The sequence below is a fragment of the Candidatus Allofournierella merdavium genome (genome assembly GCF_944382735.1).
In the GTDB taxonomy this organism is placed as follows: domain Bacteria; phylum Bacillota; class Clostridia; order Oscillospirales; family Ruminococcaceae; genus Allofournierella_A; species Allofournierella_A merdavium.
In genome coordinates this window covers 1-56843 of record NZ_CALWND010000007.1, presented here as the reverse complement: position 1 = coordinate 56843, position 56843 = coordinate 1, and the positions used below count along the sequence as shown (strand labels likewise).

General features: G+C 67.1%; 49 protein-coding genes (1 of these 49 running past the window's edge). 28 read left to right on the top strand and 21 right to left on the bottom strand.

The window, feature by feature from the left end; genetic code table 11:
- Positions 1-364 carry the 5' end (the start) of an anaerobic ribonucleoside triphosphate reductase gene (locus tag ACH2A7_RS07105; RefSeq protein WP_394961009.1) on the bottom strand. It extends 1922 nt beyond the left edge of the window, so the window shows 364 of its 2286 coding nt (coding positions 1-364); it begins with the start codon at positions 362-364; the stop codon falls past the left edge of the window.
- Positions 365-677: 313 nt separating this feature from the next.
- Here ACH2A7_RS07105 and ACH2A7_RS07100 point away from each other — a divergent pair, with 313 nt between their 5' ends.
- Both ACH2A7_RS07100 and ACH2A7_RS07095 read left to right on the top strand, forming a co-directional pair.
- A complete protein-coding gene (locus ACH2A7_RS07100; RefSeq protein ID WP_394961007.1) occupies positions 678-1232 on the top strand; it encodes a M48 family metallopeptidase in 555 nt (184 codons plus the stop codon).
- A 25-nt stretch (positions 1233-1257) separates the two neighbouring features.
- A complete protein-coding gene (locus ACH2A7_RS07095) occupies positions 1258-2691 on the top strand; it encodes a lipopolysaccharide biosynthesis protein (protein WP_394961006.1) in 1434 nt (477 codons plus the stop codon).
- 130 nt (positions 2692-2821) lie between these two features.
- On the opposite strand, the gene ACH2A7_RS07090 is transcribed toward ACH2A7_RS07095, so the two are convergent.
- Positions 2822-4684, bottom strand: coding sequence for a sigma-70 family RNA polymerase sigma factor (locus ACH2A7_RS07090; RefSeq protein ID WP_394961004.1), 1863 nt, complete (start codon positions 4682-4684; stop codon positions 2822-2824).
- A gap of 153 nt (positions 4685-4837) precedes the next feature.
- On the opposite strand from ACH2A7_RS07090, the gene ACH2A7_RS07085 reads away from it, so the two are divergent.
- Positions 4838-5941 (top strand): hypothetical protein, encoded by a 1104-nt coding sequence (locus ACH2A7_RS07085; protein ID WP_394961002.1) that lies wholly within the window; start codon positions 4838-4840, stop codon positions 5939-5941.
- 137 nt (positions 5942-6078) lie between these two features.
- Here ACH2A7_RS07085 and ACH2A7_RS07080 read toward each other — a convergent pair whose 3' ends face one another.
- Positions 6079-6894, bottom strand: a complete 816-nt coding sequence (locus ACH2A7_RS07080) for a putative ABC transporter permease (protein ID WP_394961000.1) — start codon at positions 6892-6894, stop codon at positions 6079-6081.
- 83 nt (positions 6895-6977) lie between these two features.
- Here ACH2A7_RS07080 and dinB point away from each other — a divergent pair, with 83 nt between their 5' ends.
- Positions 6978-8246, top strand: a complete 1269-nt coding sequence (gene dinB / locus ACH2A7_RS07075) for a DNA polymerase IV (protein ID WP_394960998.1) — start codon at positions 6978-6980, stop codon at positions 8244-8246.
- Positions 8247-8270: 24 nt separating this feature from the next.
- Entirely contained in the window at positions 8271-8921 is a 651-nt protein-coding gene (locus ACH2A7_RS07070; RefSeq protein ID WP_394960996.1) for an HAD family hydrolase, read from the top strand.
- Between the two features lie 63 nt (positions 8922-8984).
- On the opposite strand, the gene ACH2A7_RS07065 is transcribed toward ACH2A7_RS07070, so the two are convergent.
- Positions 8985-9839, bottom strand: coding sequence for a LysR family transcriptional regulator (locus tag ACH2A7_RS07065; protein WP_394960994.1), 855 nt, complete (start codon positions 9837-9839; stop codon positions 8985-8987).
- A 218-nt stretch (positions 9840-10057) separates the two neighbouring features.
- On the opposite strand from ACH2A7_RS07065, the gene ACH2A7_RS07060 reads away from it, so the two are divergent.
- The 4 genes from ACH2A7_RS07060 to ACH2A7_RS07045 all read left to right on the top strand — a co-directional run bounded on the left by ACH2A7_RS07060 (position 10058) and on the right by ACH2A7_RS07045 (position 15316).
- Complete coding sequence (locus ACH2A7_RS07060; protein ID WP_394960992.1) at positions 10058-11341, top strand: SLC13 family permease; 1284 nt, start codon at positions 10058-10060, stop codon at positions 11339-11341.
- 51 nt (positions 11342-11392) lie between these two features.
- Positions 11393-12169 carry an SDR family oxidoreductase gene (locus ACH2A7_RS07055; protein WP_330055761.1) on the top strand — a complete coding sequence of 259 codons (777 nt, stop codon included), beginning with the start codon at positions 11393-11395 and terminating at the stop codon, positions 12167-12169.
- An 85-nt stretch (positions 12170-12254) separates the two neighbouring features.
- A complete protein-coding gene (locus ACH2A7_RS07050; RefSeq protein ID WP_394960991.1) occupies positions 12255-13739 on the top strand; it encodes an amidohydrolase family protein in 1485 nt (494 codons plus the stop codon).
- Between the two features lie 26 nt (positions 13740-13765).
- Positions 13766-15316 (top strand): BCCT family transporter, encoded by a 1551-nt coding sequence (locus tag ACH2A7_RS07045; RefSeq protein ID WP_394960990.1) that lies wholly within the window; start codon positions 13766-13768, stop codon positions 15314-15316.
- Positions 15317-15395: 79 nt separating this feature from the next.
- Here the strand turns inward: ACH2A7_RS07045 and ACH2A7_RS07040 are convergent, their stop codons facing one another.
- From ACH2A7_RS07040 to ACH2A7_RS07030, 3 genes are read right to left on the bottom strand one after another with little or no spacing between them, the layout of a single operon-like run.
- Positions 15396-16802, bottom strand: a complete 1407-nt coding sequence (locus tag ACH2A7_RS07040) for an alanine/glycine:cation symporter family protein (RefSeq protein WP_394960989.1) — start codon at positions 16800-16802, stop codon at positions 15396-15398.
- A 57-nt stretch (positions 16803-16859) separates the two neighbouring features.
- Complete coding sequence (trmB, locus tag ACH2A7_RS07035) at positions 16860-17624, bottom strand: tRNA (guanosine(46)-N7)-methyltransferase TrmB (RefSeq protein WP_394960987.1); 765 nt, start codon at positions 17622-17624, stop codon at positions 16860-16862.
- A gap of 15 nt (positions 17625-17639) precedes the next feature.
- Positions 17640-18806 carry an alanyl-tRNA editing protein gene (locus tag ACH2A7_RS07030; protein ID WP_394960985.1) on the bottom strand — a complete coding sequence of 389 codons (1167 nt, stop codon included), beginning with the start codon at positions 18804-18806 and terminating at the stop codon, positions 17640-17642.
- 126 nt (positions 18807-18932) lie between these two features.
- On the opposite strand from ACH2A7_RS07030, the gene ACH2A7_RS07025 reads away from it, so the two are divergent.
- The 3 genes from ACH2A7_RS07025 to ACH2A7_RS07015 are packed head-to-tail and all read left to right on the top strand — an operon-like array spanning position 18933 to position 22217.
- Entirely contained in the window at positions 18933-20189 is a 1257-nt protein-coding gene (locus ACH2A7_RS07025; RefSeq protein ID WP_394960984.1) for a hypothetical protein, read from the top strand.
- 14 nt (positions 20190-20203) lie between these two features.
- Positions 20204-21700: a 4-alpha-glucanotransferase gene (gene malQ / locus ACH2A7_RS07020; RefSeq protein ID WP_394960983.1), complete on the top strand. Its 1497-nt coding sequence runs from the start codon at positions 20204-20206 to the stop codon at positions 21698-21700.
- A gap of 58 nt (positions 21701-21758) precedes the next feature.
- Positions 21759-22217 (top strand): hypothetical protein, encoded by a 459-nt coding sequence (locus ACH2A7_RS07015; RefSeq protein ID WP_394960982.1) that lies wholly within the window; start codon positions 21759-21761, stop codon positions 22215-22217.
- A gap of 95 nt (positions 22218-22312) precedes the next feature.
- On the opposite strand, the gene ACH2A7_RS07010 is transcribed toward ACH2A7_RS07015, so the two are convergent.
- From ACH2A7_RS07010 to ACH2A7_RS06965, 10 genes are all read right to left on the bottom strand, one after another.
- Positions 22313-26626 carry a hypothetical protein gene (locus ACH2A7_RS07010; protein WP_394960979.1) on the bottom strand — a complete coding sequence of 1438 codons (4314 nt, stop codon included), beginning with the start codon at positions 26624-26626 and terminating at the stop codon, positions 22313-22315.
- 4 nt (positions 26627-26630) lie between these two features.
- Entirely contained in the window at positions 26631-28355 is a 1725-nt protein-coding gene (locus ACH2A7_RS07005) for a M56 family metallopeptidase (protein WP_394960977.1), read from the bottom strand.
- The gene (locus ACH2A7_RS07000; RefSeq protein WP_394960976.1) at positions 28352-28729 is read right to left on the bottom strand and encodes a BlaI/MecI/CopY family transcriptional regulator; all 378 of its coding nucleotides are present in this window, start codon (positions 28727-28729) and stop codon (positions 28352-28354) included. Before ACH2A7_RS07000 ends, ACH2A7_RS07005 begins: the two co-directional genes overlap by 4 nt.
- Positions 28730-28933: 204 nt before the next feature.
- The gene (locus tag ACH2A7_RS06995) at positions 28934-29623 is read right to left on the bottom strand and encodes a 5'-methylthioadenosine/adenosylhomocysteine nucleosidase (RefSeq protein ID WP_394960974.1); all 690 of its coding nucleotides are present in this window, start codon (positions 29621-29623) and stop codon (positions 28934-28936) included.
- Positions 29624-29636: 13 nt separating this feature from the next.
- Entirely contained in the window at positions 29637-30749 is a 1113-nt protein-coding gene (ychF, locus tag ACH2A7_RS06990) for a redox-regulated ATPase YchF (protein WP_394960972.1), read from the bottom strand.
- A 198-nt stretch (positions 30750-30947) separates the two neighbouring features.
- Positions 30948-31760, bottom strand: a complete 813-nt coding sequence (locus tag ACH2A7_RS06985) for a hypothetical protein (RefSeq protein ID WP_394960971.1) — start codon at positions 31758-31760, stop codon at positions 30948-30950.
- Between the two features lie 14 nt (positions 31761-31774).
- Positions 31775-32407: a class D sortase gene (locus tag ACH2A7_RS06980; protein WP_394960969.1), complete on the bottom strand. Its 633-nt coding sequence runs from the start codon at positions 32405-32407 to the stop codon at positions 31775-31777.
- A gap of 5 nt (positions 32408-32412) precedes the next feature.
- Positions 32413-33312, bottom strand: a complete 900-nt coding sequence (locus ACH2A7_RS06975) for a hypothetical protein (RefSeq protein ID WP_394960968.1) — start codon at positions 33310-33312, stop codon at positions 32413-32415.
- A gap of 171 nt (positions 33313-33483) precedes the next feature.
- Complete coding sequence (locus ACH2A7_RS06970) at positions 33484-35058, bottom strand: O-antigen ligase family protein (protein WP_394960967.1); 1575 nt, start codon at positions 35056-35058, stop codon at positions 33484-33486.
- Between the two features lie 12 nt (positions 35059-35070).
- On the bottom strand, positions 35071-35745 hold the full coding sequence (locus tag ACH2A7_RS06965) for a class D sortase (RefSeq protein ID WP_394960966.1): 675 nt from the start codon (positions 35743-35745) through the stop codon (positions 35071-35073).
- A 232-nt stretch (positions 35746-35977) separates the two neighbouring features.
- Here ACH2A7_RS06965 and ACH2A7_RS06960 point away from each other — a divergent pair, with 232 nt between their 5' ends.
- The 10 genes from ACH2A7_RS06960 (at position 35978) to ACH2A7_RS06915 (ending at position 46755) form a co-directional block, all read left to right on the top strand.
- Entirely contained in the window at positions 35978-36667 is a 690-nt protein-coding gene (locus ACH2A7_RS06960) for a response regulator transcription factor (protein WP_394960965.1), read from the top strand.
- 7 nt (positions 36668-36674) lie between these two features.
- Positions 36675-38138 carry a sensor histidine kinase gene (locus ACH2A7_RS06955; protein WP_394960964.1) on the top strand — a complete coding sequence of 488 codons (1464 nt, stop codon included), beginning with the start codon at positions 36675-36677 and terminating at the stop codon, positions 38136-38138.
- Positions 38139-38286: 148 nt separating this feature from the next.
- Positions 38287-38937, top strand: coding sequence for a ribulose-phosphate 3-epimerase (rpe, locus tag ACH2A7_RS06950; protein WP_394960963.1), 651 nt, complete (start codon positions 38287-38289; stop codon positions 38935-38937).
- 31 nt (positions 38938-38968) lie between these two features.
- A complete protein-coding gene (locus tag ACH2A7_RS06945; protein ID WP_394960962.1) occupies positions 38969-39973 on the top strand; it encodes an RnfABCDGE type electron transport complex subunit D in 1005 nt (334 codons plus the stop codon).
- Positions 39963-40619: an Rnf-Nqr domain containing protein gene (locus tag ACH2A7_RS06940; protein ID WP_394960961.1), complete on the top strand. Its 657-nt coding sequence runs from the start codon at positions 39963-39965 to the stop codon at positions 40617-40619. The genes ACH2A7_RS06945 and ACH2A7_RS06940 overlap by 11 nt, the downstream gene beginning before the upstream one ends.
- Positions 40616-41224 carry an Rnf-Nqr domain containing protein gene (locus tag ACH2A7_RS06935; RefSeq protein ID WP_394960960.1) on the top strand — a complete coding sequence of 203 codons (609 nt, stop codon included), beginning with the start codon at positions 40616-40618 and terminating at the stop codon, positions 41222-41224. The genes ACH2A7_RS06940 and ACH2A7_RS06935 overlap by 4 nt, the downstream gene beginning before the upstream one ends.
- A 55-nt stretch (positions 41225-41279) precedes the next feature.
- Positions 41280-42359: a putative glycoside hydrolase gene (locus tag ACH2A7_RS06930; protein ID WP_394960958.1), complete on the top strand. Its 1080-nt coding sequence runs from the start codon at positions 41280-41282 to the stop codon at positions 42357-42359.
- 14 nt (positions 42360-42373) lie between these two features.
- On the top strand, positions 42374-43660 hold the full coding sequence (locus ACH2A7_RS06925; protein ID WP_394960957.1) for a DUF1015 domain-containing protein: 1287 nt from the start codon (positions 42374-42376) through the stop codon (positions 43658-43660).
- Between the two features lie 93 nt (positions 43661-43753).
- The gene (locus ACH2A7_RS06920) at positions 43754-45442 is read left to right on the top strand and encodes a DEAD/DEAH box helicase (RefSeq protein WP_394960956.1); all 1689 of its coding nucleotides are present in this window, start codon (positions 43754-43756) and stop codon (positions 45440-45442) included.
- 116 nt (positions 45443-45558) lie between these two features.
- Positions 45559-46755 carry an FprA family A-type flavoprotein gene (locus tag ACH2A7_RS06915; RefSeq protein WP_394960955.1) on the top strand — a complete coding sequence of 399 codons (1197 nt, stop codon included), beginning with the start codon at positions 45559-45561 and terminating at the stop codon, positions 46753-46755.
- A gap of 318 nt (positions 46756-47073) precedes the next feature.
- Here the strand turns inward: ACH2A7_RS06915 and ACH2A7_RS06910 are convergent, their stop codons facing one another.
- The gene (locus ACH2A7_RS06910; protein ID WP_394960954.1) at positions 47074-47337 is read right to left on the bottom strand and encodes a hypothetical protein; all 264 of its coding nucleotides are present in this window, start codon (positions 47335-47337) and stop codon (positions 47074-47076) included.
- A 19-nt stretch (positions 47338-47356) separates the two neighbouring features.
- Between ACH2A7_RS06910 and ACH2A7_RS06905 the strand changes: the two genes are divergently transcribed.
- Positions 47357-47575, top strand: a complete 219-nt coding sequence (locus tag ACH2A7_RS06905) for a hypothetical protein (RefSeq protein ID WP_394960953.1) — start codon at positions 47357-47359, stop codon at positions 47573-47575.
- A gap of 174 nt (positions 47576-47749) precedes the next feature.
- Here the strand turns inward: ACH2A7_RS06905 and ACH2A7_RS06900 are convergent, their stop codons facing one another.
- Positions 47750-47902 carry a hypothetical protein gene (locus tag ACH2A7_RS06900; RefSeq protein ID WP_394960952.1) on the bottom strand — a complete coding sequence of 51 codons (153 nt, stop codon included), beginning with the start codon at positions 47900-47902 and terminating at the stop codon, positions 47750-47752.
- A gap of 97 nt (positions 47903-47999) precedes the next feature.
- On the opposite strand from ACH2A7_RS06900, the gene ACH2A7_RS06895 reads away from it, so the two are divergent.
- A complete protein-coding gene (locus ACH2A7_RS06895) occupies positions 48000-48956 on the top strand; it encodes a hypothetical protein (RefSeq protein ID WP_394960951.1) in 957 nt (318 codons plus the stop codon).
- Here ACH2A7_RS06895 and ACH2A7_RS06890 read toward each other — a convergent pair.
- On the bottom strand, positions 48934-50337 hold the full coding sequence (locus ACH2A7_RS06890) for a PLP-dependent aminotransferase family protein (protein WP_394960950.1): 1404 nt from the start codon (positions 50335-50337) through the stop codon (positions 48934-48936). The two genes, ACH2A7_RS06895 and ACH2A7_RS06890, sit on opposite strands and share 23 nt — an antisense overlap.
- Before the next feature lie 166 nt (positions 50338-50503).
- On the opposite strand from ACH2A7_RS06890, the gene ACH2A7_RS06885 reads away from it, so the two are divergent.
- Positions 50504-51070 carry an ECF transporter S component gene (locus tag ACH2A7_RS06885; RefSeq protein WP_394960948.1) on the top strand — a complete coding sequence of 189 codons (567 nt, stop codon included), beginning with the start codon at positions 50504-50506 and terminating at the stop codon, positions 51068-51070.
- 46 nt (positions 51071-51116) lie between these two features.
- Here the strand turns inward: ACH2A7_RS06885 and ACH2A7_RS06880 are convergent, their stop codons facing one another.
- On the bottom strand, positions 51117-52064 hold the full coding sequence (locus tag ACH2A7_RS06880; protein ID WP_394960947.1) for a DUF1848 domain-containing protein: 948 nt from the start codon (positions 52062-52064) through the stop codon (positions 51117-51119).
- Between the two features lie 258 nt (positions 52065-52322).
- Here ACH2A7_RS06880 and ACH2A7_RS06875 point away from each other — a divergent pair, with 258 nt between their 5' ends.
- The 3 genes from ACH2A7_RS06875 to ACH2A7_RS06865 all read left to right on the top strand — a co-directional run bounded on the left by ACH2A7_RS06875 (position 52323) and on the right by ACH2A7_RS06865 (position 56770).
- Positions 52323-54071, top strand: a complete 1749-nt coding sequence (locus tag ACH2A7_RS06875; protein ID WP_394960946.1) for a GDSL-type esterase/lipase family protein — start codon at positions 52323-52325, stop codon at positions 54069-54071.
- 107 nt (positions 54072-54178) lie between these two features.
- Positions 54179-55939, top strand: a complete 1761-nt coding sequence (locus ACH2A7_RS06870) for an ABC transporter ATP-binding protein (protein ID WP_394960944.1) — start codon at positions 54179-54181, stop codon at positions 55937-55939.
- 207 nt (positions 55940-56146) lie between these two features.
- Complete coding sequence (locus ACH2A7_RS06865; protein WP_394960943.1) at positions 56147-56770, top strand: hypothetical protein; 624 nt, start codon at positions 56147-56149, stop codon at positions 56768-56770.
- Positions 56771-56843 lie beyond the last annotated feature (73 nt).

Below are 56843 nucleotides of genomic sequence, written 5' to 3'. Positions count from 1 at the left end.
TGTCCCGCTTCATGTCGCTGATGCGGGCGTCCACGTTGGTGATCTCGTCGATGGTCTTCATCAGGCTGGTGTTGGCCTCGCGGATGCGGGTGCGGTTGGCCCGGTACAGAATGTACTTCTTGGCCGCCTCGTCGTGGCCGCACTCCATCAGGCCGGTCTCCACCGCGTCCTGGATCTGCTCGATGGAGGGGGATTCCTCGCCGCAGTCCACCTCCAGGTGGCGGGCCACCTTGTTGGCCACCCGGGCCGCCTCCCTCGCGTCCCCCTCGCCGGCGGCCTCCAGGGCCTTGAGCACGGCGGCCGCGATCTTGCCCTCGTCGAACAACACCACGCGACCGTCCCGCTTGATCACACTTTTAATCATGGCAAACACTCCTTTTTATCCGGCTTCGCGCTGGTTTTTGCCACGATCTGCGTGACTGAACGCCGCCCGGTGATTCTCTGTATTTTGGGGTTGGAACCGTACAATGACCATTATGACATCTACATATAGTGGCTGTCAATATGAGTGGGCGCAAAATTAACGCCAAGGTTTCGGTGATTTTTTTGTGAGTTTTGCTTTCGCCGTTCAAAAGCCGCCGAAAACATGATACAATGGTTCATGTGAGCGCGCCGCGCAAAGCGCGCAGTATCCTATTATACCCAAAACCCTGCGAAAAGAAAGGGGGCGTTTCGGGGTGCCCGGTGAAAGCCTTCGAAGCGCCGGCGGCGTGGAATACACCCTCACCCGCAAGCGGGTGAAGAACCTGAACCTGCGCCTTGGGCCGGACGGCAGCGTGCGGGTGAGCGCCCCGGCGCGGGCCAGCCTTGCGGCGGTGGACGCCTTTGTGGCCGCCCACGCAGAGTGGGTGCGCCGGGCCCAGGACAGAGCCGCCCGGGCCGCGGCGGAGCGCGCGGCCATCCCCGCGCCGGACCCCGCCGCCTGCCTCGCCCTTTACACAGAGGTGAGCGACCGGGTGTTTCCCCTCTTCCGGGAGGTATTGGGGGGCGAAAAGCCCACACTGAAGGTGCGGGACATGCGCACCCGCTGGGGCAGCTGCCACCCCGGCAAGCGGCAGATCACCCTGGCGGCGCGACTGGCGCTGCAGCCCGCCGCGGCGGTGGAGTATGTGGTGGTGCACGAGTACTGCCACTTTGTGCACCCGGACCACCAGGCCGGTTTCTGGGCGCTGGTGGGCAGCATCCTGCCGGACTACAAGGCCCGCCGGGCCCTTTTGCGAAACGCGCGCTGACGGCGCGCCATCCACGGAAAGGAAGATGCCCTTGGACGCCAAATACAAACGCCTGGCGAACAACACCCTGCTGTTCGCCGTCAGCAACTTCTCCGCCAAACTGCTGAGCATCGTGCTGCAGCCCTACATCACCTTTGCCATGGGCCAGGTGGAGGAGGTGGGCATCACCAAGCTGGTGCAGAACATCGGCTCGCTGCTCATCCCCCTGGTGAGCATGGGGGTGAGCTACGCCATCATCCGCTTCGGGCTGGACGAAAAGGTCAAAAAGGGCGCGGTGTTCACCGACGGCCTGGTGACCATCCTCACCGGCTTTGTGCTCATGCTGTGCTGCTACCCGCTGCTGCGGTTCATCCCGCTGTTCGCGGAGTACGCGCCCTTCCTTTATATTCATGTGCTGGTGAGCTGCCTGCGCACCTGGTGCACCCAGTTCGTGCGCAGCCGCCAGCTGAACCGGCTGGTGGCGGTGGACGGCGTGCTCTGCAGCGCCACCAACCTGGGGTTCACCATCCTGTTTTTGTCCGGGTTTCACATGGGGGCCAAGGGCTATGTGCTGGCCATCATCTGTTCCGACGCCCTGAGCGCCCTGTTCGTGTTCTCCATCGCGGGGCTGGGGCGGTATCTGCGGGCGCGGTACTTCTCGGCGGCGCTGTGGCGGCAGATGCTGGCCTACGCCCTGCCCATGGTGCCCGCCCAGATCAGCTTCTGGGTCATCAATGCCAGCGATCTGTTCTTTGTGCAGGCCATGTGCGGCGGCTACAAGGACCAGACCGGCGAGTACTGGACCGGCCTGCTGGGGGTGGGCTATTTTCTGCCCACCATCCTGTCGGTGCTGGGCACCATCTTCTACGAGGCGTGGCAGCTCTCCGCCGTGACCGAGAAGGAGGGCCGCCAGCGGTTTTTCAGCCGGGTGTTCGGGCTGTACCAGAGCCTGCTGTTCTGCTGCTGCTCCGGCATCATCCTGCTGTGCCGGCCGCTGATGTTCATCTTCAAGGCCAACTTCTTCGACGCCTGGCAGTTCGTGCCCATGCTGGCCATCGGCACCCTGTTCAGCTGCCTGAACCAGTTTTTGAACAGCATCTACATGGTGGAAAAGCGCAGCACCCTCTCCCTTTACACCATGCTGGCGGGGGCGGTGGTCAACTGCCTGCTCAACTGGGCGTTCATCCCGCTGATGGGCCCGGTGGGGGTGACCCTGGCCAGCTTTTTGAGTTACTTTGTGGTGTTCATCCTGCGGGCGGTGAACACCCGCGGCCTGCTGCGGCTGGACTACGCCCCCCTTCGCCTTTCCTTCAATCTGGCCATGGTGCTGGCCGAGGCGGGTCTGATGATCTTCCAGACCCCCTACTGGCCCCTGTGGTGCACCCTGCTCACGGCGGGGGTGTGCGCCTTCAATTTCCAGGGCGTGCTGGGCATCGCCCTGCAGCTGCTGGGCAAAGGACGCCGCCGGCGCCGCGCCTGACCGGCCCCGCAGGGGGGGCCGCCGCGCCCCCCCAAAAGCAAGAAAACCAGCCCCCGGAGGAAGCCAAAGCGCTTCTTCCGGGGGCTGGCTGCGTTTTACAGCCCGGGTCGCCGCCCTCTTTTTTGCACGGTCACCCTTCCGCCGCGGGCTGGCCGCCCTCCGCCGCCGGTTCCGCCGCCTCCGGGGCGGGCTCGGTGACTTCCGGGGCCGGCTCGGTGACTTCCGGCGCGGACTCGGTCACCTCCGGCTCGGGTTCCGTCACCTCCGACGTGGGTTCGGTCACTTCCGGTTCGGGCTGGGTGACCTCCGGGGCGGGCTCGGTCACTTCCGGGGCGGGTTCGGTGACCTCCGGCGTGGGTTCGGTCACTTCCGGTTCGGGCTGGGTGACCTCCGGTTCGGACGCCGGCGCGAACATGCAGGACCCGGTGTAGGTGTGCGCCCCGCCCCAGCAGCCGTCCACATAGCGGTCGTTGCAGCTGCCGGTGTGCAGATGCTGGCTCAGGGGGCAGCCGTCGTCAAAGGTGGTGGGGGCGGGGGCATAGTCCTCCTCCCGCACCGGGTGGCCCCACACCTCCGACATCACCCAGCCGGGCATCAGGCTGCCGTCGGGGGCGTAGCCGTATTCCTCGCTGAGGGTGCTGCCGGGCACGACGCCCCAGTCCAGCTGCTCCTGGGTGACGGCGTGGTATTCCAGGCCGCAGCTGGGGCAGATGCCGTTTTTGTAGCCGTCGCCGTGGTAATGGAGGATGTTGGGGTCGGCGCTCTGGTGGGCGCCGCAGGCGGGGCAGCTCTGGTTGGGATACTGCCGGCCGGCGCCGCATTCGGTGCAGTAATACTTCGCCGCGGCGGCCTGGGCCTGGGGGGCGCTTTGGGTCTGCTGCACGGCGGAGGACGAAGAAATGGCCTTGGAAGCGGAAGAAGACTTGGACGAAGAAGCGACTTTGGACGAAGCCTTGGACGAGGAAGCGGTCCTGGACGAGGAGGCGGCGGTCTTCTCCTCCTCCAGGGCGGAAACGCCCGTCTGCCGCGGCGCGGAGTCGGCCCGGACGCGGGACGACATATAGCCCGCCTGCGTGGACGGCGCTGGGGACGGCTGCGCGACGGGCAAGGCGCTCGCAACGGCGATCTGCCCCACCATCAGGCCGCCCACGCCCAGTCCCACCGCCGCCGCGATGCCGGCCTTTGCCGCGGCCGACAGCCCCGCGCCGGTCAGCAGGGCATGTGCGCCGGAGGACAGCGCCGCGGCGGCGAGGATCTCGGCGCCGGCCGCCGCCTTTGCCCCGCCCGCCGCAACCGACGCGCCCAGCGCGCCGCGGAGGATGGCGTCGCTCCTGTCCGGCGCAAGGGTATACCGGTCGGCGCAGTTTTGCAGCGCGCGGCGGATGATCCGGAAGGGGAGCGGGAAGATGTGCAGCCGCACGCCCTGCCGTTCCACCTCCCGCACGCCTGCCCGCAGCTTTTCCCGGGCATACCGCAGCCGGCTTTTCACGGTGTTCTCGCTCACCTGCAGCGTTTGCGCGATCTGCGCCACCGACAGCTCTTCATAATAAAACATATAGGCGCAGAACCGCTGTTCCTGGGGCAGGTCGTCCACCAGCCCGGCGATGATGCGGCTCGTTTCGCGCTGGTCCAGCGCCTCTTCCGGCCGGGCGTCCGGATCGGGGTCGGCCGGCTCGGCGGCGGCCCCCTCCGTTTCGTCGGGCGGCGTGAGCGGCACCTCCCGCCGCCGGCCGGCCTTGCGCAGGGCAACGTTGTTGCTGATGCGCATGGCCCAGCTGAAGAATTTTTCCGGTTTGCGCAGGGTCTGCAGGTTTTGCACCACCAGGATGGCCGTTTCCTGCACCACGTCCTCCGCGCTTTCACGATCCCGCAGGATCTTGAACGCCACAAAATAGCAGCGGTCTTTGTACAGGGCAAACAGCTGCCCCATCGCCTCGTTGTCTCCCTCCTGCGCCTGCTTCACAAGCAGACAGACGCGCTCCCGTTCACTCATAAACGGCACCTCCCATCGTTGTTCTGACCTTACTATAGGGCCGCCCCGAAACTTTTTTAAAAAAATTTCGAAAAAATTAAAACCTTCGGCCGCCCGGAGGTATCTATCAGGTGTCGGACGAAATCACTCTACATAAAAAAGGAGAGAATGAATATGAAAAGGACTCATGAAATGATGCGCAAGGCGGCGATGCTGGCGGCAGCCGCCGGGCTGCTGCTCGCCCTGGCGGGGTGCGACGCGGCCGCGAACTCCGCCGTGACGGCTTCGTCCGCCACCCAAAGCACCTCCGAAACCGCCGCGGCGGACAGTTCCCCCTCCGCGGCGAAGGACGCCGCCGGCAAAACCGCTGCCTCGTCCAAGACTTCTTCCTCGTCGAAGACCGCTTCTTCGTCCAAGGCTTCGTCCAAAGTCGCTTCTTCGTCCAAGGCTTCTTCCGCTTCCAAGGCCGCTTCTTCGTCCTCCGCCGTGCAGCAGACCCAAAGCGCCCCCCAGGCCCAGGCCGCCGCGGCGAAGTATTACTGCACCGAATGCGGCGCCGGCCGGCAGTATCCCAACCAGAGCTGCCCCGCCTGCGGCGCCCACCAGAGCGCCGACCCCAACATCCTCCATTACCACGGCGACGGCTACAAAAACGGCATCTGCCCCAGCTGCGGCCTGGAATACCACGCCGTCACCCAGGAGCAGCTGGACTGGGGCGTCGTGCCCGGCAGCACCCTCAGCGAGGAATACGGCTACGCCCCCGACGGCAGCCTGATGCCCGGCTGGGTGATGTCGGAGGTGTGGGGCCACCCGGTGCGGGAGGAGGACTATGCCCCCGCCCCCACCACCTTTGACGACGGCTGCCCCCTGAGCCAGCATCTGCACACCGGCAGCTGCAACGACCGCTATGTGGACGGCTGCTGGGGCGGGGCGCACACCTACACCGGGTCCTGCATGTTCGCGCCGGCGTCCGAACCGGAGGTCACCCAGCCCGAACCGGAAGTGACCGAACCCGCCCCGGAGGTCACCGAGCCCACGCCGGAGGTGACCGAACCCACGCCGGAGGTGACCGAACCCGCGCCGGAGGTGACCGAGCCCACGCCGGAGGTCACCGAGCCCGCGCCGGAGGTCACCGAGCCTGTGCCGGAAGTCACCGAGCCTGTGCCGGAAGTCACCGAGCCGGCCCCGGAAGTCACCCAGCCCGCCCCGGAGGCGGCCGAACCGGCGGCACAACCCGCCGTGGAGTCGGCGGAACCCGCGTCCCAGCCGGCCGCGTAAAGCGGCGGCAAGGGCGGGCCCGCCGCCCATCCCCTCAAAAAAAGAGCGGCCGGGCAGCCCCGGAAAGGGGCGCTCGGTCGCTCTTTTTTGCGTCCGGGGAGATTCCGGATAAAGTTCAACAACAAAGCGCCTTTCGGTCAGGGGCGCAGCTTCCGGGCCAGTTCCGCCTTCAGCGCCTCCAGCGCCTCCCGGTGGCGCAGGTTCTGCATCCCGGGGAAGGCCCGCAGCAGGCGACGCGCGCCAAACAGCCGCCGGTCGGTGAGGGAGGCCCGCAGCAGGTCCCGCCGCGCCTCCAGGTCGGCCAGCCGGCCGGGCAGGGCCTGCCGGCCCTCGGCCAGCTTATCGTCGGCGGCCAGCGCCGCGTCGCCCAGCCCCTTGCTCACCGCGTCGCTGCCCCGGCGCAGGGCCGCGGCCAGCTTTTCCAGTTCCCGCAGGTCCCGCTCCAGGCCCGCCAGGGTCACCAGCGTGGCGGCCAGGTCCGCCGCTATCACGCCGCCCATCACCGCCAGCAGCACCCAGCCCAGGGTGTGCGGCAGCCGGTCCACCAGCCGGGCGATGGGCGGGTGGAGCAGCCGCACCGCCGCCATGCCCCCCAGGCCCCAGGCCAGGCTGAATTTCAAACAGATGTAGCCCCCGATGTTGAAGGGCTGGTCGGAGTAGTCCCACCAGCTTGTGTGAAAGGCCTTTTTCAGCACATAGCCGGTGACGAGCTCCAGGGCGCTGGTGAGCACCAGCGAGCCGGCGAAGAGCAGCAGCAGGTTGCCCGCCAGCGGCTGCAGCGCCAGCAGCACCACCACCATGCCCACCCCGTAGATGGGGCAGACCGGGCCGTTCAGAAAGCCCCGGTTGACCCACTGGCCGGAGTTGACGGTGCAGAACACCACCTCCAGGCACCAGCCCAGAAACGCGTAGATGAAAAAGTACCACAGCAGCTGGTACGGTGTGAACGGCATCGCTCTCGCCCCTTTCCCTATCTGCCATTATAGCACAGCTTGCGCCGCTGTGGTATAATGGTATCGCAAAGGGGGCGACGGGCATGGCCGAGCGGTGGATCCTGCACTGCGACTGCAACAGTTTTTACGCCAGTGTGGAACTGCTCAGCCACCCCGAACTGCGCCGCAAACCGGTGGCGGTGTGCGGCGACCCGGCCAGCCGCCACGGCATCGTTCTGGCCAAGAACGAGCCGGCCAAGGCCCTGGGGGTCAAGACCGCCGAGACTATCTGGCAGGCAAAGCGCAAATGCCCGGACCTGGTGCTGCTGGCGCCCCACCGGGAGCGGTACGTCCACTATTACAAGATCATCAACGAGATCTACTGCCGCTGCACCGACCGGGTGGAGCCCTTCAGCATCGACGAGAGCTGGCTGGACGTGACCGGCTCCTGGCAGCTGTTCGCCCAAAGCCCCGGGGACCTGGCCGACCGGCTGCGGGCCCAGGTGCGCGAGGCCACCGGCCTTACCGTATCGGTGGGGGTGAGTTTCAACAAGGTGTTTGCAAAACTTGGCAGCGACTACAAAAAGCCGGACGCCACCACCCTCATCACCCGGGAAAACTTCCGGGACATCCTCTGGCCGCTGCCGGCGCGGGACATGCTCTTTGTGGGCCGCTCCGCCGCCGAAAAGCTGGCGGGGATGGGCATTGCCACCATCGGGGACCTGGCGGCGGCGGACGAGCGGGCGCTGGCCGCCGCCCTGGGCAAGCTGGGGCACACCCTGAGCCGCTACGCCCGGGGGCTGGACGACGCGCCGGTGCGCCGCTGGGGCGAAAAGGAGCCGGTGAAGAGCGTGGGCAGCGGGCGCACCTTCCCCCATGACCTGACCACCGCCGCCGAGGTGCGCTCGGCGCTGGCGGCCCTGTCGGACGAGGTGGCGGCCCGGCTGCGCCGCCACGGCCTGTGGGCGGGGGCGGTGCAGCTGACGGTGCGCTACGCCTCCCTCCAGACCATCACCCGCCAGCAGCGCCTGGCCATGAGCACCCACCTGGCCCGGGACCTGGCCGGGGCGGCCTGGCAGCTGATGGCGGCCAACTGGCGGGAGGGCACACCGGTGCGGATGCTCACGGTGACGGCGCAAAGCCTCGCCGACCAGCCGGCGGCGGTGCAGCAGAGCTTTTTTGAGGACGCGCCCCGACCCGACCCGCGGCGGGAGAAGCTGGAGCGCAGCCTGGACGCCATCCGCAGCAAATACGGCAAGGGCGCCATCGGCGCGGGCAGTATTCTGCAGAAGGACCTGGGCCTGGGCCGGCTTTCCATGGAGCGCCGGGAGGAAGAGGACGAGGACGACCAGCGGGTAAAAGGGCCTCTGTGAGGGGGCAGGAAAGGAAGAGGACGTATGATCGAAGGGGTATTGTTTGACATGGACGGCCTGATGTTCGACACCGAGCGGCTGTGGACCGAGGCCTGGCTGGAGACGGCCCGGGAGGAGCATCTGCCGGTGACGCTGGACATCGTGGTGGCCATGCGGGGCCGCACGCTGACGGACTGCCGGCAGGTGTGCCGCGCCGCGCTGGGGGAGGACTTTGACTTTGACACCTACCAGGAAAAGGCCCGGGTGGTGATGGCCCGGCTGGTGAACGACCGGGGCCTGGACAAAAAGCCGGGCCTGGTGGAGCTGCTGGAAGAACTGCGCCGCCGGGGGCTGCCGGCGGTGGTGTGCACCAGCACCCGCCGGGACACCACCGAGCAGTACCTGCGCATGGCGGGCATCGGCGGCTTTTTCAAGGGGCAGATCTGCGGCGACGAGGTGACGCGGGGCAAGCCCGACCCGGAGGTGTTTTTGAAGGGCGCGGCGCTGGCGGGCGTGGCGCCGGAGCGGTGCATCGTGCTGGAGGACAGCCCCAACGGCATCCGCGCCGGGGCTGCGGCGGGCTGCAAGGCGGTGATGGTGCCGGACCTGATGGAGCCCACCGACGAGCTGCGGCGGCTGGCGGCGGCCATCGTGCCCGACCTGTTCGCCGTCATTCCCCTTTTGAGCGAACTGTGAACTGAATTTTCAAACGGGCCCTGGGCGAACCTTCGGTTCGCCCAGGGCCCGTTTTTGCCTTTTTCAGTTCTCGCCCTCCCAGAAGCGGATGAAGCGCCGGGTGGCCAGGGTGGCCTGGGGCAGGCAGGCCAGGCCGATCTCCACCATCTGTGGCGGCGAGAGGGGGATGGCTCGGATGCCCTTGTGCTCGGGCAGGATCTGGGTCTCGTTCACCAGCGCCACCCCCAGCCCCGCCCGCACCATCTCGTGCGCCGCGTAGCGGTCGGAGGTGGTGAACTTGGTGTTCGGCTCCACCCCGTAGCGGGCGAGGATCTGGTTCGCATCGGTCTCCTGGCTGGAGCAGATGTCGATGTAGGGCTCCCCCGCCAGCGCCTCCACGGGAAACACCTTTTCGCCGGCCATGGGGTGCCGCTCGTCCACCAGCACCATCATCCGGTCCTTGCGCAGGGGCATCCACTCCAGCTCCTCCTCCCCCCGGCACACAAGACACAGGTCGATCCGCCGCTCCAGCACCGCCCGGCGAAGCTCCCGGTTGTAGCCCCACAGGATGCTCACCTTGATGTTGGGATACCGCTCCACGAATTTCACCACCTGCCGGGTGAGCAGTGGGTAGCTGGCGCTGTAGGCCGTGCCGATGGTGAGCGAACCGATCTCCAGCCCGTTCAGCTGGGCGACCTGCTGCTTGAGTTTTTCCTCCGCGTGGAGAAAGGCGCGCACGTCCGGCAACAGCAGCCGGCACTCGTTGGTGGGGGTCACCCCCCGGTGGTGGCGCACCAGCAGCGGAAAGCCGATCTCCTCCTCCAGGGTGGTGATGATGCGGCTCACGCCGGAGGTGGTGTAGTTGGTCTGGGCCGCCACCGCCGCCATGCTGCCGCTGTCCACCGCGTTCAGCAGGATCCTCCATTTTTCAACATTCATAACAGCCTCCATCGTTGACATTTTCGCAATGCAACCTGTATAAACCTTCACTTTACAAAAAGGATACCCCGTGGTTAAATGATTGTCAAGGGGAAAGCGTGAAGAATTTAACACCCTTGTGTCGATTCAAGCCGTGTCTGCCCGGCCGGGGCACGGCGCTCGCCGCCTCCTGTTCGTCCGTCATCGCTAATTTTCCTGTAAGGAGTGAGTCAAACCATATGAACAGCATGGTTATCTGCCTGATCATTTTTGCGGTCATGATCATTCTGTTTTTCAACCGCAAGCTGCCCATGGCCTTTACCAGCATGGGTGTTGTGGTGGCACTGTTCGTGACCGGCTGTGTGGACGCCCCGACGGTGTTCGCCGGCTTCGGCAACAACAACGTGCTGACCATGGCCGGTATGTTCATCGTGGCCGCCGGCCTGTCCCGCACCCAGATGGTGAACAACATCACCAAACTGCTGTACAAGATCACCAAGGGTTCCTTCACCAAGGTGCTGGCGTCCTACATTCTGGTGATCTTCCTGCTGGGCCAGTTCGTGCCCAGCCTGCCCGCCCTGTTCGCCATGGTCTATCCTCTGGTGATGAACATGTGCAGCCAGCTGAAGGTGAGCCCTTCCAAGATGATGTACCCCATCGCCGTGACGGTGGTGTCCACCTCCTTCGTCATCGAGCCCATCGGCCCCTACGCCGCCTGGTACGTCACCCAGAACGGCTACCTTGAGTCCTACGGGTGGACCGGCCAGATGCTGAGCATGTGGAACGAGACGATGGTGTTCCTGCCCACCGCCATCGTGACCCTGCTGCTGACCATCTTTGTGCTGCCCCGCATGATGCCCGATGAGCCCGACATCCCCCTGGCCGCCATCTCCGGCCCCAGCATCAGCGAGCAGGAGCCTCTGTCGCCGGTGCGCGAGGTGATCGGCTACGGCGTGTTCATCCTGGTGGTCATCGGCCTGATGCTGGGCCTGCCCTCCTGGGCCGTGACCATGGCCGGCGCCGCCGTGGTGACCCTGACCGGCGTGCTCACCGAGCAGGAGTCCCTGGTGCGCATGAACATGAGCATGGTGCTGCTGTACGCGGGCGTCACCGTCATGGGCGAGGCGCTGGGCAACACCGGCGCGGCCCAGCTGCTGGGCGACGGCGCGGCGGCGCTGCTCTCCGGCGTGACCAACGGCTACGTCATCGGCGCGGTGTTCTACATCGTCTCCTTCCTGATGACCTCGTTCCTCTACAACAAGGCCACCACCACCGTGCTCATCCCCATCCTCATCATCACCTGCAGCTCCATCGGCTGCGATCCCCGCGGCCCCATCATCCTGTGCTCTCTGGCGTCCATGTCCTCCCTCATCACCCCGATGCCCAACCCGGTGGTACCCATGGCCATGCAGGCCGGCGGCTACACCCAGAAGACCATCCTCCGGGTGGGTCTTGTGCCCGCGGTGGTCCGCGGCGTGGTGGGCGTGCTGATCGCCATGACCCTGTTCCCCGCGTTCGGCTGATCGCCGCCGCACCCATCCCTTTCGCAACCATAACAAGGAGGCAATACTGATATGAAGCGTTTTGAAAATAAAGTGGTCGCCATCACCGGCGGCGGTTCCGGCATGGGCCGCGTTTCCAGCGAGCTGTTCGCCCAGGAGGGCGCCACCGTCTGCGTGGTGGACATCAACGGCGCCGCCGCCCAGCAGACCGTGGACAACATCCTGGCCGCCGGCGGCAAGGCCAAGGCCTACACCCTGGATATCACCGACGCCCCCGCCATGGAGGCCTTCTTCAAGGATGTGGTGGACACCTTCGGCCGCATCGACGTCTACTTCACCATCGCCGGCATCAGCCCCATGGGCACCGCCGTGACCACCAGCGTGGAGGACTTCCGCAAGGTGGTGGCGCTGGACATGGAGAGCGTATTCCTGGGCTGCAAATACTCCATCCCCTACATGGAGAAGCAGGGCGGCGGCGTGATCCTGAACCTGGCCGGCACCTACGGCATCCGCCCCACCCCCAACAAGCTGGGCTACTCCGCCGCCAAGGCGGGCGCGCTGAGCATCACCCGCTCGGTGGCCATCGACTTTGCCCGCAGCAACATCCGCTGCAACGCCATCTGCCCGGGCTTTGTGAACACCCCGCTGAACAACGGCTTTGAGGGCGAGGCCCGCCAGCGTTTCCTGGACACCTACCAGCCCGCCCCCTTCGAGATCCAGGCCCGGGACATCGCCGAGACGGCGCTGTTTTTGGCCAGCGACGAGGCCCGCGCCATCACCGGCCAGGCCATCGTGGTGGACGGCGGCACCGAGGCCTCGCTGTACCTGAACTACAAGCGGGCCAAATAAACCGCACGAACAAGCTTTGCCCGGCGCGCGGCGCACGCCGCCGCGCGCCTTTGCTGTTTCCGTTTCGGGAAAGGAGCGTAATATCATGAAAGAGTATATCGTTGTGCCCGGCTGCCTGTGGGACGGCGCCGCCGACGGTGTGGTGAACGGTCAGGCCGTGCTGATCCGGGACGGCGTGGTGCGCCGCGTGGGCCCCAAGGCCGACCTGGTGAAGGAGGCCCCCGGCGCGCAGCTGCTGGAGGACGCGGACTGGCTGATGCTGCCCGCCTTTGTGAACGCCCACGACCACGGCCGCGGCATGTCGCCGGTGTCCTTCGGCACCCCCGATCAGGCGCTGGAGGTATGGCTGCAGGACCTGAACAAGCTGCCCGCCATCCCCCACTACGACGCCTGCTGGTACGACGGCGTGCGCCTTGCCTCGGCGGGCGTGGGCACCGTGCTGCACAGCCACAACCCCAACGGCTTCGCCAACATCCGCGAGGAGATGGTGCAGGCGGCCCGGGGCTACCGGGACGCGGGGGTGCGCAGCATCCTCTGCCCGCTGTACCTGGACCAGAACAAGCGCATCTACTACGACCGGGACAAGTTCATCCAGTCGCTGCCCGAGCCCCTGCGCACCAACTTTGCCGCCGGCATCCACGACCGCATCATGACCATCGACGAGTATCTGGAACTGGTGGAAGGCATCCAGGAGGATCTGCGCAAGGAGATCGACGAGGGCTGGGTGGAGGTGCAGCTGCACCCCAACGGCGGCCAGTGGTGCAGCGACGAGGCGCTGCTGCGCATGAAGGAATACGCCCTGGCCCACGGCATGTACATCCACCTGCACCTGCTGGAGACCCAGTATCAGGCGGAGTACGCCCGGCGCACCTGGGGCAAGAGCTTCATCCGGCACTACCAGGACATCGGCTTTTTGGGGCCCTGGGTCTCCTTTGCCCACGCCGTCTGGCTGGACGAGGAGGACCTGCAGCTGATCGCCGCCTCCGGCGCCCATCTGGTGACCAACCCCTCCTCCAACCTGCGGCTGCGCAGCGGCGCGTTCAATATGCGCCGGGCCTGCGAACTGGGCCTCGCCTGCGGCATCGGCCTGGACGGCTGCGCCTTTGACGACGACCAGGACTACCTGCGGGAGATCCGCGTGGCCTGGCTGAACAACCGCCACAACGGGGTGGACGGCGGCGTGCCCTATCTGGACGTGCTGAAGATGGCCACCTCCCGGGGCGCCACCGAGGCCGCGCGGCCCCTGTCCCAGGGCGTTTTGAAGGAGGGCTGCAACGCCGACTTCGTCTGCGTCAGCCTGGACAGCATCACCCGCCCCTACACCGACCCGGGCCTTGACCCCCTGGCCATGCTGGTGCAGCGGGGCACCCGCGCCAGCGTGCGGATGACCTTTGTGAACGGCGAGCAGACCTGGGGCGTCGACGAGGCCTTCCGCGACAAGGAGAAGGCCGCCGAAGAGCGCATCTGCGCCTCCATCCGCCAGCTGCGTGCCGCCGACCCCGGCAAGCGGGACAACGAGCCCCTGCTGAGCCGGGTGCACGACTTCTACGCCGCCAGTCTCCGCAAGTGAGCGGGCCGAAGTGAGGAGAGCGTGATATGAACAGCAAGACCTCCCTGCGCAAGGGTGTGTTTCTGCCTGCCTTTCTGCTGGTGCTGGGCACCGGCGTGGCGGGCCTTGTGAACAACAAATTCCTGATCGACCGGTTTCAGGCGGTATTCAACTGGTCCTATGTGAACCTGAGCTGGATGTACCAGCTCATCATGGTGGCGCTGTTTTTGCTGTGCTGCCTGCTGCTCTTCTCCCGCAAGGGGGACATCCGCATCGGCGGAAAGGACGCAAAGCCCAAATACGGCTTCTGGACCTGGTTTGCCATGTCGCTCACCGGCGGCATCGGGGCCAGCATCGTGTCCTCGGGCGTGTCCCAGCCCATCACCTTCCTGGAGAGCGTGTGGGGCGAGCTGGAGGGCTACGGCATCGAGCCCGGCTCCTCCGACGCGGTGCTCTTCGCCCTGGGGCGCTCGTTCCACGAGTGGGCCTTCTTCCCCTACGCCTTCTACGGCCTGTGCGGGGTGCTGATCGCCTATGTGTGCTACAACAAGAACAAGCCTCTGACCATCTCCAGCACCCTCACGCCGCTGTTCGGCGACAAGGCCAACCGCCCCGTCGTGTCGGCCGTGGTGGATATGGCCGCGGTGCTGGCGCTGGCGCTGGCCATCGTGGGCACCCTGGGCACCTTCATCGGCCTGGCGTCCTCCTGCCTGAGCCAGATCTACGGCGTGTCGGTGGGCGTGCCGGTGATGTTCGCCATCATGGCGGTCACCACGGTGGTGTATCTGCTGTCCTCCCTGAGCGGCGTGGACAGGGGCATCAAGTTCTTTGCCCGGCTGAACTTCCGGTTCTACATGATCCTGCTGGCGGTGGTGGCCCTGCTGGGCGGCTCGCTGGCCTGGATCCTGAACACCGGCACCTCCTCCCTGGGCTACTGGCTGCAGAACCTGCCCCTGTGGGCCTTCGACACCGGCACCGCCGGCGGCGAAAATCTCATCAAGTGGTGGACCATCTACAACTGGACCTTCTGGATGGCCTTCGCGCCGGTGACGGGCGTGTTCCTGGCCCAGCTCAGCTACGGGCACACCATCCGGGAGGTGCTGGTGGTCAACTGGATCATGCCCAGCGTCTTCGCGGTGATCTGGTTCTCCATCTTCGGCGGCTGCGCGATCGACTGGCAGCTTTCCGGCGTGGTGGACCTGGCCGCCGTGATGCGGGAAAACGGCACCTACGCCGCCATCTGGAGTTTCATCCGGCAGCTGCCGCTGAGCGCGGTGCTGGTGCCGGTGACCCTGTTCGTGATGCTGATCTCCTTTTCCACCAGCGCCGACAACAGCGTCACGGTGATCTCGGCTTTGTGCATGCGCGGGCGCAAGATCGGCGACGAGGCCCCCGCCCCGGTGAAGATCGCCTGGGGCGTGGCCATCGGGCTGCTCTCCTTTTTGCTGATGGCCTACGCCTCCGGCGGCAAGGGCAACGACGGCGTGCGCTACATGGTGGTGTCCATCGGGAGCGTGTTCTCCCTGCTCATCATCCTGCAGATCGCCGCCGCGGTGCGGGCCTTCTTCTTCCCACCCCGGGATGACACCCCCCAATGACCTGCCGCCTTTGGCAGGGCTCCTTTAAGCACAGAGGGCCCCGCGGAGTTTTCTCCGCGGGGCCCTCTGTGTTCCTTTTTCAGTCAGATGCGGGCTTGCCCTCGCCGGCGAAGAATTCCCGGGCGAGGCGCACCACCGTGCCGGAAAGCAGCAGCAGCGCGATGAGGTTCGGGATGGACATCAGGCCGTTGAAGGTGTCGGCGATGTTCCACAAAAGGCCCAGGTCCACCGTTGCCCCCAGGATGGCCACGAAGGAGTAGACCACCAGGAAGGGCCGGATGACCTTTTCGGTGCGGCACAGGTAGGAGATGCAGGTGGAGCCGTAGAGGCCCCAGCCGATGATGGTGGAGAAGGCGAAGCAGCACAGCGCCACCATGGTGAACAGCGACACCCAGCTGCCGTAGGTGACGGTGAAACCGGAGATGGTCAGTTCGGCGCCGGCCTCGGTGCCGTAGGGCACCGGCGTGCCGCTGCACAGGATGACCAGGGCGGTGAGGGTGCAGATGACGATGGTGTCGGCAAAGACCTCGAAGATGCCGAACATGCCCTGCTTCACCGGCTTTTGGGTGTCGGCGCAGGCGTGGGCGATGCTGCCGGTGCCCAGGCCCGCCTCGTTGGAGAAGATGCCCCGGGAGACGCCTTTTTTCAGGCTCAGGAACACACTGCCCACCACGCCGCCGGTGAAGGCCCGGGGCCGGAACGCGCCGCCCACGATGGCCGCCAGCACGCCGGGCAGCTGGCGGAAATGCACCGCCACCACCCCCAGGGCCAGCACCACATACAGCAGCGCCATGAAGGGCACCAGCTTTTCGGTGACGCTGCCGATGCGCTTGATGCCGCCCAGCAGCACCAGCGCCACCAGCATGGCCACGAAGATGCCCACCGCCAGGTTCAGCAGGGGCAGCGTGTCCGCGCCGGCCAGGCCGTACTGGAGCAGCGCCGCGTCGATGGAGGTGACGATGGTGTTCACCTGGGTGGCGTTGCCGGTGCCGAACACGGTGAGCACGCCGAACAGCGAGTAGAGCACCGCCAGCCACTGCCAGCGCCTGCCCAGGCCGTTTTTAATGTAATACATGGGGCCGCCGGTCCAGTTGCCCGCGGCGCTGCGCTCCCGGAAGTGCAGCGCCAGGGTGACCTCGGAAAACTTGGTGCACATGCCCAGCACCGCGGAGCACCACATCCAGAACACCGCCCCCGGGCCGCCGATGGCGATGGCCCCCGCCACGCCGGCGATGTTGCCGGTGCCCACGGTGGCGGCCAGCGCCGTGCACACCGCCTGGAAGGGGGTCATGGCCCCGTCCGCCGCGCTCTTCTTTTTGAACATCCGCCCGATGGTGGTGCGGATGGCATAGGGGAACCTGCGGATCTGCAAAAAGCCGGTGCGCACGCTGAGCAGCAGCCCCACGCCCAGGATGCACACCATCGCCGGCACGCCCCAGATAAAGTCGTTCACCGCCCCGTTGACGGCACGGATCCATTCGATCATGTTCTTTCCTCACTCCCGTGTGTTTCGTCCGGCCCGCCGCACCGGGCCGCGGCCGTGTCAGCCCTCGCCGTGCTCGGCCCGCCAGGCGGCGCTCTCCGCCTTCTCGATGGCGGTGCGCTTCGCGATGGCCTCGGCCAGCGCCTGCTGCTCGTGTTCCAGCGGCAGCTTGCGGGCGATGAGGGCCTTGGTCTTGATGCCCTGCTCGGTGAACATGGCCTCGTGCTCGGTGCGGATGTTCCAGGCGGGCTCGTCTGCATGCAGGTCCCGGGTCTGCCAGGTGATCTCAAAGCCCGCCTCGGGGAAATAGGACAGACTGTCGTTGAACAGGTCCTCGTCGTCGGTCTTGAAATACACCTCGCCCCCGTCCGCCAGCATCCGGCGGTAGAGCGCCAGCTGCCGCGTGTGGGTGAGCCGGTGCTTTTTGTGGGCCAGCTTGCGGTTCCAGGGGTTGCAGAAGTTGATGTAGATGCGCTGCACCGCGTCCCGCTCGTCCATCACGTTCAGGATGCGCTCGATGTCAAAGCTGGCGATGAGCACATTGTCCACCGGCATCCCCTTTTCGGCATAGGCTTTCTCGATCTTGCGCTTGGCCAGGATCAGCACCTTGTCGGTGATGTCCACCCCCAGATAGTTCACCTCCGGGTGGGACGAGGAAAGCCGGGCCAGATACCCGCCCTTGCCGCAGCCCAGTTCCAGGTGGAAGGGCTGGTCGGGCCGGGCGAACAGGCCGCGCCAGCGGCCTTTGTTCTCCAGCGGCTCGTGGGCGTGCCAGGGGGTAGCCAGCAGTTCCGGCCGCGCGTAGGGTTTGAATCGCATTCGCATGGGTGTCGTTTCTCCTTATTCCGTGAATTGCCGCGCCCAAAACGCGCGCAGGGCGTCCATGTCCGCCGAACAGCTGCCCTGCACAAAGCCGGGCTTGCCGCCGCCGCGCCCGTCCAGGGCGGCGTTCAACTCTTTGCACAGGGGCCGCAGGTCGGCCCCTTCGCCGGCGCAGGCGATGGCGTAGGCAAGGCCGCCGTCCTCCTTTTCGCTCACCGCGCAGCAGACGCCCGCCCGCGTTTGTGACAGGGCCGCCGCCAGCCGCCGCAGCCCGTCGGGGGAAAGGCCCGGTTTGCACACCAGCGGGTTTTTGGCCCCCTCGCCGGCGGCCCAGAGGGCGAACAGCTGGTTCTCCAGGCCGGTGAGGCGGAACTTCGCCGCCTCCAGCTCGCCCTTCTGCCGCTCCACCGCGGCGGCCAGGCCCTCCACCGGGGCGGAGAGAGCCGCCCCCGCCCGGCGGCACTGGCCGTCCAGCAGGCGGTGATAGGCCAGCGCCCGGCCGCCGCACACCACCTGCAGCCGGGTGCCGGTCTTATACTTGATGTGGTCGATGATCTTGATCTGCCCCACCTGCCCCGTGCGCTGCACATGGGTGCCGCAGCAGGCGCAGCAGTCCGCCCCGGGCATGGTGACCAGACGCACCGGGCCCTCCAGCTCCTTCTTGCTGCGGTAGGTAAGGCTTGCCAGCTGCTCCTTTTCGTACCAGACGGCCTCGGTGGGCACATCCTGCCAGACCACCCGGTTGGCCGCCTCCTCCGCCTTCGCCAGGCCCTCGGCGTCCACCGGCACGCTCAGGTCCATGAGCAGGTAGTCCGCCCCAATGTGAAAACCCACGTTCTCCGCGCCGAACATGCTGTGCAAAAGGCCCGAGAGGATGTGCTCCCCCGAGTGCTGCTGGGTCAGGTCCAGCCGGCGGGCGGCGTCCACCCTGCCCTCCACCCCGCTGCCGGGGTCGAGGGGCCGGTCGGTGAGGTGGCGGATGACGCCCGCTTTTTCGTGGACGTCCAGCACCCGCGCGCCGCCCAAAAGGCCCTGGTCGGCGGGCTGGCCGCCCCCCTCGGGATAGAAGGCGGTGCGGTCCAGCACCACCTGCCAGCCGTTTTTGTCCGCTTCGCACTCCAGCACCCGGGCGGTGAACTCCAGCACCGGGGGCTGGGCGTAGTAAAGTTTTTCGGTGTGTTCCATGGGTGTTTCTCCTTTCGGCGGCAAGGCCGTAACAAGGGCATTATACCACAAACTTGCCGCTGGAAAAAGCCCGGCGGATAGTGTATAATAAAGCAACATCTTTTTAAAATGAAGGAGGTGCGGCCCGTGAGGCGACTGCTGGCCATTCTTCTTGCGGCGGCGCTGCTGGCGGGCTGCGCCGCCGACCTGCGGCTGCTGCCCCAGGGCGGGCAGGACCCCGCGCCTTCCGCCGCCCCCGAGGCCACCCCGGCCCCCGGGCGGGTGCTGGCGGTGTGGGACGAGACCGGCGTGCTGGCCGAGGCGCTGGAGCTCTATGCCCAGGCCCAGGGGGTGACGGTGGAACCGGCCGCCGACGCCGCCGGCGCGGCCCTGGCGGTGAGCGCCGCCGAGCCGGCGGACGGCGCGGCGCTGGACCTGACACAGCAGGGCGAACTGGTGCAGGGCATGGCCGGCGCGCTGACCGGCCAGCAGACGGGCTGCCGCAGCCTGCCCCTGGCGGGCAGCGCCTACGGGTACCTGGCCGACCGCGCCCGCCTGACGGCGCTGCTGGGGGCCGCCTTTGACCCCGCCGACCTGCAAAATGCCACCGCCGCCCAGTGGCGGGACTTCGTCGCCGCGCTGGAGGATTGGCTGGAGGAGCCCGCCGAGGCATCGGTGACCCTGAGCGGCAAGGAGTATTCCCTGCCCGCCGAAGCGCCCGCCGAACTGGCGGGTCTGGAGGCGGTGTTCACGGTGGCCGGCGCCGACCGCTTTTCCGGCCCGGTGCTCTCGCCGGTGCTGGGCACCTGCTACACGACCGCCGAGGAGGCCGCCGGCGGGCGTACCGACGCCCAGCTCACCGGGGCGCTGAACAGCCTGTGGACGCTGCTCACCGACGAGACGGGCAGCCTCGCGGGGGCGGGCAAAAACGGCGCGGCCCCCGACCGGGCCGGCGCCCGGGCCGCCTTTGCCGACGGAAAGGCCCTCTTCTACCGGGCCAGCGCGTCGGAGGCGGCGGCAGCGGGCCTTGCCGCCGAGGACACGGTGGTGGTGCCGATGAAGTTCACCTTTGACGACACCGACCTCCACGGCGGGTTTTCGCTGGAGGAGCTGCTGGGGCAGCCGGTGGCCACCAGCGGCGGCCGGGTGTACATCCCCGCCGGGGCGGACGAGACGGGCCGCAGCGAGGCCTGCGCCTTTCTGCTGTGGCTCTACGCCAGCGAGGCGGGGCGGCAGCTGATGGAGGGCGCGCCCGCCCAGGGCCTGCCGGACCTCTCCGCCGCCCTGAGCGCCGAGGCGCGGGCGGCCATCGACGCGGCGGGGGACGACCTTGCCGGCCTTTCACAGTTCACCACCGCCGGGCGCCGGGCCTTCACCGGCGCGGTGCTGGCGGCCTTGCCATAAGGGAGGAAAAAGCAATGCGGGAAAGCGGCGTACTGATGCCGGTGTTCAGCCTGCCGGGGCCGTACGGCATCGGCTGTTTCGGCAAAGAAGCCTATGGATTCGTGGATTTTCTGGCCGATGCGGGCCAGCGGGTGTGGCAGATCCTGCCCCTGGCCCCCACCGGCTACGGCGACAGCCCCTACCAGAGTTGTTCGGCCTTTGCCAACAACCCCTATTTCATCGACCTGGACGACCTGGCCGACCGGGGCCTTCTGAAAAAAGGGGAATACGAGCATCTGCCCTGGGGCGGTGAGGCGCGGGTGGACTACGGCGCGCTGTACCAGCTGCGCTGGCCGGTGCTGCGCAAGGCGGCGGCGCGGTTCTTCGCCTTCCCGGAAGACGACTACTACGCCTTCTGCTTTTTGAACGAGGACTGGCTGGAGGACTACGCCCTCTACATGGCGGCCAAGGGCGAAAACGACATGAAGCCCTGGCAGGCCTGGCCGGAGGCGCTGCGCCGGCGGGACCCGGAGGCGCTGGCGGCCCTGCGCAAAGAGAAGGCGGAGGAGATCGCCTTCTGGAAATTTTTGCAGTACCAGTGCCACCGCCAGTGGTCGGCGCTGAAGGCCTACGCAAACCGCAAGGGCGTGCGCATTCTGGGGGATATCCCCATCTATGTGGCGGCGGACTCCGCCGACGCCTGGGCGGGGGGCGAGATGTTCGAGACCGACGCCCAGGGCCGCTTCACCCGGGTGGCGGGCTGCCCGCCGGACTATTTCTCCGCCGACGGCCAGCTGTGGGGCAACCCCCTCTACGACTGGGCCTGGCACCAAAAGACCGGCTACGCCTGGTGGATCCGCCGGGTGCGGCACGCGCTGGAACTCTACGACATGGTGCGCATCGACCACTTCCGCGCCTTCGACACCTACTACGCCATCCCCGCGGACCACACCAACGCCCGAAACGGCGTGTGGGAGCAGGGCCCGGGCACACAGTTGTTCGACGCGCTGCGCGCCGCCCTGGGCCAGGTGCCCATCGTGGCGGAGGACCTGGGGCTGTTGTTCGACAGTGTGCGCAAGCTGCTGGCGGACACCGGCCTGCCGGGGATGAAGGTGCTGCAATTCGCCTTTGACCCCTCCTGCGACAGCGAGTATCTGCCCCACAACCACACCGAAAACTGTGTGGTCTACCCCGGCACCCACGACAACGCCACCCTGGCCGAGTGGCTGGCCACCGCCCCCAAGGGAGAGCTGGCCAAGGCGAAGGCGTATCTCGGCCTGCACCGGGGCGAGGGCTTTGCCGCCGGCATGCTGCGGGGGGTGCTGGCCAGCTGCGGCAAGCTGGCGGTGGTGCCCGCGGCGGACTGGCTGGGCCTCGGGGCCGAGGGACGGATCAACACCCCCGGCGTGGGCCAGGGCAACTGGCAGTGGCGGGCAAAACCGGGCGCATTCACCCCGGCACTGGCGGCGCGGATGCGCCGCACCTGCGCCCTCTACGGCCGGTGCGAGGCCGCCCCCGAAGCGGCGGAATAAAAAAAATACATACTCCCCCTTTTTCCGGGCACACTACCGGCAAAAGGGGGAGTTTCTCATGCAGCGACACAACGACCAGAACCACGGCGACAGCGACAACGAGGCCGTGCTGAACGAGGTGGTGCGCAACACCGAGATGGGCAAGAACACCACCGAACAGCTCATCCACATCACCGAGGACCGGCAGCTGAAGGCCAGCCTGCTGAACCAGCAGCGGCAGTTCCGCCAGCTGAACCAGCGGGCCCACACCGCCCTGGCGGCCCTGGGCACCCACGGCCACGGCCAGGGCAGGATGGCCAAGATGGCCGCCCACATGGGCATTGCCTCCAAGGCCATGACCGACAAGTCCAGCCGCAACCTGGCGGACATGCTCATCCAGGGAGCCACCCAGGGCTACACCGACTGCGAGATGGCCCGCCGGGACCACCCCGACGCCTCCGCCGGCGCGATGCAGCTGCTGGACGAACTGCAGACCCTGGAGCAGGACATCGCCCGGGAAATGAAGAACTATCTGTGACGCGAGGGGGCAACCGCCCCTTCGGAAAAGCGCCCGGATGACCAAGGCCGCCCGGCGGGGAACTTCCCCGCCGGGCGGCCTTCTGGTCTGTTGTTTTATTCGCCTTTGCGCCGGCGCACCAGCAGCAGCACCACTGCCGCCAGCACCGCCGCCACGGCCACGGCCGCCAGGATGAAACCGATGCCGCCGGCCTCGGCCCCGGTCTCCCCGGCCGCCGGGGCCTGGGTGGCCTCGGGAGCCTGGGTGGGGGCGGGGGCCTGGGTGGCCTCAGGGGCCGCCGGGGCGTCCTCCAGCTTTTCGTCCAGCAGCACATAGTCGGAGCAGTGTTCGATGGTGAAGGTGGCCACGCCCGCGCCGTCCACCTGCGCCTCGCCCACATACTCCAGCACCACCGCGGTGGGGTTGAAGTAGTAGAGGTACTTGACCGAATCGGCCTGCTCCGCCCCCACCTGCACGCTCACCCGGGCGGGCCCGGGCAGCGCGCCGTGGTAGCTGAAGTAGAGATGGATGGCGGGCATATCCTGCAGCAGCGGCTGCATCAGGTGGGCGTTGGGGCTGGTCAGCGACACGGTGGTGTCAAAGCTGGCCCCTTCGATGGCGCCGGCGTCGGTGATGGCCGCGCCCTCAAAGCGCCAGGTGTAGCCCTCGCCCTCCAGCACCAGGGTCTTGTCGGGGTGTTGGGCCAGGATGCCGAAGGCGCCGGCGCTCACCAGCGGCTTGCGGTCCACCGCGAAGGTCACCTCCGCCTCCGCGGCGGCGGCGAACCGCTCCTCCACCTCCAGGGCGCTCACCAGCCGGTTGGCGCTGCCGGCGGCCGGGGCGGGGGTGGCCGACGGCGCGGGGGCGGCCTGGGTGGCGGGCGCGGGGGTGGGCGCGGGGGCGCTCTCGCCGCCGGTGGTTCCGGCGCTGCCGCCGTCGCCCGCCGTGCCGCCGCCCTGGGCGCTCTCCTCCTTCAGGGTGATGGCCCCGGCGATGAGGTACTCGGAGCAGTGGGCCACCGTGACCACATAGTAGTCCACCCCGTCCACGGTGGTCTCGCTCACCGCCACGATGTCGGCCTCCTTCACGGTGCCGCTGGCGGTGTCGATGTAGTAGAGTTTCAGATCGTCGGCGGTGGTGCCGGCGGTCTTGCGCACCAGCACGGTGGCCTCGCCGGGCAGCGCGCCGTCGTGGCTGAAGTGCACATACTGGGCGATGGCCTCGGGGTTGGCCACCACCTTGTCCACCACGGCCTTGGCCGCGTCGGTGGGCGCGTCGGTCACCTCCAGGTCCATCCGGTCGGGCAGGCTGGAGGCCAGCTTGCCGCTGTCAAACTCCCAGATGGTGGTGACCAGGGCCTTGTCCTCCACCTGCTCGGTGACGGGGATGCTCACCGCCGCCGCCGTGCTTTTCATCTCGGCAAAGAGGGCGCTGTCCAGCAGGGAGGCGCTGGAGAGGGTGCGGTCCACCGGCACGGTGTATTCCGCGGCCCGGGCGCTGCCCGGCTTCGCGCCCGCCAGGTCGGCGGTGTAGAGGGTCATGGCCTGGTCCACGAACCAGGGGGAGTAGTAGACTGTGCCGTTGGTGCCGACCATGGGCGCGACGGTCTGGATCACCGGCGCCTTGCTGTCACCGTGGAGGTAGTAGTTCTGGGTTGCAGTGGGGTCGGAGGTGGTCTGGTTCAGGAAATCGGCGGTGTTGTCCACAAAGCGGTTCATCTGCACCCGGCATTCGGTGTAGCTGTTCATCACAAAGCTCACCGCCACCTCGTTGCCCTCAAAGGTGCAGTTCTGCACCACCAGGCGGGAGGAATCGCCCTGCACCGCCACCTTGTTGTTCTTGAAAACGCTGTTTGTGGCAAGGATGGCCCAGAAGTCACCGCCGCCGTTGCGGATGCCCACAGCGCAGTCCTGGATGGTGATGTTGTTGGCATAGCCGTTGTAGCCGTTGGCATTGATGCCGTCCCGGGTCTTGCCGCGGCCGTCGATGGTGACGCCGCTGATATCGCCGGGGTTGCCCAGGGCGATGGTGATGATGGGGCCGGTGCCGCCCTCGCTGCCGTTGATGGTGACCTCTTCGCCCTCGGCGGCCTGGATGGCGATGGGCTTGGTGTGCACCAGGTCCATGGAGTAAGTGCCGCCCTTCATCACAATGGTGCCGGCGTCCAGTTCCTCGTAAGCCTGGATAAACTCCGCAGCCGAGGAAACGGTGCGGGTGTCCGTAACCTGGGCGTTGGTGCAGTTCACCACGCCCTTGTAGGTGTGGGGCGTGCCGCTTTTATCCTGGAAGGAGACGGTGATCTCGGCCATCTGCGCCCGGGTGTTGTCCTTCACTTCCAGCTCAAAGCCGATGGCGTTTTTGCCCTCCGGGGTGACGGAGAGGTAATTCTTCACCGCCACAAAGGCGTTGTTGCTGCTGGTGACCGTGAGGGTGGACACATCCACGTCGTCGTACAGGGCCAGGTCATACTGGGCAGGCTGCATGTTGCCGTTGTCGCCGCTGCCCTTGGTGATGTAGAATTTGGTGGCGGCGGGCGCGCCGCCCACGTTGAACCGCTGGTCGATGCCCCGCCGGGCGCCGGTGTTGTTGGTGCCCGCCAGGGTGGGATCGGTGGAGAAGCCGAAGGTGTCGGTGTTCGCGCCGTTGAGGTAGAACTCAGCCGCGCCCACAAAGCTGCCGTTGCTGTCGTTGACGGTGACGTAGGCGGGCAGGGTGGCGCTGGCGGGCACACCCGGCTTTACGGTAAGTTTGAGCACGTCAACGCCGAGACCGGGAAGGCGGGAGATCTCGCCCGCGAAATAGTCGTCCGCCTTGTACCCGGTGGCGGAGAGGGTGAAGTTGTAGCCCGTCATGGACATCACCTGGCCGCCTTTTATATAGTAGACGTAAAGGGGAGCGGTCTCGCCGCCGGCCTCGGGGTCAAAGTTCATCTGCTTCGCCTGGTAGCCGGCCACCGAGCCCACGGCGTAATACAGCCCGTCGGGGCGGCCGTCGCCGGCCGGCAGGTCGGTGGGGGCTTCCGAGGTCATGGAAACGGTCACAACGCCCTGTGCATCCTCGCCGCTGATGGGGTTCATCACCGCCACCGCGTACGTCTGTCCGCCCACGACGGCCTCGTACAGGCCGGGGTCTTTGCCCGCGGTGTCAAAGGAGAGCTGGCCGTTTTCCAGGGTGAAGCCCTGGGGCAGCGGGTCAGACGCCTCGCCGCTCACACCGGTGAAGGCGACAACGCCGCTGTTCGCGAAGGCCTGCTTCACCTGGGCGGAAACATAGCCGGAGGGGGCGTCCGGATCTTCTTGGTTGCCGGTGACGATCACCGAGAAGCCGGAATTCCCGCCAAGGCTGGTGAGAATGGAAAACTGCGCGTTGCCGTTGGCGCTGCCGCCGGTGAGCTTGTACAAACCGTACCTGCCCTGCCCGTCGTCGCCTCCAACGGGTTCCACTTTGACCATGTCACCGGTGCTTCCGGTCTGATTCAGCGCAAAGGGGACGGATCTGTCGTTCTGCATCACCCGCAGGTAGATGGAATAGCCCGACTGCAGGGCATAATAGGTGGCGGTTTGCCACTCCTGGCTGTCCGGAGAAGAGGCGACCTGCGTCTGCGGGAAACTGCCGGTGGTCTGGCCCGCCATCACCATCATAGAAACAAAGCCGGAAATGCCGTCGCTGTTCATGACGGAAAAATTCAGATTGTAGGTCCCGCCTTTCAGGAAGACGAGGGTGCAGACATTGGACGCATCCACGGTGCAGGTGAAGTACTCATCGTGGGCCTGGGTCAGATTTGTGCCTCCGCACATGGCAAAGGTCAACTCCACATTCCCCAGCGCGTCAGCCGCCGTCACCTCTGTTCCAAGCTTGTTGGAAAAGATAACCTGATACGGCTTGTTCGTCCCGGCGGTCAAGCTGCTGAATTTCTGCCAGGTTTGGCCGTCTTCCGAATAATAGGCATAAACGCCGGGGCGCATGATCACTTTCAGGGAGACCGGCGTGCCGTTCACGGTGAAGTTGAGGGTGTAATTGCCGGCGGCTGCGCCGGAAAGGACAGACACAAACAGGTAGGTGTCTCCCAGGCCGGTCATGCTGCTGTCCGCTCCGCCCTTTGTGACGCCGAAGGCGCCCTCCGCCGTCTGGCCGTTCAGCGTCGCGCCGGTGTACTCCACCTTGTCCATGGTCACAAGGGCGCCGTCCGCCGCCTCAAAGCCCACCATGAAGGACTGGCCCTGGCTCGTGGACCAGACTTGGGTGCTGTCGAACCCGGCGTTCTGTTCGGGGCTTTCAAACATGCCGACGTAGACGTGGGCGCTGCCCCCAAAGGCAGGCTGCTCCGTGGGCGTTTCCTCGCCGCCGGCGGCAAAGGCCCCGGCGGGCAGCGCCGTCAGCGCCATGGCCAGGGCCAGCGCCAGCGCCGCAAGTTTTTTCACTGTTTTCATCGTGTCATTCCACCCTCGTAAAAGTGTATTGAACGGTTTTCTCCCGCCGGGTCTGCAGCGGGTCGGCGTAAAATTCCGCGGTGACCACCGCGCCCCGGGAAGTCTCCTCCAACCCCAGGATCTGGTATTCAAACCGGGCGGCGAGGCCCGGGTCGAAGCGATAGGCGTTTTGGGCCGGGTCGTAAAGGCCGCCGGCCCGCAGGTTAGAAAAGTCATGGATGGCAAAGAACTCGGCGGCCACCGCCTCCACGTCCTGCGCCGCCAGCCACTCGCCCCCGCCGCCCGCCCGCCGGCGGGCGATGTCGGTGCAGAAGGCGGCGATCCTGGCGCCGTTCTCCGGGGTGTTCTCCCCGCTGGTGAGGCCGTACTCGATCATCCGGCGGCAGAGCATCACCGCCTCGTTTTCCTCGTCCACCCGGTGAATGGCCTCGTAGTTTTCGTAGCTGCGCAGCGCCTCGGCGTAAAAGCCGCCCATCAGCTCGCTGGAGGCCAGCTCCAGCACCAGCCGCTCCCCACCGTCCGGGGGCGAAAGGTAGAACACCGCGCTGTCCTGCCCGGTGTAGAACACCGCCTCCTGCTCCAGCGCGGTGGGGGGCAGGCCGGCGTACAGGGGGGCGAAGTAGGCCCCGTCGGCGCTGGACTTCTCCGCCAGCGCCGCCCCGTCGCCGGCGGCCAGGTCCGCCAGAAAGCCCCGGGCAAAGGTCTGGGCCCGGGCCTTCACCCCGCTGCCCACCCGCACCGTGGCGGGGGTGTAGGGGAAGTATTCCGCCAGCACCGGGTTGGTCGAGACCCCCAGCCCCAGCGCCAGTGTACAGGCCGCGAAGAGGGCCAGCTGCCAGCGGGGCAGCGGGCCGTAGCGCAGGATGCCCCGCACCCGCTCGATCACCCGGGTGCGGGCAAAGGCCAGCTGCCCCAGCCGGAAGCGCAGGCTGCCCGCGGCGCAGCTTGTGAGCGCCGCGGCGTAGACGGTCCGCCGCTCAAAGCCCAGGGCTCCCAGCACCGCCTGGTCGCAGGAGGCCTCCACGTCCTCGTTGAACAGATAAAAGCACAGCCACACCAGCGGGTTGTACCAGTGGAAGGCGGCGATGAAAAAGGTCGCCGCCCTGGCCAGGGGGTCGTGCCGGCGCAGATGCACCATCTCGTGCGCCAGCACGCATTCCAGCCCTTCCCCTTCCAGCCCGGCGCCCGCCGGCAGCAGGATGCGGGGGTGGGCCAGCCCGAACACCACCGGCGAGGTCACCCGCTCACAGACGAACACCCGGGGCGTTGCGCCCAGGCCCAGCCGGGCGGCGGCGCGCTGCGCCTCCGGCGGGTGGCACAGCACCGCATAGCGCAGCGCCCGGCGGGTGAGCGCGTAGCCCGCCAGCCACCAGACCGCCAGCCCCAGCGCCCCCGCCAGCCACAGCCAGGCCAGGGCGGTGAGCAGCCCCTCGGCGCCGCCTCCGCCCGCCACGGCCTGCAGGTCGGCCTCGTCCAGATAGCGCATGGTCACCAGAAAGCCGCCCCCGCTCTCCACCGCCGCCGGCCGGGCGAACAGCCGCAGCACGCTGAAGGCGCTGGAGAAGGACACCGGCACGCACAGCCGGAAAAACACCACGCCCCACAGCAGGTAGAAAAACCGGTGGGGGATGCGCCGCCGGGTGGCCTGCCGCCAGAGGATGAGCAGCACCGCGCCCGCGCTGCCGCTGATGCCCATGTTCAGCCCGTGGAGAAACAGCCGCAGGATCACCTGCCGCCCTCTTGCCTGGCCCGCTCGATCAGGTCGTTGATCTCGGCCATCGTCTTTTCGTCCGGTTCGCTGCCGCCCAGCAGGCCGGTGAGAAACAGCTTCATGCTGCCGTTGTACATCTTGTCCACCATGCGGATGGTCTTGTCCCGGGCCACCTCGTCCCGGCTGACCAGCGGGGTGAGCACAAAGCCCGGCTCGTCCCGCCGCACAGCGCCCTTTTCCAGCAGTTTTTTCAGAATGGAATAGGTGCTGTTCTTCTTCCAGCCCAGGGTCTCGGTGGCCCAGTTGGCCAGGTCGATGGCCTTGATCTGCCCTTCGTCCCAGATCTTCACCATCAGGTGCATCTCCGCGTCGAAGATCGTGATCTGTGCCATGGTCGGTTCCTCCTCTCTTGCGCCTGCCGGGGCCGGGGCCCCGTTTGCTTTTTCCTCTTTATAATAGTATCACACCTTTATTCTGTCAAGACAGAATATTCTGTTAAAATGGAATGGCAGGGATCCGGGAGGGCAATTCCGCCAAAACAGTGAACAAAAAACGCCCCGGCGCAAAAGCGCCGGGGCGTTGGAAGCTATGGCCGATCAGTCCAGCCGGGAGAGCATGCCCGCCACGATTTTGGTGGCGGTGGTGACATACTCGGCGATGCTGAATTTTTTCACCACCAGCACCTCGTGGCCCGCCTCGTCGGCGTTGTCGCTCATGGCCCGCAGGATGACGCAGGGCACGCCGTTCTTCTGGGCGATCTGGCTCACCGCGGCGCCCTCCATCTCCACGCAGTCGGGGTGCACCTTTTCGGCGATGGCCGCCTTGGTGGCGGAATCGCCCACGAACCGGTCGCCGGTGGCGATGGTGCCGGCGATGGCCTTTACCCCCAGCGCCTCGCAGGAGGCCAGGGCCGCCTTTACCAGTTCCGGGTCGCCCTCGTAGCGGGCGGTGAAGGGGGCGCTCTGGGCGATCATGTCGTCCTCGGCGTCGTGGTAGAGCACCGTTTTGCCCACCACCACGTCGCCGATGCCCACCTTGTCGGTCATGTTGCCGGCAATGCCGGAGAAGATGATGCGCTCGGCCCCGAAGCGGGTGATGAGCACCTGGGTGGTGGCGGCGGCGTTGGCCTTGCCCATGCCGGCGCAGCACACCACCACCTGCTTTTCGCCCAAAAGGCCCCGGTGGTAGGTAACGCCCGCGTAGGGCTCGACGGTCACCCCGTCCAGCAGGGCGCACAACTGCTCCACTTCGTCGGGCATGGCGCCCATGATCGCGGTAATGCTCATTGTTTTCTCCTTTTTACACGTTGAACAGAAATTCGATGATGTCCCCGTCCTGCACCACATACTCCTTGCCCTCGGTGCGCTGCAGGCCCTTGGCCTTCACCGTGGCCATGTTGTAGTCGCAGGCGGCGAAATCGTCGTAACTCACCACGCTGGCCCGGATGAAGCCCCGCTCGAAATCCGAGTGGATCTTGCCCGCCGCCTGGGGCGCCTTGGTGCCCCGGCGGATGGTCCAGGCGCGGCACTCCTTCTTGCCGTCGGTCAAAAAGCTGATCAGGCCCAGCAGCCGGTAGCTGGCCTGGATGAGGTTGTCAAGGCCGGTGGCCTCAATGCCCATCTCCGCCAGAAACTCCTTCTTCTCCTCGGGGGTGTAGTCGGCGATGTCCTCCTCGGTCTTGGCGCAGATGGGGATGCACTCCGCCCCCTCGGCGGCGGCCAGGGCCTTCACCGCCTGGTAGTGCCGGTTTGCCTCCATGCCCTCCATCAAGTCGTCCTCGCTCATGTTGGCGGCGTAGATCACCGGCTTTGCGGTGAGCAGGCCCATCTCCTTTTTCTGGGCCATCTGGTCCTCGTCGGCCTCGTCAAAGGCGAAGCTGCGGGCGTTTTTGCCCTCGCCCAGATGGGCCTCCAGCGCCTCCAGCCAGGCGGCGGAGGCGGCGGCCTTCTTGTCGCCGGTCTTGGCGGCCTTGGCGAACTTGGCGGCGCGGTTACTCACCACCTCCAGGTCGCTCAGGATCAACTCGGTGTCGATGGTCTCGATGTCCCGGATGGGGTCCACCGCGCCCTCCACATGCACCACGTCGGTGCCGTCGAAGCAGCGCACCACATGCACGATGGCGTCGCACTCCCGGATGTTGCCCAGGAATTTGTTGCCCAGGCCCTCGCCCTTGGACGCGCCCTTCACCAGGCCCGCGATGTCCACGAACTCCACGATGGCGGGGGTCTTTTTGTTGGTGTCCCAAATTTCGGCCAGCTTGTCCAGCCGCGGGTCGGGCACGGCCACGATGCCGGTGTTGGGGTCGATGGTGCAGAAGGGGTAGTTTGCCGCCGCCGCGTTCTTGGTGCTGGTGATGGCGTTGAACAGGGTGCTCTTGCCCACGTTGGGCAGGCCCACGATACCTAATTTCATGGTGCGGTTCCTCTTTCTGTGCAAAAATGCCGGCACGGGCCGGAAAGCGCATGAATATACAAATATCATTATAGCCCAAACCGCCCCGCCACGCAAGGGAGAGAGGAGCCGCCGACCGCCGAAAGGCGCAAAAAAGCGGGGCCCGGCGCATGAGCGCCGGGCCCCGTCTGCTTGTCGGGACTCGTGCGAAAAAAGGGATCAGCCTTCATCCTTCCGCTCCAGTTTGCCGTGCCGGAACCGCAGGGCGGGCGCTTCGGGCCGCCGCAGCGCAACGCCCAGCGCCGCCCAGCCGGCCGCCGCCGCCAGCAGGCACAGCCCCCAGCAGACAAAAAAGCCGGCGACCCACTGCCGGAACAGGCCGGCCGCGAGGCTTTCGGGGGGCAGCCAGTCCAGCCGGGCGCACAGCAGCGCCAGCGCGGCGGGCAGCACCGGCGCGCACAGCGCGGCCGCCCGGCCCAGCGTGGCGGCGCAGCCGCCCAGCTGCCGCCGGTCGCGGCTGGCCCGGTACAACATGGCCAGGCTGCCCGCCCCCAGCCCCAGGAAGAGGGTGACGGGCAGGGCGCTGGCCCGGCTGTATTGCAGCAGGATGTTCAGCAGGTTGGAAAAGGGGGTGCTCACCGCCCTGGTCCACAGCGCCGCCAGTTCCCGGCCCACCTGCCCCAGCAGTTCATCCTCCACCAGGGAGTCGAAGGGGGTCGGCCGCGCCGGCTGCACCGCATGGTAGGTCTCATCCACGCTGCGGATCAGCTCCCGGCGCACCAGCGCCTCGTCCCAGCTGTCGGTGAGGCTGGCGGGGGTCAGCTGGTACTCCCGGGCATAGGTCAGGCAGCTGGTGCGCAGGCCCTGCACCACCCGGGCCGGGTAGCCCGCGCGGTCCATGCAGCCCACCAGGTAGGGCGCGCGCCAGAGGGTGAGGCCCAGCGCCGCGAAGAGCGCGCAGAACACCGTGGCCAGGCAGGCCAGCCCCTCAAACAGCGCCAGCAGCGCCCGCCGGCGGCTCTCGTCGGTCATCCTTCCTCCCCCTTTCACGGCAGTTCCACCGTCGGGCCGCTGACCAGCCGCCCGAAGAGGAAATAGCGCATGGGCGTTTCGTACAGCGCGCCGAAGGGATAGCAGGTGTACAGCACCAGCTGCTCCTGCTCCGGGTGCAGGTCGTAGGCGTCGGCGTCGTCCGCCCGGGCGATCTTCCAGTCGGTGATTTGGTAGACGTATTCGCCGTAGCACAGTGACAACCGGACTTCATCGCCCACCTCCACCTTTTCCAGGTCGCGGAAATAGGTATTGGTGTGGCCGCCCACCAGCACGCACCCGCCCTGGCCGGGCAGGCCGGCCCCGGTGTACAGCCCCGCGCCCTGCTTGAGCAGGTCGTCGCTGTCGCCGTAGTACAGGGTGCAGTCCACCGCCGTGCCGCCGATGGCCAGGCTGCCCAGCGCGTCGCCGGGGGCGGGCTGGCTGTCCAGGCAGACGGTGTTTTCCGCCGGCGCGCGCTCGATCGAGGTGACCGGCACAAAGCCCCCCGCCGCCGCGCCGCCGCTCAGCCCCCGGGCCACCGGTGCGAGGGCGGCCAGCGCCGCGAGGGTGCTCAGGGCGCAAAAAACAAGGGGAAGAACCAGGTTCTTCCCCTTGTTGTGAAACAGGCGCAGGATGTTCGCCTTCATCCGGATTACTGATCCAGACCGCTCTTCTTCATGGCAACAACGCCGCCCACCAGGGCCACGCCGGCCACCACCGCCAGAGCGGTGAGCGCCACGCTCATGTCAGCGCCGGTCTTCTTGATGGGGTTGGAAGCAGCCACGGGCGCGGGGGTCGCGGCAGGAGTGCTGCCGCCGTTATCGTTGTTACCGCCGTTGTCGTTGCCGCCGCCGTTGTTGTTCTGCTCACCGGACAGATCGGGCTGGTTCACGTTGCCCGCAGAAGCAAAGACCACGTTGTAGACGGAGAAGTGGGGCACCCAGGCGGTGAGGATCACGCCGCCGTCAGCCCGGTTGATCACGGAGGTCACGCTGTCCAGCTTCTGGGTGGAGCCGTCGGCAGCGGTGTAGGTGAGGTACGCATTGCTGGCGCTGACAGGGCTGTTGCCCACCACGCTGGCGGGCAGGACAAAGCTCACCAGATAGCCCAGATCGCTCTGGGTGCCGGAAGCGGTAGCCTCAAAGGTGACGGTCAGGGGCTGGCCATTCGCAGCGGGAGTGACCGACATGCCGTTCACGGTCACGGCGTCGCCGCTCTGGCCGTTGCCCACGATCGCCACTTCCGCGCTCTCGCTGGTGCCGGCCACCGCAATGCTGCCCTTGTCGCTCTCGGTGCCGGTTTTGGTCAGCACCGCGCTCACATGCTGGGCGGTCAGGTTGCTCACGTCGGAATTGGTCGTGGTGATGGCGCTCACCACCGCCGCGGCGGCAGACTCGGCAGCGGCCACATTGTTGCTGGCCAGCGCGTTGCCGATCTGGGTCACAAGCTGCCCCTCATTCTGCATCTGGCCCTCGGTGGCCGCGGCGAAAGCGGGCATGGACAGGGTGAACGCCATGACAGCCGCGATCGCAATGGAAAGCATCTTTTTCATGATTTCGACTTCCTCCTCATTATGGCTTTCTCGGTGTATCTCCCGCCGCCCGGGAAGCCCGAGATCATCAGGGAGCTACAGCGTCTCCATTATAGTACAATAAAATCAAAAAGTCACTGTTCAGATCGATGAATTTTCGCCTTATTTTTCCCGGAAACTTGTGAGCTTTTCTCACAAAGTCAGGGTTTCCACCTGATTTGCCAGCACAAGGGCGGGAAACAGCAGCAGCAGGCCCGGCGCAAAGCAGGCCCATGCCCCCTTTTGGGGCGGGACGGGCGGCATGGCCGCGAAGGCCGCCGCCACAAAGCACAGCGGCAGCAGCATGGGGCTGGTGATGCTGAAAAGGGCCAGCGCACCGTAGCCGGCCAGGGTCAGCGCCGCGAAGGGGCGCGCGCGCATCCCCTGCAGGATGTGCCACACCAGGAAGGCCACCCAGCAGGCGGCCCCCAGCGCTCCCCCGCACACCAGGTGCTGCAGGTATTCGTTGTGGGCGCTGTCAAAGACCTCGCCGGTGAGCACGATCAGCGTGGTGGTGTGCCGGGGGTTGAGCAGGGCGTTCACCCCGTCCGCCCCCACGCCGAAGAGTTTCTGCAGCGGCGGCAGTTCCCGGTACTGCTGCCACAGCACGCCCCACACGTCCCAGCGGCTGGACCCCCAGCCGGACTTGAGCCAGAACGCGCCGTTCAGCGGCCCCAGCGACACCCCGAACAGGCTGGGCAGCGCAAAGCCCACCGCCAGCAGCGCCACGGCCGCGATGCCCAGCGGCCGGAACAGCCGCCAGGGCGCAAAGGTCCGCGCCGCGCACACCGCCGCCACCGCCAGCGTCACCGCCAGGCCGGCCAGCGCCACCGGCGGCCGGGTGAGCAGGGCGGAGCCGGTGCGCAGCACCACGCGGCTGGTCGCCCCCCCGGCCAGCGCCAGCCCGGTGGCCAGCGCCGCGGCGCACACCCCCGCGCCCATGCGGCTCACCAGGCCCAGCTGCGCCGCGGTGAGCCGCCGGTCGCAGCAGAGCAGCGCCAGCATCGCCCCCAGGGCCACCCATGCCGTGTCGGTGTTGGCGATGATCAGGCCGGAGAGGATCACCGCGCCCGCCGCGCCCGCCAGGCCCCGGCCCGCCCGGCTGCGGGCGGTGAACACGCAGCGCAGCGCCGAGGGAAAGCACAGGCACAGAAAGCCGGCGAAGAAATTCAGGTTGCCCAGGGTGCTCAGGTACAGATCGCCGGTTCCCGGCAGGGTGCAGTAGTAGCTGCCCAGCGGATCCAGCATCCAGAAGTTCAGCCAGCCCAGCGCCGCCGCCAGCGCGCCGGCGGCGGTGAGCAGCACCGTGAGCGCCGGCCATGCCTCGCCGGGGCAGAACAGCCGCACGATCAGGTAGGCCGCCGTGCACAGCGCGAACAGCGCCAGGCCCGCCCGCCGGCCGTTCAGCCCCCACAGGGCCGTCCACCGGTTGTCGCTCATGGCCCAGGCCGCCAGATAGCACCCGCACAGCAGCGGCGCGCACAGGATGCTGGCCGACAGCCGCCCAGGCTGGAGGGCGAAGGCCCGCGGCCGCAGCGCGAAGCACGCCGCCAGGCCGATGGCCCCCAGGCCCACAAAGCCCGCCAGCAGGTCGAACTTGGCGTGCACCAGGTCCAGGTACATATTCCGCAGATACAGCGGCACCCACACGCACAAAGCGCAGGCCCACATCCCGGCGAAGAGGGCCGCGGGGCGGTGCCGGGCCGCCGGAAGGGAGGAAAATCGCATCCGTCCGCTCCCTTACTGCCCGTCGGAGGCCGCGGAGGAGGCCGCGCCGTCCACGATGGCGGGGCCCTCCGTCAGGTCGGCGTACACGAAGTAGCGCTCGTCGGTGTACTGGGTGGTGCCGAAGGGATAGCAGGTGTACAGCACCAGGTTCTCGTGATCCGCCTCCAGGTCGTAGGCGGTGGTGTCGGTATCGGTGGCCACCCGGGTGCCGGTGACCCGGTACTTGTAATCACCGTAGCGGGTGGAGACCAGGATCTCGTCCCCCTCCTCCACGCTCTCCAGGTCCCGGTAGTAGGTGTTGGTATGGGCGCCGGAGATGATGGTGCGCCCCTCGCCGGGGATGCCCGTCCCGGTGTACAGCCCCGCGCCCTTGTCAAATTCCGCGTCGGAATCGCCGTAGTAGAGGTCGCAGTCCACCTGGGTGCCCTCGATAGAGATGCGGCCCAGCTTGTCCCCCGGCTGGGGGTAGCCGCCGGTGGCCGCCAGGTCCACCGTGGCCGGCACGGGGGTGGGGGTGGGCACCGGGGTGGCCGCGGGCGCCGAGGAGGACGGGGCCGCGGGCTCCTGCCCGCCCCGCAGCAGAACGGCCGCCGCCACCGCGATCAACAGGATCGCCGCCGCCGCGATCCCCACCGCCACCGCGGGCCGCACGCCGCGCTTTCTCGGTTCTTTTCTGTAAACTGCCATGATTGCCTTCTCCTTCCGTTTCACGTTTCCACAGGGCAAATTATAGTCTTCCGCCGCCGCGAATTCAACTCCCCGCGCCCCTTGGAGGGGCAGGTTTTTGACACTTTCGTTCTTTTTTTGTCCACAAATATACGGTATAATAAAGCAAATGCCCCCGCCGGGGGCGCGGCGGGCCGGCCCGCCGGAGGACGCGCGCCCGCCCGCGGGGCGGAGCAGGGAGGGAGAAAACAGGATGGCAAGTGAAAAGATCCTGATCGTGGACGACGATCAGAATATCTGCGAACTGCTGCGGCTGTATCTGGCCAAGGAGGGCTACCAGCCGGTCATCGCCACCGACGGCGAGGCCGCCGTGGCCGCCTTTGAGAGCCAGAAGCCCAGCCTGGTGCTGCTGGACGTGATGATGCCCAAGATGGACGGCTGGGAGGTGTGCCGGCGCATCCGCGCCGCGGGCGACACCCCGGTGATCATGCTCACCGCCAAGGGCGAGACCTTCGACAAGGTGCTGGGCCTGGAGCTGGGGGCGGACGACTATGTGGTCAAGCCCTTCGACACCAAGGAGGTGGTGGCCCGCATCAAGGCGGTGCTGCGCCGCTGCCACGCCGGCGAGGGGGGCGACAAGAACGTGATCCAGTTCGAGAACCTCTCGCTGGACATGAGCCAGTACCAGCTGAAGGTGAAGGGCAAGATCGTGGAGGCGCCCCCCAAGGAGCTGGAGCTGCTGGCCTATCTTGCCGGCCACCCCAACCGGGTGTTCACCCGGGATCAGCTGCTGGACGAGGTGTGGGGCTTCGAGTACTACGGCGACTCCCGCACCATCGACGTGCACATCAAGCGCCTGCGGGAGAAGCTTGAGGGCGCCAGCGACAAGTGGAGCCTCAAGACCGTGTGGGGCGTGGGCTACAAGTTTGAAGTAAAGGACTGAACCTTCCATGCGCAAGAGCATCAGCTCGATGTATTTCAGCACCACCGCGGCGCTGCTGATCGTCAGCACCGCCGTGCTCTGCGCCATCCAGATGTACCTGGTGATGGGCTACTTCAAGCAGGACAAAAAAGAGTCGCTCAGCGAGGTGGTGTCCATCGTCACGGCGCAGATCCGCCTGCGGCAGCAGACGGAGGACACCGCCGCCCTGGACCCGGAACTGGCCCAGAAGATCCAGGAGAGCCTGGCCCTCATCAGCGAGACCAGCAGCACCGTCATCCTGTTCACCGACGAGAGCGGTGTGGTGAAGGTGTGCAGCGAGGGGCCGGGCAGCCCGATCGTGGGCCGGCAGGCGCCCGCCGCGGCCCTGACCGCGCTGTCCGCCGGCACCGGATTTTTTGAGACCGGCACCCTGGGCGGGCTGTACGCCGGCGCCTGCTACACCGTGGGCGGCGCGGTGGAGGACGCCGGCGGCACGCCGCTGGGCTATGTGTTCGCCTCCTCCAGCGCGGGCAGCCTGCGGGTGTTCGTGGGGGATATGTTCTCCAGCTTCGTGCTGGCCGCCGGGCTGATGCTGCTGGCCTCCAGCGTGCTGGCCATCTTCTTCACCACCCGGCTCACCACCCCGCTGCGGCGCATCAGCGAGGCCGCCCGCAAGTTCGGCGGCGGCGACTTCAGCGTGCGGGTGCCGGTGGACGGCGACGACGAGGTGGCCCAGCTGGCGGTCACCTTCAACAACATGGCCCGCAACCTGGAGACCATCGACTCCAGCCGGGCCAGCTTCATGGGCAACATCGCCCACGAACTGCGCACCCCCATGACCAGCATCAAGGGCTTCATCGACGGCATGCTGGACGGCACCATCCCCGACGAGATGCGCCAGCACTATCTGGGGCTGGTGAGCCAGGAGGTAGGGCGGCTGACGCGGCTGATCCAGAACATGCTGGACATCTCGAAACTCGAGGCGGGCGAATACCGGGTGAACGCCCACAGCTACGACGTGTGGGAGAGTCTCACCGGCGTGGTGTTCAGCTGCGAGCAGCGCATCGAGGATCAGGGGGTGGAGATCCAGGGCCTCGCGCCCCAGAAGACCCCCGTCTACGCCGACCCGGACCTTGTATACCAGGTGGTGTACAACCTCTTCGACAACGCCCTCAAGTTCACCCCCAAAGGCGGCTACATCCGCTTTTCGGTGCAGAAGGCGGGGGGCTTTGTCACCGTGTCGGTGGAGAATTCCGGCCAGGGCATCAGCGCCGAGGCGCTGCCCTTCGTCTTCGAGCGCTTTTATAAGGAGGACAAGAGCCGGGGCCTGAACACCCGGGGCAGCGGCCTGGGGCTGCACATCTGCAAGGTGCTCATCGGCCTTTCCGGCGGCAAGATCTGGGCCGAGAGCGAGCAGGGGCGCTTCTGCCGCTTCAGCTTCACCCTCCCCTGCGACTGCTCGCCCGCCGAAAAGCGCAAGAACCACAAGTGACCCCCCTGCGCCGCGCCCGCCGGGCGCGGCGCTTTTTGCCCGCGGGGAATGTGCAAAAACCGTGAAAAAGGGCGCCGGCGATTTGCTTTTTGCGCCGGTTTGGGATAGAATAGTTTATATATTGCTATGTATAAGGGAGAGTTTGCCCATGACGCAACTGAGCGCCTCCATTCTGGCGGCGGATTTTTCGCGCCTCGGCGAGGATTGCCGGCGGGTGCTGGCGGCGGGCGCGGACATGCTGCACTTCGACGTGATGGACGGCCACTTCGTGCCCAACATCAGCTTCGGCGTGCCGGTGCTGCACAGCCTGCACGCCGCGCTGCCCGAGGCTTTTTATGACGTACATCTGATGATCAGCCATCCCCTTGCCTATGTGGACGCCTTCGCCAAGGCCGGGGCGGACCTCATCACCTTCCACCTGGAGAGCGAGGACGACCCGGACGCGGTGATCGGCGCCATCCATGCCGCCGGCTGCAAGGCGGGGCTTTCCGTCAAGCCGGGCACCGCCGCCGAGGCGGCGCTGCCCTTTCTGGAAAAGCTGGACCTGGTGCTGGTGATGAGCGTGGAGCCGGGTTTCGGCGGCCAGAAGTTCATGCCCCCGGCGCTGGACAAACTGGCCCTTCTGCGCGGCGTGTGCGCCGAGCGGGGGCTTTCCCCCTATCTGGAGGTGGACGGCGGCGTGGACGCGGTCACCGGGCCGCAGTGCGCGGCGGCGGGCGCCGACCTGCTGGTGGCGGGCAGCTTTTTGTTCGGCGCCCGGGACGCTGCCGCCGCGGCGCGGCAGCTGAAACGCCCCTGACCGGCGGCGGCATGCCGGAGAAAGGAACCCTATGAACATCAAACCCAAAGGGGCGGCCCCCCTCCGCGAGGACCAGGGCGCCCATACCGATCTTGTTTATATGTGCCTGCCGCTGATCGCCATGGCGGTGTTCTTCTACGGGCCGCGGCCGGCGCTGCTGTGCACGGTGGCGGTGGTCACCGCCAACCTGTGCGACCGGCTGGTGGCGCTGCTGCGCGGCCAGAAGTACGAAAAGGGCGAGTGGAGCAGTGAGGCCTTCGCCCTGCTGGTGACCCTGATGATGCCCGCCACCGCCAGCTATTACATGGTGGTGATCGGCACCCTGACGGCGGTGCTGGTGGGCAAGGAGGCCTTCGGCGGCTACGGCGCCTGCCTCTTCCACCCGGCGGCGGTGGGCTACGCGGTGGTGGCGGTGAGCTGGCCGGAGCGGATGTTCGCCTATCCCGACACCTCCCTCTTTGCCTTTCTGCCCCTGGGCAGCGTGACCGGCGTGAGCCTGGTGGACAGCCCCAGCCACATGCTGCGGGAGGGGGGCCTGCCCACCATCGACTCGGTGGACCTGGTGCTGGGCAACTACGCCGGGCCCATGGGCACCACCGTGCTGCTGGTGATCCTGGCCTGCGCGGTGTTCCTGCTGCACCGGCGGCGGATGGGCCTGGTGGTGCCGCTGAGTTTCATCTTCGCCTGCGCCTTCATCGCCTTCTTCTTCCCGCGGCTGGGGGACCTGGCCTTTGCCGCCCCCTGGGAGCAGCTGCTGGAGCGGCTGCAGGTGCTCAAGTACGAACTGTGCACCGGCGGCGTGCTGTTCGGCGCGGTGTTCCTCATCAACGATCCCGTCACCCTGCCCAAGTCCAACTCCAGCCGCCTGGTGTACGGGCTGGTGCTGGGCGTGGCCACCATGCTTTTCCGCTACTACGGCACCTACGAGACCGGCGTGTGCTTCGCGCTGCTGGCGGTGGGCGCTGTCTCCGGCTGGCTGGACCGGGCGGTGCAGCGGGCGATCCATCACAAGGGGGTGGTGCGGCGTGAATACTAAAAAGGCGATCTATCTGTCGGAGAACATGGCCCGCATCTCCCGGCGGGACCGCATCTTTTTGAACAACCCCGTCATCATGCAGGGCATGGGCCTGGCGCCGCTGGTGGTGGCCGCCACCAGCGGCCGCAACGCCCTGATGCTGAGTGTGGCGGTGGTGATGCTGCTCACCCCGGTGCGGGTGATCGCGGCGCTGCTGGCCCGCACCGGCTACTACCGGTTCCGGGGCCTGATCTACTGCCTCACCAGCGCCACGGTGTACATCGGCGTGTACTTCGCCATGCAGTCGATCTTCGATGTGGAGACCCTGCAGCTGGGCATCTACCTGCCCCTGCTGGTGGTGGAGCCGCTGATCATCAAGCGGTACGAGCGGCCCCAGAAGGAGCGGCTTGTCACCGCGCTGCGCAAGGGGCTGCGCACCACCTGCGGCTATGTGCTGGTGCTGCTGCTCATCGGCTGCCTGCGGGAGGCGCTGGTGTCCGCCACCGTGTTCGGCCGGGCCATCCCCCGGCTGCCCGCCGCCCTCTTCCCCATGGCGAGCCTGCCCGCCGGCGGCTTTCTGCTGCTGGGGGTGGTGTGCGCGGTGTGGCGCAGCGCGGTGAACCGCTACAAAAAATATGTGAACATGGAGGCGAAGCGAGGCCAATGAGTGATGTTTTACAAGCCTGCGCCACCTTCTTCCTCTTCGCGGTGACGGCCATGTTCGCCGAGAACGCCGTGTTCAGCCGGGCGCTGGGCGTCTCCCGCCTGGTGAAGCTGGTGGGCGACTCCACCGTGGACACCCTGGTGTTCGGCGGTTTGATGTGCGCGGTGCAGCTCATCAGCGCGCCGCTGGCCAAGGTGGCCAACGGCCTGATCCAGCCCCTTGCCTTCCGCAGCGCCATCCGGCCGCTGGTGTTCGTTTTGTGCAGCGCCGTGGCCTTCGCCGCCGTGCTGGGGCTGGTGCTGCTGCTCTTCAAAAGCGCCGCCAAGGACATCGTGGCCGTGCTGCCCATGGCCACCTTCAACACCGCGGTGCTGGGCGTGATGCTGCTCACCGCCACCCAGGGCTTTACCTGGGCCCAGACCATGGGCTTTGCCTTTGGCAGCGGCGTGGGCTACACCCTGGCGGTGGTGGTGGTCACCGAGAGCCAGCGCAAGCTCCAGAGCCGGTCGGTGCCGGCGGCCTTCAAGGGCCTGCCCATCACCCTGATCTACATCAGCATCCTGACGCTGGCCATCTACGCCTTTACCGGTCACCGTCTGGCCATCTGAGCCCGCCGGGGCGGCCGCCCCGCAGGCACCCACTCCCCTTAAGGAGGCGATCCTCATGGCAAGGAAAAATCTGGGCAAGGTCAAGCGCTATCACCGCAGCTTTTACAGCGGCGGCCAGCGGCTGCGCCGCATCCTCACCGGGGTGCTGGGGCTGGCCGTCCTCTTTGCCGCCGGCTGGCTGGTGGGCCCGGCGGTGATCGACTTCGGCACCAGCACCTGGTACAGTCTCAAGGCGGGCGGCGGGAACTCCGGCGCCACCTCCACTCCCCAGTCCGCCCCCGCGGCCGAGGCCAGCCCCGCGCCCGCCGCCACCCCGGCGCCCACCCCGGCGCCGGCCATGGAACCGGGGGAGGGCGGCTGGGCCTTCGTGAGCATCTCGAGCCTCTCCAGCGCCGAGCAGGCGGCTGCCACCGCCCAGGACCTCGCCGCCGAGGGGGTGCGCTACGCGGTGGTGCCCTGCAAGGACAGCCAGGGCTACATCTACTACCAGAGTTCGGTGGCCGCGGCCCAGACCAACATCTCCGCCACCACCTTTGACGCCGCCGCCGTGGGGGCGCTGAAGGAGGCGGGCATCACCCCGGTGGCCTCCATCTGCGCCTTCCGGGACCCCCAGGCCCCCTATGTGGACCGCACCATGGCGGTGCGCTACCAGGACACTGAGTACTTCTGGCTGGACGCCGCCGCCGACGCGGGCGGCAAGCCCTGGCTGAACCCCTATTCCCAGGGGGCGGCGAACTACATCACCGCCCTGATCGACGAGGCCCGGGCCATGGGCTTTGAGCAGATCTGGCTCACCGGGGTGCAGTTCCCCACCATCGCCGGGCGGGATAAAGCCAACTTCGGCGACACCGGGGGCCTGTCCATGGGCCAGCGCCTTGCGCAGCTGCTGGAAGGCTGGCAGGCGGGGGGCGACTGCTGGGTGGAATACCCCCTGGCGGAGGTGGCCGCCGGCGCCGACAGTCAGGTGCTGGGCGCCTCCTGCGCGGACCTGGGCGTGAAGAACCTGGCCATCCGGGTGGAGGGCGACCTGAACGAGGAGCAGCAGATGCAGCTGGACGCCGCCGTGGCCGACGCCAAGGCGGGCGGCGTTGCCAACGTGGCCCTGGTGCAGGGCGACAGCTTCACCCTGCTGTGAGAGGAGGACGTGCGATGGACCCCTGTTTCGTGCCCGGCCGCATCCTGCTGCCGGAAAAGAGCGTGCCGGTGAGCCAATGGGCCTGCCTTGCCTGCGACCAGTTCACCAGCCAGCCGGACTACTGGGAACAGGCGGCCGCCCTGGCGGCGGGCGGGCCCAGCGCCCTGAACATCGTGCTGCCGGAGGTCTACCTGGACAAGGTGGACACCCCCACCCGCATCCGGGCCATCCACGAGGCCATGGAGCGGTATCGCGACGAGGTGCTCACCCGCTGCGTCAACGGCCTTGTGTATGTGGAGCGCACCCAGACCGACGGCACCGTGCGGCAGGGGCTGGTGGGGCTCATCGACCTGGAGCAGTACGACTGGCGCCCCGGCACCCATCCCGCGGTGCGGCCCACCGAGGGCACCGTGCCCAGCCGCATCCCGCCGCGGCTGGCGGTGCGGCGGGGGGCGTGCCTGGAGAGCCCCCACATCCTGATGCTGGCGGACGATGAAGGCCGCACCCTGGTGGAGCCGGTGGCCGCCCAAACGGCGCGGCTGCCCCTGCTGTACGAGGGCGAACTGGCCCTGGGCGGCGGCTCCATCCGGGGCTGGGCGGTGGAGGACCCCGCCCTGCTGGCCGGGGTGGAGGCGGCGCTGGCCGCCCTGGGCAGACAGAAAGCCTTTGACGAAAAATACCCCGGGGCGGCCGGCGCGCCGCCCATGACCCTGGCGGTGGGGGACGGCAACCACAGCCTGGCCACCGCCAAGGCCTTCTGGGAGGAATTGAAGCCCACCCTGCCCGAAGAGGAGCGGACGAGCCATCCCGCCCGGTGGTGCCTGGCGGAGGTATGCAACCTGCACAGCGATGCCATCGCCTTCGAGCCCATCCACCGGGTTGTGTTCGGGGTGCCGGGGCTGCAGCTGCTGGCGCGGCTGAAGGAGTGGTGCCAGGCAAAGGGCATCGGGGTGGACGGCCCCGCCGCCCCCGGTGACCAGGCCATCACCCTGGTGCACGGCGCCTGGCGGCGGGCGGTGCGCCTTTCCGGCAGCCCGGAGCCGCTGGCGGTGGGCACGGTGGAGGCCTTCCTGGCGGACTACCTCAAGCGCAACCCGGCCTGCTCGGTGGACTACATCCACGGCGAGGACGCGGTGGCCCAGCTGTGCGAGGCGGGCAACACCGGCGTGCTGCTGCCGCCCTTTGAGAAGGGGGACCTGTTCCGGGGCGTGGTGCTGGGGGGCGTTCTGCCCCGCAAGACCTTCAGCATGGGCCACGCCCGGGACAAGCGCTATTATTTGGAGTGCCGGGCCATTCTGTGAGCCCGCCGTGACGCGGCCCTTTCCCCGCGGGGAGGGGCGCTTTCTCGGGGGCCGGGCATTGCCCGGCGCCCCTTTGTGTGTATCAGGAGGAATATGGATTTCAGTGAATTGCAACTCATCCGCCCGCTGCTGCGGGCGGTGGAGGAGGCGGGCTATACCAGCCCTTCGCCCATCCAGCAAAAGGCCATCCCGCCGGTGCTGGCCGGGCGGGACCTGCTGGGCTGCGCCCAGACCGGCACCGGCAAGACGGCGGCCTTCGCGCTGCCCATCCTGCAGCGGCTGGCGGCCGAACAGCCGCCCCAAAAGGGCATCCGGGCCCTCATCCTCACCCCCACCCGGGAGCTGGCGCTACAGATCGACGAGTGCTTTGCGCTGTACGGCAAATACCTGAAAGTCACCCACACGGTGATCTTCGGCGGGGTGGGCCAGGCCCCCCAGGTGGCGGCGCTGCAAAAGGGGGTGCAGGTGCTCACCGCCTGCCCCGGACGGCTGAACGACCTGATCGGCCAGGGCTATGTGGACCTGTCCCGGCTGGAGGTCTTCGTGCTGGACGAGGCCGACCGGATGCTGGACATGGGCTTCATCCACGACGTGAAGAAGGTCATCCGCCAGCTGCCGGCAAAGCGGCAGAACCTGCTCTTCAGCGCCACCATGCCCAAAGAGATCGAGCAGCTGGCCGCCGGCATCCTGCAAAAGCCGGTGAGCGTGAAGGTGGACCCGCCCTCCAGCACGGTGGACCGCATCGACCAGAGCCTCTACCGGGTGGCCAAGGCGGACAAAAAACGGCTGCTGGCGGTGCTGCTGGCCGACCCGGCGGTGAGGAACGCCCTGGTGTTCAGCCGCACCAAGCACGGGGCCAACGCCATCGCCGCCTTTCTGACCAAACAGGGCATCGAGGCGGCGGCCATCCACGGCAACAAGAGCCAGAGCGCCCGGGTGGCGGCGCTGGAGGGCTTCAAGGCCGGGCGGCTGAAAGCCCTGGTGGCCACCGACATCGCCGCCCGGGGCATCGACATCAGCGATCTTTCCCATGTGTTCCAGCTGGACCTGCCGGAGGTGCCCGAGACCTATGTGCACCGCATCGGCCGCACCGGCCGGGCGGGGGCGGAGGGCACGGCGGTGGCCTTCTGCAGCCCGGAGGAAGAGGAGTACCTCGCCGCCATCGAAAAACTCATCCGCAAAAAGATCCCGGTGCGCAAGACGCCCGCCCTGCCCCGCCCGGCGCAGGAGGGAGCCTCTGCGCCGGCCGCACCCGCGCCCCGCAGCGAGCCGAAGGCGGCGCGGACGCCGCAACAACCATCCCAGAGGGAGGAAAAGATCATGGAACAGAACGGTCAGCAAAAGCCCGGCCAGGCCCTCTCGGCCAGCGCCAAGCGACGCCGGCGCCGCCGGCGGGCGGCAGCCTCCGCCGCGGAGGCCGCCGCCCAGAACCAGAGCGGCCAGGCCCGGCCCGCGCCCTCCGGCCCCAAGCAGAACGCCCCCCGGCAAGGCGCGCAGAACAGCCAGGGCGGCCAAAGCGGCCAAAGCCGGGGCGAGCGCCGCGGCGCCGTCGGTGGCACGCCGCCCCGGGGCCAGAAGAATCCCCCCCGGCCCGGCAGGGAACGGGCCGACCAGGGCAGCCCCCGGCGGGCGGAGAAGGCCGCCGCGCCCCGCGTCCTTGACGACGACCCCGGCCTGCTGCTGATCTCCCGCAAGCCGCCGGCCCAGAAGTTCGCCAGTTTTGAGGAGTACATGAAGAGCCGGGGCGGCCCCGGCGCGCCCATCGAGGGCGACGAAGAGTGAAAAAGCGCGGCGCCGCCAAAAATCTGTTGCCGCGGCAACAGATTTTGATGATACCACTGCTATAATAAGACCCCGAACGGCCCGGAAAGGGCCCGGGATAAAAGGAGCGATCAGACATGAGTGCGATCAAAGCCATGGACGACCTGTGGTGGGTGGGCGTAGAGGACCACGACCTGCGGGTGTTCGACATCGTTATGCACAGCGATTGGGGCACCAGCTACAACGCCTACGCGGTGCGGGGCACCGAGGGCGTGGCGCTGTTCGAGACGGTGAAGGAGAAATTCTTCGACGAGTATCTGGAAAACATCCAGCAGGTTTGCAGCCTGGACGAAGTGCGCTACATCGTGGTGGGCCACACCGAGCCCGACCATTCCGGCAGCATGGAAAAGCTGCTGAAGCTGGTCCCCAATGCCACGGTGGTGGGCAGCGCCACCGCCCTGACCTTCCTGAAGGAGATCGTCAACGGGCCCTTCAAATCCCGCGCGGTGAAGGACGGCGACACCATCGACCTGGGCGGGCGCACCCTCACCTTCCTGAGCGTGCCCTTCCTGCACTGGCCGGACAGCATGTACACCTACATCCCCGAGATGAAGGCCCTGTTCACGGTGGACTCCTTCGGCTGCCACTACGCCGACGACCGGGTGTTCAACGACCAGGTCGAGGGCGACTTCACCGAGGCCTACAAATACTACTTTGATTGCATCATGGGCCCCTTCAAGCCCTTCGTGCTGAAGGCGCTGGACAAGATCAAGGGCCTGGACATCCAGTTCATCGGCAACGGCCACGGCCCGGTGCTGCGCACCGACATCCCCAAATACCTGGAGATGTACCGCCAGTGGGCCACCCCCGTGGCGGTGCCCGCCGACCAGCGCCGGGTGGCCATCGCCTATGTGTCCGCCTACGGCTACACCCGCATGATCGCGAACGCGGTGGCCGAGGGCCTGGCGGACGCGGGGGTGAAGAAGGTGGAGCTCTACGACCTGGTGGAGGCCGACCTGGCCACGGCCCGCGCCGCGGTGCAGAGCGCCGACGGCTTTTTGCTGGGCAGCCCCACCCTCATCGGCGACGCGCTGCCCCCCGTCTATGAGATGCTCATCGGCCTGAACCCCATCATCCACAAGGGCAAGCCGGCGGGCGCCTTCGGCAGCTACGGCTGGAGCGGCGAGGCGGTGCCCAAGCTGATCGCCCAGATGCAGGCCATCGGCCTGTCGCTGCCGGTGGAGGGGCTGAAGATCCGCTTCAAGCCCAGCCAGGAGCAGCTGGAACAGGCCCGGCAGTACGGCCGCGACTTCGGCGCGGCGGTGCTGACCTGAACCCCGCAGTCAGGACCCCCGGCTAAGCCGGGGGCTTGAGTAGGCCCTGGAAGGGCCTCATACCGGCAAGCCTCTCAAGAGGCATTGAATTATCCACCTCTTGCATCACTTGCACGGCAGCCCGTAAACGGGCATTGCTTTTCCACAAATTAACTTTTGGGCAACCATAAAGTTGCTGTTCTTTTCTCGCTTCGCTCGGTACTTGAAGCTAAAGCTTTTTGACACTCCCCGGCAGAGCCGGGGGTTGCCTTTACGCTTAAGCAGACAAACCAAAGCGTCCCTGCCCGTTTCGGGCAGGGACGCTTTTCTTGTTTTCGCTCAGCGCCGCCGCAGCGCAAAGGCGGTGGCCAGGGCCAGCAGGCCGGTGGTGAGGATGGTGGAGGCCCAGATGAGCATGTTGCCGTCGGAGAGGATCTGCACGATGGAGAGCACCGACGCCAGGATGGACACGATGCCGAAGAGGGTGATGAGGTTGATCACCGTCTCGCTGCGGGCGCGCTCCAGCTCCTGCTGGTGGGCGGCCAGGATGTCCAGCTTGGCGCTCACGTCCGCCACCGCGCTCTCCACATCGTTCACCTCCAAAAGGTTCGCGAAGATCTGCTTGACGTTGCGCCAGCGGGAGAGGTTCGCCGGGGCGGGCATCGGCGGCGCGGCGGTGCTGGACGCAGGGGCGGGCTGGTATCAGTGCCCGGCCTGCGGGGCCCTGTTCGTGCCCACCCTGGCGGAGTATGTGAAGGGGTACCACACCCTCACCCGCCGCAGGCTCACCTGCCCGGCGTGCGGCAAACGGGGCATGTGCCGTCACCGGGTGGTGCGCTGACCGCCAAACCGCAGGAGGGCGGCCTCCTTTGCGGGGCCGCCCTCGTATGTTTTCAAGCTGGTTCCCGGCCCTTTGAGATAATACAATTTGTATTATCTTGTCAGGATTCAACTTTTTCATGAAAAAACAGCCTCTCGGCCAAAGGTCCGGGAGGCTGTTCTCTCATCGTCCGGTTTACAGATCGTCCGCGTCCTGGGTGGGGCGCTCGTCCGGGTCATCCGCCGGGGTGCCGGTGTAGCTGCCCAGCGGGTCATGCTCGCTGCCGCGGGCGGCCTTGACGACCTTGCGCACCATCTTGGGCAGGACGTTGTCCTTCTCTTTTTTCATGCTGTTCCCCCTTTTTGCGCTGGTCTGTGCATATAGCCTGCCCGGCCGGCCCATGCTACATACACATCCGTGTCTGGCAAAAGGAGGGGGACCACCCATGCGCAAAAGCGGCCCGCGGGCCTTTTGGATCTCGTTTTTTCTCACACTGGCCATCCTGATGCCCCTTTTGGGGGCATTTGTGTTCTATTCCGCCTGGCAGGAGCGGGAATCGGCCCCGGCGGCCGGCTCCCAGAGCGGCGTGCCGGTGCAGCGGCCCACGGCCGCCAACGACCGCACGGTGCTGGTGGCGGTGGCCGCCGAGCGGCCCGCCTTTGTGCTGCTGCGGCTCAACGCGCTGGAGCCGGCGGTCACCGTCTGCGTGGTGCCCGCCGAGAGCGTGCTGCTGGGGCCGGGGGGCACGGTGCTGCTGGCGGACAGCTACACCAGCGCCGGCCCCGCCCGGGCGGCGCAGCTGCTGGGCGAGACGCTGAACATCTCCATCGACCGGTACATCGCCATCACGCCGGGCAGCCTGGGCGAAGTGTGGGGCGAACTGGAACCGGTGCGGGTGAACCTGACCGGCCTGCTGGAGCAAAGCGAACTGGACGCCCTGGGCCTTGCCGGCGACCCGGTGCTGTCGCTGCAGCCGGGGGAGGCCACCGCCTTTCTGGACTCGCTGGACCTGCCGGTGGCCCGGCTGGCCCGGGTGCGGGGGGCGGTGTGGCAGGCGGCGCTGCGTCAGCAGCTGGAGAGCCTGCCCACCGCCCTGCCCGCCGGGCTGCGGGCGGTGAGCGGCAGCCTGCTGACCGACCTCACCGCCGCCGACCTCTACGACCTGGCGGACACCCTGGCCTGGCTGGTGAAGGAGGGGGCCGAGGTCACCGCCGAGACGGTGCCCGGCCGCTACGACACCCACAGCGGCCGCTACGACTTCGCCCAGGACAGCATCGCCTTCGCCACCCGGATGTTCCCGCCGGCCCAGGGCGCGGACGCCTCGCCCGCGCCCTCCGCCTCCGCCGTGGTGTCCGACCCGCTGCAGCCCGAAGAGACGCTCACCCCCGCCACGCAGCCCTGAGCGCGGCCGCCGCCTCCCCCACCTGTTCGTCGGCCAGCGCGCCGTAGCCCACCACCACCGTGCGGGGGGCGCACCGCTCCGGCCGGGCCAGATAGTAACCCGAAAGGCCCGCCAGCCGCACCCCCGCGGCGGCGGCCCGCTTTACCATCTCCTCCTCGTCGGGGCCGTTGTGCAGCTGCAACAGAAAATGCAGCCCGGTGTGCCGCCCGTAAAAGCGGGTGTTTTCGGCCCCCAGGGCCTCCTCCAGCGCGGCGGTGAGGGCCAGCATCCGGGCCCGGTAGCGCCCCCGGGCCCGGGCCAGCTGCCGGGCGAAGTGGCCCTCGTCCATATAGATGGCCAGCGTCTGCTGCTCAAAGCGGCTGACGGTGGAGGAATATCCCCCGAAGGCCGCCTCGAACCGGCTCAACAGGGGCAGGGGCAGCACCATGTAGGCGATGCGGATGCTGGGGGCCAGGCTGCGGGAGAAGGTGGACAGGTAGATCACCGGCCCCTCCCGCCCGGCCATGCCCTGCAGGCTGGGCAGCGGCCGCACGTCGAACCGGAACTCCGAGTCGTAGTCGTCTTCAATGATGTAGCGCCCCGGCGCGGCGGCCGCCCAGTTCAGCAGCCGGCTGCGCCGGCCCACCGGCATCACCGCCCCGGTGGGGAACTGGTGGCTGGGGGTCACATACACCAGCCGCGCCCCCGCCGCCGCCAGCGCCTCCGGGTCCAGGCCCTGCCCGTCCACCTCCACCGGCACGCAGCGGATGCCGTTGTTGTGCAAAATGCGCCGGGTGCGGGCGTAGCCGGGGTTTTCCAGGGCGGTGATGGGGTTGCCCGTCACCCGGGCCAGCAGGCCCAGCAGATACTCCACCCCCGCGCCCACCACCACCTGATCGGGGGTGCAGTCCACCCCCCGCCAGGCCCGCAGGTGCCGGGCGATGGCCGCCCGCAGCTCGATATCGCCCCGGCCCTCCCCGTGGGCCAGCAGCCCCGGGCGGCTGTAGAGCAGTTCCTTCTGGATGCGCGCCCAGGTGCGGAAGGGAAAGAGGCCGGTGTCCACCCCGCCGGTGGACAGGTCGAACTTCCATTGCCGCGCCGGCGCCGCGGCCCGGGCCGGCCCATTTGCCGCCGCGGGGGACGGCGGGGCCAGGGGCGGCTGGTAGGGCCGTACATAGAACCCCGACCGGGGCCGCGCCTCCAGCCAGCCCTCCGCCGCCAGCAGCTGGTAAGCCCCGTCCACCGTGTTCACGCTCACCCCCAGCTGCCCGGCCAGCGTGCGCTTGCCGGGCATTTTTTCCCCCGCCCCCAGCTGGCCGGCCCGGATCTGCCCCGCCACCGCCCGGTACAGCTGTTCGTACAGCGGCCCCTGCTCCTCGGGCGAAAAGGTGATCTGCAGCATCGTTTTCCCCTTCTTTCTCAAACTGACCCCATAAAAAATATTTTTTCTGGATATTTCAATAGGTTCAGTGCGGCGTATAATGGTAGCATAGAGCGCGGGGAGAAGAAAGTCAAGCCCCGCGGCCCGGGGGGTGGGAAAGCCGCCGGGCGGGGAAGGAGTTTTGGATATGCCAAGAAGCAACGAGAAAGTGCAGCGGCTGGTGCTCATCGGCCTGCTGGCGGCGCTGGTGTTCGTGTTCACCTACATCGGCTTCGACGTGCCCAGCCCCCTGGGCAAGGCCAAGGTGCACATGGGCAACGTGATGTGCCTGTTGGGCGGGCTGCTGTTCGGCGGGGTGCCGGGGGGCCTGGCGGCGGGCATCGGCTCGGGCCTGTTCGATCTGCTGGACCCGGCCTGGGCGCCGGAGTTCTGGGTCACCGCCATCAACAAGTTCGTCATGGGCTTTGTGGCGGGGGTGCTGGTGCACAAACTGCCCTTCAGCCGCCATGTCAACTACTGGCTGGCGGGCGTGGGCGGCGCGGTGAGTTACAGCACCCTGTATGTGCTGAAGAACATCATCTGGGGCCACTTCGTCAGCGGCTTTGCCTGGCAGGTGGCGGTGGCGGAGACCCTCACCGTCAAGCTGCCGGTCACCCTGACCAACGCGCTGATCGCGGTGGTGTGCTCGGTGCTGCTGGCGGAAGCCCTTTACCCGGCGCTGCACCGGGCGGGGCTGTTCGCCCGGGAGATGTGACACAGGCAAAAAAAGGAGACCCCCGCGGGGTCTCCTTTTTTCTGTGTCAGAAGCCGGGCAGCACCGGGTCGTCCAGCCGGGCGGTGATGGCAAAGGGCCGCTGGTCGGCCCGGTGCACCTCGTCCCCCGGTTCCAGCCTGCCCAGCAGCAGGGGAGAGGCCGGGTCGTGGAAACAGTAGTTGTGCTGGGCAAGGCGGGCGTCGGTGTTGGCGTAGCAGTAGCGGCAGCCGTTGGGGCAGCTGTCGTAGGCGCCGATGTCCCGGGTCTCGATGCAGCGGCAGCCCGCGCGCATGCCCCGGTGCACCCGGTCCTTGAACACCACCCCGTTGGCCCGGCCCAGGGTCTCCAGGGTCATGCAGCCGGCGGAGCGGATGCCAAAGGCGGAGAGATCCTCGTCGGTGGCGCAGGTCTGCAGCGGCAGGCCGTACTTGGCGGCGACGGCCCCCATCCCCGCCGCCAGTTCCCGCCGGGCCGCGGGGGGCACCGGGCGCAGTTCGGGCATGTTCACCGCCAGCTTGCGATAGAGTTCCACAAAGCTGAAGATGCACCGGTCCACAAAGGGGGCCAGCTGGCGGGCCATGGCCTCGAAGGTGGCCAGGTGGCGGGCCACGGTGTACTTTTCGGTCAGCAGCACCGGGTCGTACCGCCAGGCCACCCGCTGCCGGCCCACCTGAGCGGACAGCTCCTTCAGCGTCTGGACGCCCGCCTCGATGGGGGGCACCCCCGGCTCGATGTCCCTGCCGTAGGCGGTGATGGTGTAGAAGAAATAGCTGGCGAACCGGTCGGTCACTTCGTGCAGCCGGGGCAGGATGGGCCGGTAATCCTTGGAGCAGAACACCACGCAGTCCACCTTGTCCGGCACAAGGTCGTAGCGGGTGACCAGCTGGGGATAGCGGGGGTTGCGCACCAGCACATACCCCTCGGCAAAGCGGCGCAGCAGCCATTCGGAATAATACTGGACGGTGTCCGTCCGCCCGCCGGTGTTGATGATCAAGCCCCGTCCCCCCTTTTGCCCCCTCGCGGGCAGGCTGCCTCTATTATAGCGCGGCGGACGGATTTTTCCAAACGGGCCCGGGTGTTTTTCGGCGGGGCGCAAACGGCGAAAAAACGGTGAAAATTGCCCTGGACGGCTGGCAAAACCCGCCGGAAGGTTTGCACTGTCGGGCAAAATGGTGTAGAATGGTTTTAAGTATGCACGCCGCGTCAGCGGGGCGCGTGCCAGAGAACAACGACCAGGAAAGGGGTTCCCGTCGTGAATTCAAAAAAACAGAAACCCTCCGGTTTTTCCGGCAGGATCCATACTTTTATCATGAGCCCCGCCGGGCTGCCCGTGCTGGTGGGCGCGATCGGCGTGCTGGTGGTGGCGCTCGTCGTGCTCATCGTGTTCGCGGTGCGCGCCGGCGCCGAGCCGGGCAGCGCCTCCACCAGCTGGTCGGAGCCGGCCAGCGACGCCTCCTACGACGCCTCCGCCGGCAAGGTGAACAAGGAGGAGTTCACCGGCACCATCCTGCCCGAGACCGAGGACGCGGGCCAGGAGTACCTGGATGAGACCCTCTTCATCGGTGACTCCAACACTGCCCGCTACATGTACTACGGGCCGGACGACGACTCCGACGTGCACTTCACCACCATCGAGAACACGGTGGGCGTGGTGAGCGCCGGCGTGCAGAACATCACCAGCCTCAAGTGGGAGCACTTTGTGGGCAAGGGCGAGATGGCCATCCCCGGGATCGTGGAGATCATGCAGCCCAAACGCATCATCATCGGCTTCGGCACCAACAACCTCACCATGGCCACCGACACCTTCATCGAATACTACACCGAGGGCCTGGCGGCCATCCATGAGGCCTACCCTTACGCCGACATCATCGTCAGCGCCATCCCCCCGCTGGACAAGGAGCGCAGCAACACCAACCTGTCCATGACCCAGGTGGACCGGCTGAACACCGCCATCGTGGAGATGTGCGAGGCGGAGGGCTACAAGTATCTGGACACCAGCGAGGCTTTGGAGGACCCGGAGACCGGCTGGGCCAAAAAGGACTACACCCTCACGCTGGACGGCGTGCACCTGAGCAAAAACGGCGCCCGGGCGCTGTTCCAGTACATTCGCACCCACGCCTGGATCACCGAGGACACCCGGCCCAAGCCCCTGAAGGAGATCCCCAGGATCAACGGCGTCACCCCCGGCCTGATCACCCAGGACCCCATCGGGGTGCGGGGCTCCGGCGTGCCGGTGGAGATCTCCGCCGGCGAGGGCGGCCATGTGGAGGGCGAGACCAGCCAGAGCGTGAAGAAGGGCCAGCAGACCAGCATGATCACCGCGGTGGCGGACGAGGGCTGGGAGTTTGACCACTGGAGCGCCAGCCTGGGCTTCATCGACCAGCAGGAGAGCATCATGTTCACCGTGCCCCAGGAGGCGGACGCCAACGGCATCTTCCTGACCGCCCACTTCCGCCGGGTGGAGCAGGAACCGCAGCCGACGCCCAGCCCGTCGCCCTCGCCCACGCCGGCCCCCGTCTGCACCTGCACCACCCTGTGCAGCGCCGCCGCCCCCAACCTGACCTGCCCGGTGTGCAAGGCTGACCCCACCCAGTGCAAGGGCACGCCGGCTGCCACCACGCCGCCGGCCGCCACCACCCCGCCGGCTGCCACCACGCCGCCCGCGGCCACCACACCGCCGGCCGCCACCACCCCGCCGGCCGCCACCACGCCGCCGGCGCCCACCCCCTGCCCCCACACCAACAAGGTCGTGAATAAGGTGGACCCCACCTGCGGCGCGGACGGCTCCGAGACGGTGACCTGCGCGGACTGCGGCGCGCAGATCAGTTCCACCGTGCTTCCGGCCACCGGCCAGCATAACTATATGAACGGCGTGTGCACCGTCTGCGGGGCGGCGGACCCCACGCCGCCCGCCAGCAGCAGCTCCGACGTGCAGCAGGCCCCGCCCGCTGAGACGCCCCCCGCCGCCGACACCGTGCAAGCCGAGGGCGGGGCGGGCTGAGCCCGCGGCCTGAAACGATCCCGGCCGGGGCGCCGCTCTCACGCGGCGCCCCGGCTTTTCTCTGCCGCCCCCAACACCGGGCGCGCCCGTTTCAACGAGGAGGAACCATGGAATCCACTGTGAAAAAGCAGGGCCTTTTGCGGCGCTTCTGGCCCTATCTGAAACCCTACCGGCGCATCCTGTTTTTTGACCTTTTCTGCGCGGCGCTCACCACCCTGTGCGACATGGTGCTGCCGCAGATCATGCGCTTTCTCACCAACACCGCCGTCACCGACGCCTCGCTGCTCACCGCCGGCGTGGTGCTGCGGCTGGGGCTTTTGTACCTTTTGCTGCGCATCGTGGACGGCCTGGCCAACTACTACATGGCGGACATGGGGCATGTGATGGGCGTGTATGTGGAGACCGACATGCGCCGGGACGCCTTTGCCCACCTGCAGCGGCTGGGCTACACCTACTACTCCAACACCAAGGTGGGGCAGATCATGGGCCGCATCACCAACGACCTGTTCGACGTGACCGAGTTCGCCCACCACTGCCCGGAGGAGTTCTTCATCGCCGCCATCAAGATCACCGCCAGCTTCGTCATCCTCTGCCGGTCCAGCGTGGCGCTCACCCTCATCCTCTTTGCCTGCGTGCCGCTGATGGGGGTGGTGTCCACCCTCATCAACCTGCGGCTGCGGGCTGCCTTCCGCCGCCAGCGGGTGCAGATCGGCGAGTTGAACGCCCGCATCGAGGACAGCCTCTTGGGCGAGCGGGTGGTGAAGGCCTTCGCCAACGAGGGGGTGGAGATCGAGAAGTTCCGGCGGGACAACGAGGCCTTCAAGGCCATCAAAAAGCAGACCTACCGGTTCATGGCCGCCTTCCAGACCTCCACCCGCCTGTTCGACGGGCTGATGTACCTGGTGGTGATCGTGGCGGGCGGGCTGTTCCTGGTGGCCGGTCGCATCGCCCCCGGCGACCTGGTGGCCTACATGCTCTATGTGAGCACCCTCATCGCCACCATCCGCCGCATCGTGGAGTTTGCCGAGCAGTTCCAGCGGGGGGTCACCGGCATCGAGCGCTTCTGCGAGATCATGGACGCCCCCGTGGAGATCACCGACGCGCCGGGCGCGAAACCCCTGGCGGTGAAGGAGGGGGCCATCCGGCTGGAGGATGTCTCCTTTGAGTATCCCGACGACCACAACCGGGTGCTGCGGGGGGTGGACCTGGAGATCCGCCCCGGCGAGAAACTGGCGCTGGTGGGGCCCTCCGGCGGCGGCAAGACCACCCTGTGCAACCTCATCCCCCGGTTCTACGACGTCACCGGCGGGCGCATCCTCATCGACGGGCAGGATGTGCGGGACGTGACGCTGGACAGCCTGCGGGGCGCCATCGGTGTGGTGCAGCAGGACGTGTATCTCTTCAGCGGCAGCGTGTACGAGAACATCGCCTACGGCAGGCCCGGCGCCACCCGGCAGGAGGTGGAGGCGGCGGCGAAGCTGGCCGGGGCCCACGAGTTCATCACAAAACTCAAAGACGGCTACGACACCTATGTGGGCGAGCGGGGGGTGAAACTCAGCGGCGGGCAGAAGCAGCGCATCTCCATCGCCCGGGTATTCCTCAAAAATCCACCCATCCTCATCCTGGACGAGGCCACCAGCGCGCTGGACAACGAGAGCGAGGTGCTGGTGAACCGCAGCCTGGAAGCGCTGGCCAAGGGGCGCACCACCCTGACCATCGCCCACCGGCTCACCACCATCCAGAACGCCGACCGCATCCTGGTGCTGGGCAAAGAGGGCATCGAGGAGCAGGGCACCCACGCCGAACTTCTGGCCAAAAAGGGCGTCTACTACCGGCTGTGGAACGGCCTGGTGGGCGCGGAAGAATGACCGCTGTTTGTGGCTTGCGCGCCCCTTTCATGAAACTGCGCAAACATATCAGGAGCGAGGTGGGACCGCCGGTCGCCCCTCGCTCTTTTTATGCCGCTTTCAGCAGCTTTCAAAAAGGGCGCCTTTCTATCGCCCCGGAAATGTGGTATCATAGGCGTGCAAAAAACGAGTGAAGAGCAAAACAGGCGGCAATAAAGGGGAGGCATGATGAAGCACTATTTCATGGTGGACCAGGCGCGGCACCGCGCGCTGGCAAAGCAATGGATGCGGCATTCGCCGGGGTACCCGGTGTGGATCGTGGCCACGGTGCTGCTGCTGTTGTTCGGGGTGTATGTGGGGGCCAGCAGCTATCTGGACTTCTGTGTGAACGCCATCAACAGGGACACAGTGCCCATGATGACGGTGGTCAGTGTGGTGTTCGGCCTTCTGGCCTGCGTGCCCGCCCTCTTTCCCTATAAGGTCTGGCGGATCGTCAAGGGCGGGCAGCTGTACTACATGGCCGAGATGCAGCTGTACTGCGACGAGCAGACGCTGTACTTTTCCTGCCACCCACGCAAGGACCGGCATTTCCCCCAGAGCATCCTGGTCAACTTCATTCCCTTCAGCGACATCCGCAAGGTGCGGGTGGAACGGGACATCCGGCTGGTGACGGTGGAGGGGGACAGCCAGTATGAACTGTATCGGAAAGCCCTTGGGCTGGCATACCGGGAGGACACTTCTTCCGGCCGGTTCGAGCGGTGGAAAAGCTTTCGGTTTTTCCTGTGCCTGAAAGATGAAACGGACTTTTTTGACGTGCTGGCAAAGAAAGGTGTCCCGGTCGAGTATATGTAAACCAAGGAGGAAGGAATCATGAAAAAGAAAGCGCTGATTTTTTCTTTTGTTGCGGCAACCCTTGCGCTGGCGC

Excerpts from the sequence above, each read along its gene's own strand:
- ACH2A7_RS07095 (WP_394961006.1), top strand. The coding sequence starts at position 1,258 with ATGCCCTTGGACGCCAAATACAAACGCCTGGCGAACAACACCCTGCTG.
- ACH2A7_RS07090 (WP_394961004.1), bottom strand. The coding sequence starts at position 4,684 with ATGAGTGAACGGGAGCGCGTCTGTCTGCTTGTGAAGCAGGCGCAGGAG.
- ACH2A7_RS07085 (WP_394961002.1), top strand. The coding sequence starts at position 4,838 with ATGAAAAGGACTCATGAAATGATGCGCAAGGCGGCGATGCTGGCGGCA.
- ACH2A7_RS07080 (WP_394961000.1), bottom strand. The coding sequence starts at position 6,894 with ATGCCGTTCACACCGTACCAGCTGCTGTGGTACTTTTTCATCTACGCG.
- dinB (WP_394960998.1), top strand. The coding sequence starts at position 6,978 with ATGGCCGAGCGGTGGATCCTGCACTGCGACTGCAACAGTTTTTACGCC.
- ACH2A7_RS07070 (WP_394960996.1), top strand. The coding sequence starts at position 8,271 with ATGATCGAAGGGGTATTGTTTGACATGGACGGCCTGATGTTCGACACC.
- ACH2A7_RS07065 (WP_394960994.1), bottom strand. The coding sequence starts at position 9,839 with ATGAATGTTGAAAAATGGAGGATCCTGCTGAACGCGGTGGACAGCGGC.
- ACH2A7_RS07060 (WP_394960992.1), top strand. The coding sequence starts at position 10,058 with ATGAACAGCATGGTTATCTGCCTGATCATTTTTGCGGTCATGATCATT.
- ACH2A7_RS07055 (WP_330055761.1), top strand. The coding sequence starts at position 11,393 with ATGAAGCGTTTTGAAAATAAAGTGGTCGCCATCACCGGCGGCGGTTCC.
- ACH2A7_RS07050 (WP_394960991.1), top strand. The coding sequence starts at position 12,255 with ATGAAAGAGTATATCGTTGTGCCCGGCTGCCTGTGGGACGGCGCCGCC.
- ACH2A7_RS07045 (WP_394960990.1), top strand. The coding sequence starts at position 13,766 with ATGAACAGCAAGACCTCCCTGCGCAAGGGTGTGTTTCTGCCTGCCTTT.
- ACH2A7_RS07040 (WP_394960989.1), bottom strand. The coding sequence starts at position 16,802 with ATGATCGAATGGATCCGTGCCGTCAACGGGGCGGTGAACGACTTTATC.
- trmB (WP_394960987.1), bottom strand. The coding sequence starts at position 17,624 with ATGCGAATGCGATTCAAACCCTACGCGCGGCCGGAACTGCTGGCTACC.
- ACH2A7_RS07030 (WP_394960985.1), bottom strand. The coding sequence starts at position 18,806 with ATGGAACACACCGAAAAACTTTACTACGCCCAGCCCCCGGTGCTGGAG.
- malQ (WP_394960983.1), top strand. The coding sequence starts at position 20,204 with ATGCGGGAAAGCGGCGTACTGATGCCGGTGTTCAGCCTGCCGGGGCCG.
- ACH2A7_RS07015 (WP_394960982.1), top strand. The coding sequence starts at position 21,759 with ATGCAGCGACACAACGACCAGAACCACGGCGACAGCGACAACGAGGCC.
- ACH2A7_RS07010 (WP_394960979.1), bottom strand. The coding sequence starts at position 26,626 with ATGAAAACAGTGAAAAAACTTGCGGCGCTGGCGCTGGCCCTGGCCATG.
- ACH2A7_RS07000 (WP_394960976.1), bottom strand. The coding sequence starts at position 28,729 with ATGGCACAGATCACGATCTTCGACGCGGAGATGCACCTGATGGTGAAG.
- ACH2A7_RS06995 (WP_394960974.1), bottom strand. The coding sequence starts at position 29,623 with ATGAGCATTACCGCGATCATGGGCGCCATGCCCGACGAAGTGGAGCAG.
- ychF (WP_394960972.1), bottom strand. The coding sequence starts at position 30,749 with ATGAAATTAGGTATCGTGGGCCTGCCCAACGTGGGCAAGAGCACCCTG.
- ACH2A7_RS06985 (WP_394960971.1), bottom strand. The coding sequence starts at position 31,760 with ATGACCGACGAGAGCCGCCGGCGGGCGCTGCTGGCGCTGTTTGAGGGG.
- ACH2A7_RS06980 (WP_394960969.1), bottom strand. The coding sequence starts at position 32,407 with ATGAAGGCGAACATCCTGCGCCTGTTTCACAACAAGGGGAAGAACCTG.
- ACH2A7_RS06975 (WP_394960968.1), bottom strand. The coding sequence starts at position 33,312 with ATGAAAAAGATGCTTTCCATTGCGATCGCGGCTGTCATGGCGTTCACC.
- ACH2A7_RS06970 (WP_394960967.1), bottom strand. The coding sequence starts at position 35,058 with ATGCGATTTTCCTCCCTTCCGGCGGCCCGGCACCGCCCCGCGGCCCTC.
- ACH2A7_RS06965 (WP_394960966.1), bottom strand. The coding sequence starts at position 35,745 with ATGGCAGTTTACAGAAAAGAACCGAGAAAGCGCGGCGTGCGGCCCGCG.
- ACH2A7_RS06960 (WP_394960965.1), top strand. The coding sequence starts at position 35,978 with ATGGCAAGTGAAAAGATCCTGATCGTGGACGACGATCAGAATATCTGC.
- ACH2A7_RS06955 (WP_394960964.1), top strand. The coding sequence starts at position 36,675 with ATGCGCAAGAGCATCAGCTCGATGTATTTCAGCACCACCGCGGCGCTG.
- rpe (WP_394960963.1), top strand. The coding sequence starts at position 38,287 with ATGACGCAACTGAGCGCCTCCATTCTGGCGGCGGATTTTTCGCGCCTC.
- ACH2A7_RS06945 (WP_394960962.1), top strand. The coding sequence starts at position 38,969 with ATGAACATCAAACCCAAAGGGGCGGCCCCCCTCCGCGAGGACCAGGGC.
- ACH2A7_RS06935 (WP_394960960.1), top strand. The coding sequence starts at position 40,616 with ATGAGTGATGTTTTACAAGCCTGCGCCACCTTCTTCCTCTTCGCGGTG.
- ACH2A7_RS06930 (WP_394960958.1), top strand. The coding sequence starts at position 41,280 with ATGGCAAGGAAAAATCTGGGCAAGGTCAAGCGCTATCACCGCAGCTTT.
- ACH2A7_RS06925 (WP_394960957.1), top strand. The coding sequence starts at position 42,374 with ATGGACCCCTGTTTCGTGCCCGGCCGCATCCTGCTGCCGGAAAAGAGC.
- ACH2A7_RS06920 (WP_394960956.1), top strand. The coding sequence starts at position 43,754 with ATGGATTTCAGTGAATTGCAACTCATCCGCCCGCTGCTGCGGGCGGTG.
- ACH2A7_RS06915 (WP_394960955.1), top strand. The coding sequence starts at position 45,559 with ATGAGTGCGATCAAAGCCATGGACGACCTGTGGTGGGTGGGCGTAGAG.
- ACH2A7_RS06900 (WP_394960952.1), bottom strand. The coding sequence starts at position 47,902 with ATGAAAAAAGAGAAGGACAACGTCCTGCCCAAGATGGTGCGCAAGGTC.
- ACH2A7_RS06895 (WP_394960951.1), top strand. The coding sequence starts at position 48,000 with ATGCGCAAAAGCGGCCCGCGGGCCTTTTGGATCTCGTTTTTTCTCACA.
- ACH2A7_RS06890 (WP_394960950.1), bottom strand. The coding sequence starts at position 50,337 with ATGCTGCAGATCACCTTTTCGCCCGAGGAGCAGGGGCCGCTGTACGAA.
- ACH2A7_RS06885 (WP_394960948.1), top strand. The coding sequence starts at position 50,504 with ATGCCAAGAAGCAACGAGAAAGTGCAGCGGCTGGTGCTCATCGGCCTG.
- ACH2A7_RS06870 (WP_394960944.1), top strand. The coding sequence starts at position 54,179 with ATGGAATCCACTGTGAAAAAGCAGGGCCTTTTGCGGCGCTTCTGGCCC.
- ACH2A7_RS06865 (WP_394960943.1), top strand. The coding sequence starts at position 56,147 with ATGAAGCACTATTTCATGGTGGACCAGGCGCGGCACCGCGCGCTGGCA.